The 57,671-nt window shown below is 54.2% G+C and carries 51 protein-coding genes (1 of these 51 running past the window's edge); 29 read left to right on the plus strand and 22 right to left on the minus strand.

Annotated features, from left to right (window positions below):
- Positions 1-476 precede the first annotated feature (476 nt).
- Entirely contained in the window at positions 477-1,073 is a 597-nt protein-coding gene (locus CZ787_RS07605; protein ID WP_176372192.1) for a tetratricopeptide repeat protein, read from the plus strand.
- Positions 1,074-1,618: 545 nt separating this feature from the next.
- The gene (locus CZ787_RS07615) at positions 1,619-2,581 is read left to right on the plus strand and encodes a ribonuclease Z (protein WP_087107824.1); all 963 of its coding nucleotides are present in this window, start codon (positions 1,619-1,621) and stop codon (positions 2,579-2,581) included.
- Positions 2,582-2,659: 78 nt separating this feature from the next.
- Here CZ787_RS07615 and CZ787_RS07620 read toward each other — a convergent pair whose 3' ends face one another.
- Together CZ787_RS07620 and CZ787_RS07625 are read right to left on the minus strand one after the other, a co-directional pair.
- On the minus strand, positions 2,660-3,094 hold the full coding sequence (locus CZ787_RS07620; RefSeq protein WP_087107826.1) for a hypothetical protein: 435 nt from the start codon (positions 3,092-3,094) through the stop codon (positions 2,660-2,662).
- Positions 3,095-3,216: 122 nt separating this feature from the next.
- On the minus strand, positions 3,217-3,789 hold the full coding sequence (locus CZ787_RS07625) for a CGNR zinc finger domain-containing protein (RefSeq protein WP_087107828.1): 573 nt from the start codon (positions 3,787-3,789) through the stop codon (positions 3,217-3,219).
- A gap of 91 nt (positions 3,790-3,880) precedes the next feature.
- Here CZ787_RS07625 and CZ787_RS07630 point away from each other — a divergent pair, with 91 nt between their 5' ends.
- Complete coding sequence (locus CZ787_RS07630; protein WP_217883852.1) at positions 3,881-4,819, plus strand: alpha/beta fold hydrolase; 939 nt, start codon at positions 3,881-3,883, stop codon at positions 4,817-4,819.
- Between the two features lie 242 nt (positions 4,820-5,061).
- Here CZ787_RS07630 and CZ787_RS07635 read toward each other — a convergent pair whose 3' ends face one another.
- Genes CZ787_RS07635 through CZ787_RS07650 form a run of 4 tightly spaced genes read right to left on the minus strand, consistent with a single transcriptional unit; the run spans position 5,062 to position 9,525 of the window.
- On the minus strand, positions 5,062-5,922 hold the full coding sequence (locus CZ787_RS07635) for a DUF296 domain-containing protein (protein WP_087107830.1): 861 nt from the start codon (positions 5,920-5,922) through the stop codon (positions 5,062-5,064).
- Entirely contained in the window at positions 5,919-7,520 is a 1,602-nt protein-coding gene (locus CZ787_RS07640; protein WP_087107832.1) for an acyl-CoA synthetase, read from the minus strand. The genes CZ787_RS07635 and CZ787_RS07640 overlap by 4 nt, the downstream gene beginning before the upstream one ends.
- Positions 7,517-8,686: an acetyl-CoA acetyltransferase gene (locus CZ787_RS07645; RefSeq protein WP_087107834.1), complete on the minus strand. Its 1,170-nt coding sequence runs from the start codon at positions 8,684-8,686 to the stop codon at positions 7,517-7,519. The genes CZ787_RS07640 and CZ787_RS07645 overlap by 4 nt, the downstream gene beginning before the upstream one ends.
- On the minus strand, positions 8,686-9,525 hold the full coding sequence (locus tag CZ787_RS07650) for an IclR family transcriptional regulator (protein ID WP_087107836.1): 840 nt from the start codon (positions 9,523-9,525) through the stop codon (positions 8,686-8,688). Before CZ787_RS07650 ends, CZ787_RS07645 begins: the two co-directional genes overlap by 1 nt.
- Positions 9,526-9,701: 176 nt before the next feature.
- On the opposite strand from CZ787_RS07650, the gene CZ787_RS07655 reads away from it, so the two are divergent.
- The 4 genes from CZ787_RS07655 (at position 9,702) to CZ787_RS07670 (ending at position 13,416) form a co-directional block, all read left to right on the plus strand.
- Positions 9,702-10,712 (plus strand): DctP family TRAP transporter solute-binding subunit, encoded by a 1,011-nt coding sequence (locus CZ787_RS07655; RefSeq protein WP_087107838.1) that lies wholly within the window; start codon positions 9,702-9,704, stop codon positions 10,710-10,712.
- Between the two features lie 75 nt (positions 10,713-10,787).
- On the plus strand, positions 10,788-11,279 hold the full coding sequence (locus CZ787_RS07660) for a TRAP transporter small permease (protein ID WP_087107840.1): 492 nt from the start codon (positions 10,788-10,790) through the stop codon (positions 11,277-11,279).
- Entirely contained in the window at positions 11,272-12,621 is a 1,350-nt protein-coding gene (locus CZ787_RS07665) for a TRAP transporter large permease (protein WP_087107842.1), read from the plus strand. The genes CZ787_RS07660 and CZ787_RS07665 overlap by 8 nt, the downstream gene beginning before the upstream one ends.
- A 21-nt stretch (positions 12,622-12,642) precedes the next feature.
- On the plus strand, positions 12,643-13,416 hold the full coding sequence (locus CZ787_RS07670) for an SDR family NAD(P)-dependent oxidoreductase (protein WP_087107844.1): 774 nt from the start codon (positions 12,643-12,645) through the stop codon (positions 13,414-13,416).
- 68 nt (positions 13,417-13,484) lie between these two features.
- On the opposite strand, the gene CZ787_RS07675 is transcribed toward CZ787_RS07670, so the two are convergent.
- A complete protein-coding gene (locus CZ787_RS07675) occupies positions 13,485-14,657 on the minus strand; it encodes a UbiH/UbiF/VisC/COQ6 family ubiquinone biosynthesis hydroxylase (RefSeq protein ID WP_087107846.1) in 1,173 nt (390 codons plus the stop codon).
- A 170-nt stretch (positions 14,658-14,827) separates the two neighbouring features.
- Between CZ787_RS07675 and CZ787_RS07680 the strand changes: the two genes are divergently transcribed.
- Positions 14,828-15,730, plus strand: coding sequence for an NAD-dependent protein deacetylase (locus tag CZ787_RS07680; protein WP_087107848.1), 903 nt, complete (start codon positions 14,828-14,830; stop codon positions 15,728-15,730).
- Here CZ787_RS07680 and CZ787_RS07685 read toward each other — a convergent pair.
- Complete coding sequence (locus CZ787_RS07685) at positions 15,664-16,275, minus strand: DNA-3-methyladenine glycosylase (protein WP_087107850.1); 612 nt, start codon at positions 16,273-16,275, stop codon at positions 15,664-15,666. The genes CZ787_RS07680 and CZ787_RS07685 overlap by 67 nt on opposite strands.
- Positions 16,276-16,345: 70 nt before the next feature.
- Between CZ787_RS07685 and CZ787_RS07690 the strand changes: the two genes are divergently transcribed.
- From CZ787_RS07690 to CZ787_RS07720, 7 genes are all read left to right on the plus strand, one after another.
- A complete protein-coding gene (locus CZ787_RS07690; RefSeq protein ID WP_087107852.1) occupies positions 16,346-17,809 on the plus strand; it encodes a protein adenylyltransferase SelO in 1,464 nt (487 codons plus the stop codon).
- A 53-nt stretch (positions 17,810-17,862) separates the two neighbouring features.
- Positions 17,863-18,909, plus strand: a complete 1,047-nt coding sequence (dinB, locus tag CZ787_RS07695) for a DNA polymerase IV (RefSeq protein WP_087107854.1) — start codon at positions 17,863-17,865, stop codon at positions 18,907-18,909.
- Positions 18,910-19,099: 190 nt separating this feature from the next.
- Positions 19,100-19,927: an alpha/beta fold hydrolase gene (locus CZ787_RS07700; protein ID WP_087107856.1), complete on the plus strand. Its 828-nt coding sequence runs from the start codon at positions 19,100-19,102 to the stop codon at positions 19,925-19,927.
- Between the two features lie 9 nt (positions 19,928-19,936).
- Positions 19,937-20,188: a thiamine-binding protein gene (locus CZ787_RS07705; protein WP_087107858.1), complete on the plus strand. Its 252-nt coding sequence runs from the start codon at positions 19,937-19,939 to the stop codon at positions 20,186-20,188.
- A 136-nt stretch (positions 20,189-20,324) separates the two neighbouring features.
- Entirely contained in the window at positions 20,325-21,344 is a 1,020-nt protein-coding gene (locus tag CZ787_RS07710; RefSeq protein WP_087107860.1) for a TRAP transporter substrate-binding protein, read from the plus strand.
- A complete protein-coding gene (locus tag CZ787_RS07715) occupies positions 21,341-21,853 on the plus strand; it encodes a TRAP transporter small permease (RefSeq protein ID WP_087107862.1) in 513 nt (170 codons plus the stop codon). The genes CZ787_RS07710 and CZ787_RS07715 overlap by 4 nt, the downstream gene beginning before the upstream one ends.
- A 24-nt stretch (positions 21,854-21,877) precedes the next feature.
- Positions 21,878-23,182 (plus strand): TRAP transporter large permease, encoded by a 1,305-nt coding sequence (locus CZ787_RS07720; protein WP_087107864.1) that lies wholly within the window; start codon positions 21,878-21,880, stop codon positions 23,180-23,182.
- Between the two features lie 66 nt (positions 23,183-23,248).
- On the opposite strand, the gene gabT is transcribed toward CZ787_RS07720, so the two are convergent.
- The 4 genes from gabT to csiR form a co-directional block, all read right to left on the minus strand.
- A complete protein-coding gene (gene gabT / locus CZ787_RS07725) occupies positions 23,249-24,523 on the minus strand; it encodes a 4-aminobutyrate--2-oxoglutarate transaminase (protein WP_087107866.1) in 1,275 nt (424 codons plus the stop codon).
- An 81-nt stretch (positions 24,524-24,604) separates the two neighbouring features.
- Positions 24,605-25,819, minus strand: a complete 1,215-nt coding sequence (locus CZ787_RS07730) for a CaiB/BaiF CoA transferase family protein (RefSeq protein WP_087107868.1) — start codon at positions 25,817-25,819, stop codon at positions 24,605-24,607.
- Positions 25,820-25,858: 39 nt separating this feature from the next.
- A complete protein-coding gene (locus tag CZ787_RS07735) occupies positions 25,859-27,037 on the minus strand; it encodes an acyl-CoA dehydrogenase (RefSeq protein ID WP_087107870.1) in 1,179 nt (392 codons plus the stop codon).
- 146 nt (positions 27,038-27,183) lie between these two features.
- Complete coding sequence (csiR, locus tag CZ787_RS07740) at positions 27,184-27,873, minus strand: DNA-binding transcriptional regulator CsiR (RefSeq protein ID WP_087107872.1); 690 nt, start codon at positions 27,871-27,873, stop codon at positions 27,184-27,186.
- A 118-nt stretch (positions 27,874-27,991) separates the two neighbouring features.
- Here csiR and lhgO point away from each other — a divergent pair, with 118 nt between their 5' ends.
- The 4 genes from lhgO (at position 27,992) to CZ787_RS07760 (ending at position 32,886) form a co-directional block, all read left to right on the plus strand.
- The gene (lhgO, locus tag CZ787_RS07745) at positions 27,992-29,188 is read left to right on the plus strand and encodes an L-2-hydroxyglutarate oxidase (RefSeq protein WP_087107873.1); all 1,197 of its coding nucleotides are present in this window, start codon (positions 27,992-27,994) and stop codon (positions 29,186-29,188) included.
- A 120-nt stretch (positions 29,189-29,308) separates the two neighbouring features.
- Positions 29,309-30,268, plus strand: coding sequence for a TAXI family TRAP transporter solute-binding subunit (locus tag CZ787_RS07750; RefSeq protein WP_087107875.1), 960 nt, complete (start codon positions 29,309-29,311; stop codon positions 30,266-30,268).
- Between the two features lie 29 nt (positions 30,269-30,297).
- Positions 30,298-30,795, plus strand: coding sequence for a DUF1850 domain-containing protein (locus CZ787_RS07755; protein WP_087107877.1), 498 nt, complete (start codon positions 30,298-30,300; stop codon positions 30,793-30,795).
- Between the two features lie 81 nt (positions 30,796-30,876).
- Positions 30,877-32,886, plus strand: coding sequence for a TRAP transporter permease (locus CZ787_RS07760; RefSeq protein ID WP_087107879.1), 2,010 nt, complete (start codon positions 30,877-30,879; stop codon positions 32,884-32,886).
- A gap of 104 nt (positions 32,887-32,990) precedes the next feature.
- Here CZ787_RS07760 and CZ787_RS07765 read toward each other — a convergent pair whose 3' ends face one another.
- Positions 32,991-35,516, minus strand: coding sequence for a penicillin-binding protein 1A (locus tag CZ787_RS07765; RefSeq protein WP_087107881.1), 2,526 nt, complete (start codon positions 35,514-35,516; stop codon positions 32,991-32,993).
- A gap of 193 nt (positions 35,517-35,709) precedes the next feature.
- Between CZ787_RS07765 and pilM the strand changes: the two genes are divergently transcribed.
- From pilM to CZ787_RS07810, 9 genes are all read left to right on the plus strand, one after another.
- On the plus strand, positions 35,710-36,771 hold the full coding sequence (gene pilM / locus CZ787_RS07770; RefSeq protein WP_087107883.1) for a type IV pilus assembly protein PilM: 1,062 nt from the start codon (positions 35,710-35,712) through the stop codon (positions 36,769-36,771).
- Positions 36,768-37,340: a PilN domain-containing protein gene (locus CZ787_RS07775; protein ID WP_087107885.1), complete on the plus strand. Its 573-nt coding sequence runs from the start codon at positions 36,768-36,770 to the stop codon at positions 37,338-37,340. Before pilM ends, CZ787_RS07775 begins: the two co-directional genes overlap by 4 nt.
- Positions 37,337-38,059 (plus strand): type 4a pilus biogenesis protein PilO, encoded by a 723-nt coding sequence (locus CZ787_RS07780; protein WP_087107887.1) that lies wholly within the window; start codon positions 37,337-37,339, stop codon positions 38,057-38,059. Before CZ787_RS07775 ends, CZ787_RS07780 begins: the two co-directional genes overlap by 4 nt.
- A complete protein-coding gene (locus CZ787_RS07785) occupies positions 38,056-38,586 on the plus strand; it encodes a pilus assembly protein PilP (protein ID WP_087107889.1) in 531 nt (176 codons plus the stop codon). Before CZ787_RS07780 ends, CZ787_RS07785 begins: the two co-directional genes overlap by 4 nt.
- A gap of 59 nt (positions 38,587-38,645) precedes the next feature.
- A complete protein-coding gene (gene pilQ, locus CZ787_RS07790) occupies positions 38,646-40,685 on the plus strand; it encodes a type IV pilus secretin PilQ (protein ID WP_087108389.1) in 2,040 nt (679 codons plus the stop codon).
- The gene (aroK, locus tag CZ787_RS07795; RefSeq protein ID WP_087107891.1) at positions 40,685-41,251 is read left to right on the plus strand and encodes a shikimate kinase AroK; all 567 of its coding nucleotides are present in this window, start codon (positions 40,685-40,687) and stop codon (positions 41,249-41,251) included. Before pilQ ends, aroK begins: the two co-directional genes overlap by 1 nt.
- Positions 41,248-42,354: a 3-dehydroquinate synthase gene (gene aroB / locus CZ787_RS07800; protein WP_087107893.1), complete on the plus strand. Its 1,107-nt coding sequence runs from the start codon at positions 41,248-41,250 to the stop codon at positions 42,352-42,354. Before aroK ends, aroB begins: the two co-directional genes overlap by 4 nt.
- A gap of 457 nt (positions 42,355-42,811) precedes the next feature.
- Positions 42,812-47,254, plus strand: coding sequence for a glutamate synthase large subunit (gene gltB / locus CZ787_RS07805; protein WP_087107895.1), 4,443 nt, complete (start codon positions 42,812-42,814; stop codon positions 47,252-47,254).
- Between the two features lie 33 nt (positions 47,255-47,287).
- Positions 47,288-48,706 carry an FAD-dependent oxidoreductase gene (locus CZ787_RS07810; protein ID WP_087107897.1) on the plus strand — a complete coding sequence of 473 codons (1,419 nt, stop codon included), beginning with the start codon at positions 47,288-47,290 and terminating at the stop codon, positions 48,704-48,706.
- A 141-nt stretch (positions 48,707-48,847) separates the two neighbouring features.
- Here the strand turns inward: CZ787_RS07810 and CZ787_RS07815 are convergent, their stop codons facing one another.
- Genes CZ787_RS07815 through CZ787_RS07855 form a run of 9 tightly spaced genes read right to left on the minus strand, consistent with a single transcriptional unit; the run spans position 48,848 to position 56,381 of the window.
- A complete protein-coding gene (locus CZ787_RS07815) occupies positions 48,848-49,258 on the minus strand; it encodes a GlcG/HbpS family heme-binding protein (RefSeq protein ID WP_087107899.1) in 411 nt (136 codons plus the stop codon).
- Positions 49,258-50,127, minus strand: coding sequence for an alpha/beta hydrolase (locus CZ787_RS19260; RefSeq protein ID WP_087107901.1), 870 nt, complete (start codon positions 50,125-50,127; stop codon positions 49,258-49,260). The genes CZ787_RS07815 and CZ787_RS19260 overlap by 1 nt, the downstream gene beginning before the upstream one ends.
- Positions 50,118-51,506, minus strand: coding sequence for an FAD-dependent oxidoreductase (locus tag CZ787_RS07825; protein WP_087107903.1), 1,389 nt, complete (start codon positions 51,504-51,506; stop codon positions 50,118-50,120). The genes CZ787_RS19260 and CZ787_RS07825 overlap by 10 nt, the downstream gene beginning before the upstream one ends.
- A gap of 18 nt (positions 51,507-51,524) precedes the next feature.
- On the minus strand, positions 51,525-52,361 hold the full coding sequence (locus CZ787_RS07830; protein WP_087107905.1) for a tryptophan 2,3-dioxygenase: 837 nt from the start codon (positions 52,359-52,361) through the stop codon (positions 51,525-51,527).
- Between the two features lie 12 nt (positions 52,362-52,373).
- Complete coding sequence (locus CZ787_RS07835) at positions 52,374-52,682, minus strand: MoaD/ThiS family protein (protein ID WP_087107907.1); 309 nt, start codon at positions 52,680-52,682, stop codon at positions 52,374-52,376.
- Between the two features lie 16 nt (positions 52,683-52,698).
- The gene (locus CZ787_RS07840) at positions 52,699-53,124 is read right to left on the minus strand and encodes a Mov34/MPN/PAD-1 family protein (RefSeq protein WP_087107909.1); all 426 of its coding nucleotides are present in this window, start codon (positions 53,122-53,124) and stop codon (positions 52,699-52,701) included.
- Between the two features lie 9 nt (positions 53,125-53,133).
- Complete coding sequence (gene moeB / locus CZ787_RS07845) at positions 53,134-54,348, minus strand: molybdopterin-synthase adenylyltransferase MoeB (protein WP_087107911.1); 1,215 nt, start codon at positions 54,346-54,348, stop codon at positions 53,134-53,136.
- Positions 54,349-54,351: 3 nt separating this feature from the next.
- On the minus strand, positions 54,352-55,407 hold the full coding sequence (locus CZ787_RS07850) for an aminotransferase class I/II-fold pyridoxal phosphate-dependent enzyme (RefSeq protein WP_087107913.1): 1,056 nt from the start codon (positions 55,405-55,407) through the stop codon (positions 54,352-54,354).
- A gap of 38 nt (positions 55,408-55,445) precedes the next feature.
- Positions 55,446-56,381 (minus strand): helix-turn-helix transcriptional regulator, encoded by a 936-nt coding sequence (locus CZ787_RS07855; protein ID WP_087107915.1) that lies wholly within the window; start codon positions 56,379-56,381, stop codon positions 55,446-55,448.
- Between the two features lie 343 nt (positions 56,382-56,724).
- Between CZ787_RS07855 and CZ787_RS07860 the strand changes: the two genes are divergently transcribed.
- On the plus strand, positions 56,725-57,671 hold the 5' portion of the coding sequence (locus CZ787_RS07860; protein ID WP_176372193.1) for a CoA transferase. Its footprint extends 799 nt past the window's final position; only the first 947 of its 1,746 coding nucleotides appear in the window; its start codon is at positions 56,725-56,727; the stop codon falls past the right edge of the window.

Below are 57,671 nucleotides of genomic sequence, written 5' to 3' on the forward strand. Positions count from 1 at the left end.
AGTTGACGATAGCCGTATTATCGCTGATGGCAGTGACTTTTTCAGAGCTTCCCTAAAAGACGGGTAACAGGTGCAACAATCACATTGAGTGGAAAGCAGCGTTTGTTTATAGCCGACGGGGCTACCCTGACATCAACGCGGTGAGCCTGAGCAAGCATCTGATAGTGGATAGTTAGCGGTACAGGAGATAGAGCAGGTGATCTTTGAAAAAACGGAAATTAGATGAAGCAGTACGCTGCTCTAACTGTGGTGGCAACACGCAATACATCGTGCCGATCACATTTGGCAATATCGCCCTTATCGCACTCCAGATAATTATATTCGTGATGGGACTTGGCGCTCTCATCTTTTATGTAGCAAACGATATAGCCTCTTTTTTGGGTCTGCTGCTGCTTAGCTCTGTAAGCATTGCAAGGCCTCTTTATAGAACGCGACTGATCTGTAAAGAGTGCGCTGCACCCATTCATGACGCTACCTTGAAGTGGACGCTTGGCTCTGGCCCCTTCAAGCGTATTCCCCGCCTGCGCCGGGTAAACACTGACGTTAAACAGCCTGTTCTCAAAGCATGGCTACCTAACGCTACCTGGAAAAAATTATGTATTTCCTATCATCAGTTTATGGCGGCCAGCTTCGAAGATAATAACGAGGCGAGGTCAGTCCGCCACCTCAAGCAACTGGATGCGCTGGGAGGCGAAAAAGGAGCGCTTGGGCTTGGTTATCGCTACCTCAATGGCAAGGGGGTAAAGGAGGATCATGCCAAGGCTTACCAGTATTTTGAAAAAATCGCAGGTCTAAATGGCAAATGGTGTATAGAGGCGGAGTTTCAACTGGGCTGTATGCACATGCTAGGGCAGTTTGTGCCCGTCCATGACGTCAAGGCCGGTGAGTACTTCGAGAAAGCAGCCCATAAAGGTCATTCGCTTTCCCAATATAACTGGGGACTGGCGCTCATTGATGGCTGGGCTGGCTACGAGGATTATGTGAAAGGCTGTGAGTGGATAGAAAAATCGGCCGCTGCAGGTGTGCCCGAGGCACAGGAGGTACTGGGTCGACTAAATAGATTTAAGTCGTAGGGTGCTAAACGGCAGTACATTATATCTACCAGCGAACGCTTTTTTTCAATTGTTGAGCATCATCGTCAATATTCAAAAAGTACTGTGGGCGCTCAATGGACTGGGGCAAGTGACGCTACAGCCGGGTTTCATGGCGCTTTTTCTACTGCTTATGGCTACAACCTCGCAAAAGGTTGGCTATTCAAAATATAGAAGCAGCCTTGATCCTGTCAGTTGGGGGGGGGGGCTGTTTGGGCGTTTACCGTTTTACGCGCTTCTGGGAGTCACTATTTATCTTGTCGTGTTTCTATATTGCAGGAAGAGAAGGCGGCGGCATGAACAGTTCTGCGTTCAATGCGAGAAGGTTGTTACGCGAAAAGCGGTCGATCAATGCTCCTGTGGTGGCGAAGTGGGATATTTGGCAGATTACAAGTACGTTAAGGAGCAGGAAAGTACCAATTGAAAACCCACAATCATCGTTGTTTTGCTTGCAGAAGAAGCCGATTTCAAGTCATAACGTCTTGTGCAGGCTGTGTTAAGCCGAGCTTCAAATCACTTGGATAATTATGAACCTGCTCTTTCTAGGCACCTCCGCCGGTGTGCCCACCAAAAGCCGAAATGTGACTGGCATTGCTTTGCGCGAGAGCAAGGGCAAAGGCTGGTACCTGATTGATTGTGGAGAGGGCACCCAGCATCAGGTTTTGCGTACGAAGCTGTCGTTTCATTCATTAAACGCCATTTTGATTACCCATGTGCACGGCGACCACTGCTATGGGCTGCCGGGCATACTGGCGAGTGCGGGAATGAACGGCCGAAAAGCGCCGCTTACCATTGTCGCACCCGCAGGCATCAAAGCGTGGTGGGAGGCTACTTGCGAGGCCACGCAGCTAAGCTTGCCCTTCGCGCTGGAGTTTATCTGCTCAGATGACCTGCCGAGCATTGAGTTTGAAAACATGGCGGTTGCCACGTTCAAACTTTCCCATGGGGTGGCATCTTATGCCTATGCGTTGACAGAGAAAAACGTCGATGCTGCCTTGGATATCGAAAAGCTCATCCAGAAGGGGATTCCCAGAGGGCCGTTGTGGGGGCAGTTGAAAAAAGGGTTCGATATTGAGTTCGCGGGTGAGACATTAACAAGCCATGAGTGCTTACTCCTCAAGCATGAGGCCAGGAAAGTGGTCATCGCAGGAGACAATGCCCAGCCTGAGCTGTTGTGGGACGCGTGCGCTGGGGCGCAAGTGCTGGTGCATGAAGCCACGTATACGCAGGAAATGGCCCAGAAGGCGCTTGAAGTAGGGCATAGCTACGCCAGGCTTGTAGCTGATTTTGCCGAAACGGTAGCGCTGCCCAACCTGGTGCTGACGCACTTTAGCCCGCGTTATCAGCTCAACCCCCTGGCATCGCCCTCTATCGAGGATATCCGCAAAGAGGCCCAAAGCGCCTATTCGGGCGCGCTTTACCTGGCGCGAGATTTTCTTGAATTTAGCCTGGATAAGTCGGGCCACTTTTCTGAAGTGGCGAGCGAATAAGTTTTCCCGGTTTTAACGATTCTTGCGAATGGGCGGCTACCCGAAAGCAGGTAGCCGCTTCTTGTGATTGCCGGGAAATCAGTCGCGGCAGTAGCCTTCGCCCGCCTGCACTACCAGGCAGTCTTCCTTCTCCGCTAGCCATTTCAAGCCGGTGGCTTCGCCGTCTCCGGCGCGAAGTCGCTGCTGGCCGTCATCGCGGCTGAAGCTAATGCCGTCGTCTGTAGCTTGCCCTTCGAATGTGCCGTGTTGGTCGGCGTCCAGGCCGTACTGCATTTCAAGCAGATAATGGCCGGGGCCTGCCGTCTCGTCCTGTTGGACTTCAAGGTATAAACCCTCCACCCCCGTCCATCTACCGACCCATTGATCGGTAACCTCGTGAGAGGGCTGGCTTTGCTCGGCTACCGTATCTGAATCGGCGGCACTTGATGCGGCGGTATTGGTGTCTTGATTACACCCGCTGATCAGTATCATGGTGCCTAGGGCTAACGATAGGGCTAACGCTGTTTTCATCATGGCGAGTGTCACCGGCTGTGGAGAAAGTCGAAGGGCAGTCTGAAATCAAAGGGTCTTGATCAAGCGCTTGGCTGGGGGGCTAAGTTGCAGGCCCCCTATAACGAGCTTTACCAGATAATAGACTACCTCGTTTTTTTACGGGCCCGGTGAGCGGCCGCCTTCATTCTGTTTCCGCAAGACGCCATGCTGCACCAGCGGCGCCGGTGAGATTTTGTTTGATCGTGGAACAGTAGAATGCAGTCCGAGGCTTCACACTCTTTAACAAGTTGCACATCTTCCTCAGTCAGCAGCTGGACCAACGCCCACGCGACAGGTTGTAACAGGCTCTCGCTTTCCATGTTGCGCTTATAGGTTTTTTTCTGAAACGCCGCTTCCGCTGGCTGCCATTCAATTTTCTCTATGGGGTAGCCCCGTTCCAGTACGTGATTCACGACTGAGGGATCCGCAGCCCGCCCCTGTTGGGCCGAGATAAGGAGTTCCCGCATGTTGTCGCGCAGCTCCCGAGCAAGTTGGACTAGCCCAAGCGGTGGGCTTTCACGATATTCCGACAACACGCCCGCCTGTTGAAGCCACGCAATGACACTGCTGTTATCAGTCAGACACTCCTGACGCTCATCCCCTACGCCAAACTGAGTGTTGATGAAATCAATGGCGAGATTGCCTGCAATTAACGGAGGAGTAATGTGTGATGGCATATTGAGTAACCTTTAATTTTCTATTTGACAGGTTACTACTGTTTTAACTAACCTTCAAAAAGTATTATTAACGGTTACTAAGGAGTCATCCATGACAACGGAAAACAGGTCAGCCTCGGCTGACATTCAGGCAGCGCTGAGAGCCAATGCTGAGCAGGGCGTTGGCTCGACAACTCGGCAGGTTCATTATCGTTTCGAGAAAGTGGGCGATGTCGATGTCTTCTATCGCGAAGCGGGGGACGCGAGGGCGCCGACGGTACTGCTGCTTCATGGGTTTGCTGCCTCATCGTATATGTGGCGCGATATGATTGAGGCGCTGGCCAATGACTACCACGTCGTAGCGCCTGATTTGCCAGCATTTGGCTTTACTCAAGCACCGCCGCGCGGCCAGTATGAATACACCTTTGCCAACCTGACGAAGACGATTGATCAATTTACTGATCAGTTGAAGCTTGACCGCTACGCCATTGCCGTTCACGACTATGGTGCGCCTGTTAGCTGGCGTTTGGCGGTGGCTAACCCGGCAAAAATCACTGCCATCATTTCGCAAAACGGCAATGCTTATGAGGAGGGGCTGTCAACAGGGTGGGAGCCGATCAAGACGTATTGGGAAAATCCTTCAAAGGCGAACCGTGATGCCCTTGACGATTTTCCAACACCTGCGTCCATCAAATGGCAGTACCTGGAGGGAGTCAGCGATACCAGTGCTGTAGCACCGGACGCCTATACGTTGGAAGGCGCGCAGATCTCTCAACCGGGGATAGCCGATATTCAGCTCGACCTGTTGCTGGACTATGCAACCAACGTTGAGAAGTATCCCGAATTTCAGGCCTATTTTCGTGAGTATCAGCCGCCGCTGCTCGCCGTGTGGGGTAAGCATGATCCGTTCTTTCTTCCGCCGGGGGCTGAAGCCTGGAAGCGGGATATTCCTGAGGCGGATATTCGCTTTTACGACACGGGGCACTTTGCACTGGAAACCCATGGCGATGTCATTATTCCGGTAATCCGTGGGTTTTTGGGGAGCATCTGAAAGTCTGGATAGATGATAAATCCTGACTTGCCCCCGTTCGGTGGCCGTCATAAAAGCCGCCACTTCAGTTTTTCCGCTGGGGTGGATGCAAACATGACTGTCTTGGCTGCCTGCCGCTACCGTATCTTAAACGGGTTCGGCCCATTGGCCTGCTGCATTATCAAGCGTTAGCGGCCATGCACAGCGCAGGCGATGTTTTCAGTAACGCGATAACCCCTTCTACGTTAACCGATAAGAGCGAATTAAAAGCGCAGCAATAGCTCACAGGTAACGCAGATAGCATTTCGCCCAGGGGCAAGCGCTCCTTGATGTTGTTCGCCACCGATACCGACAGAGACTGCTTGAAGTGAGGGTTGCCCATCTTTCAATGTTCCATCGAGTATCAGTATTTCATTCGCGTGGCTTTTAAGCTGGTGGCCGTCTGTAAAACAGGTTTGCACCAGGCTTCCAAGGCCCATGATCTGTGCCGTATCAATCCCGTAACGTTTAGCGGTTGCTGCGATGGCGGCATTGAGGTCTTGATTCGGGCGTAGCGTCAGTAAAAGCGCATTGGGCTTAGCAGCACTGCTGGCACCCTGGTAAGGCGCAAAAAGAGGAAACCGGGTTTCTTCATCAGCCGTGACGGCCAAATAGGCGCCTTCTATCGCGGTACACGACACCTCAATGTCATTGGCTAATATCGACGCGGGCGCTAGCAGATGGCCAACCGCGGTATGCCCATCGCCTCGCTGCCATATCCCGTGGCAATGCAGAAAAGGTTCACCATCACGCAGGCCTACATGAATGCCTGCGGTGTGTATGTTTGCCGGTGGTGATAAACGGTGCGTTTCACTGTACCAGGCGGCATGTTGCCCACTTGGGTCATCGCCCGGGATGACATAGTGAAGCGTTTGCATCGCTGCATTATTGATCGTTAAGTACGCTGACGAGATGGCCTGCTTTTGAAGCGCCTGAACGATGGCGTCATGTAGCGTTTGGCCGCCTTCAAGCGTGAGTGATCGCTCTTGGGTATGGCAGAGCTGCGCCTGGTAGCGCGTTTGTGCAGGCGTGCCTGGGTGCTCGATATAGCCAAGCGTTGACGCATTGCTGGGTGGTGAACTCATGTTGCCTCCTGTAATTCACCACGCTCCGTTAATGTTTCACGAATGAGCTTTTTAGTGATTTTTCCGTAAGCCGTTTTGGGCATTTCTTCCCAGAATACGTAGCTTTTAGGCATCTTGTAGCGAGCAATGCGCTCACCCAGCCATGCATTCAAGGAGGCAGCATCCAGTGGCTGGCCGGGGTAAAGCACGCACACGGCTATGCCGACTTCACCCCAGACAGGGTCAGGTACGCCCAATACGGCTGTTTCGGAAATGGCAGGATGGCTAAGCAGCTTCTCTTCGATTTCGCGAGGATAAATGTTGGAGCCGCCCGATATATACATATCCGAAACGCGCCCGGTCAGGTAAATGAATCCTTCTTCATCCCGATGGCCCAGGTCGCCCGTTAAAAACCAGCCATCTCGAAAGCTCTTTTGATTGGCTTCGGCGTTATTGTAGTAGCCCGCAAAAACAGCCGGCCCGATGACGGCGATTTCTCCCGTTTCACCGGCAGCAACTTCAGCACCGTTGCTATCCTGAATTTGCACCTGCATGCCGGTACGCGAAAAGCCGCAGCTCCCTATTTTCATGTGGTTATCGTCAACGTGGTGAAGTGCGGGGGGCAGCACCGTTATATTGCCGGTCACCTCGCCAAGCCCGAAATACTGAACCAGTACGGACCCTAATGTTTCCAGCGCTTTCACCTGGTCGGACCGGTACATGGGCGCACCAGCGTAGACAACGTAGCGTAAGGAGGAGTGGTCATGCCGCTTTACACTGGAGTGCTCAATGAGCATTTTGACAATAGTGGGCACGGTGAATAGGTTGGTCACTCTCCACTTTTCAACAAGCTGCCAAATCACCTCGGGGTCAAATTTCTCGTCCGCCGGGAGTATGGTTTTAACGCCGTGAGCGACTTGGGCAAGCTGATGAACGCCCGCGCCGTGAGACAAAGGCGCGACGACGATAGACGCGTCAGAGGCGCTGGTTCCTGGCATCAAGTCACATAAATGATTCGTGACAACGAAGGCCATTTGGCCATGGGTCAGTACCGCTGCCTTGGGGCGCCCGGTGGTGCCAGAGGTGAAGAAAAACCACGCAGGGTCATCGCGATTAACCGCGGCGGTTGGCATGTGCTGGCCTGAAAGGCGTTCAACCAGCGTTTCATAATCGACGGCGAAATCACTCTCTCCAATCGAGATCGTTACATCAACAAGAGGGGCGCAAGCGGCGGCGTGACGAGTAAAGCTGGCGCCACAAAGCAGGCCTTTTGCCCCAGAGGATTCAGCCAGGTAAGCCACTTCGTCGGGCGACTGACGATAGTTGGTCGGCACCCATACGGCGCCTATTCTCCAACAGGCAAACATCGCTTCAAACATTTGGTGGCAGTTGGAGGACTGAACCAGTAAGCGGTCACCCTTTTGCAGGCCCATTTCATGGCGGAGCGCGTACGCAAACGCTTGTGAACGCTCCTCCATCTCTTTCCATGTCCAGGTCTTTTCGCCCCACACAAAACCAATCTCATTCGAGAAGCGGCGCGAGCTTTCGGTGAGAAGGTGAGACAGATTCATCACTCGGGTAGAAACAGGCACGAGGCTATTGTGTTCATTCAGGCTCATTTCACACGCTCCAGAATAGACACGTAATTAGTGACCGCCGCGCCGCCCATATTGAAGACGCCAGCCAGGTTTGCATTGGGTATTTGCATTTGTTCCGCCTCACCCATTAACTGCATGGCGGCCATTACATGCATGGAAACCCCGGTAGCGCCGATAGGATGACCTTTGGACTTTAGCCCGCCGGATGGGTTGACGGGCAAGGCGCCATCTTTTTGCGTGATACCTTCCTGGATAACACGATAGCCTTCCCCTTTTTTGGCGAGCCCCATCGCTTCGTATTCAAGCAGCTCGGCGATAGTGAAGCAGTCGTGTGTTTCGACGAGGGATAAATCCATAATGTTGACGTCAGCGCTTGCGAGCGCTTTCTGCCAGGCCATTGATGCCCCACGAAACTCCAATATGTCTCGTCTTGAAAGCGCCATTAAGTCATTGGCTTGCGTTCGTGCCCGAAAGGCAATCGCACGCTTTAATTGAGCGGCCGTTTCGGCATCGGCAATGATCATGGCTGCCGCGCCATCCGAAATGAGCGAGCAGTCTGTACGACGCAAAGGGCCTGCGACCGTCGGGTTGCGCTCAGAAACGGTGGCGCAGAAATCGACGCCGATATCTTTACGCATTTGGGCATAGGGGTTAAACACACCGTTCGCGTGGTTTTTGGCTGCGATCATGGCGAGTTCGTAGGAGCGGTCCCCATAGGTTTGGAAGTAACGGTCAGCAATTTCGCCGAACACCCCCGCAAAGCCCCCCGCAATATGGGCTTCTTCACGGTGATAGCTGGCGCTTAGCAGAATGTTGCCCACTTCAGCGGTAGGCGTCGCTGTCATTTTTTCAGCGCCGATGACCAGGGCGATGCGTCCACGGCCAGACTCTATAAAGTCGAGCGCGCCATGTAGCGCTGCGCTGCCTGTCGCGCAGGCATTTTCGTAACGCGTGGCGGGCGTGTGCGCAAAGCGCTCATCGCCCATCGCCACAAGGGCTGCCTGGAAATCCTGAGCCGAGAAGCCGTTGTTATAGACACCGACAAAAATGCCGTCGATAGCCTCATGATCGACGCCTGCATGAACAAGCGCATCCTGGACCACGCTTTGCAACAGCGCTTGAGTATCGGGTTCGGGCAATTTTCCAAAAGGGGAGTGGGCCCAGCCGACGATCTGTGCTTTTGTCATTATTTGCTCCTGGCGAGGGGAGTGGGAGATGTTTGATGTCTTGTAAATTCAGCGGCTAACAGATGCTCAATCGCTAACGCTTCTTCTTTTAATCTCGGCACAAGCGTTTGGGAACGGCGTGGTTCCTGCATGCGGCTCTCTATCGCTGCCAACGAAAGTGAGCCGGCCAGTACGCCATCAGGCCAACGTAGGGCAATGCCGATTCCCCATGAATCCGCAAACACCAGCCCTGGGTTAACGGCATAGCCCTGCAACCGCGTTTCGTTCACCAGGTTTACCATATGCTCTGGAGCCAGTTGGGGGTACTGCTGTTCAAGGAGCGAGCGTTGTGCATCTAATACGTGGGTAATTTCAGCGTCAGGCAGCGCTGCCAACATGGCGAGTGAGCCTGCGCCTACTCCCAGAGGATGATAGGCGCCTTGCACCAGGGCATGGGTCCGAATGGGATAAACGCCGTCTTCACGATACAGACACAGCGAGAAGTGGCCTCGGCGGATAGAAAGGCAAGCGGCATCTTCCGTTCGCTGCGCTAAACGAGCGACATTGCATGTAGCCAGGCGCGTCAGGTTATGTTGCTCGGAAGCTCTGTGGCCCAGCAAATAGGCTTCTGGGCCTAATTGATAATGATGATTAGCGGGCGATTGCTCTACCATTCCTGCATTAATAAGTGCCAGCAGCAATCGTCTTACCGTGGGCTTGTTTAAACCACTGTGCCTGGTTAAATCGGCCAGTGAGCTGCCTTCGGCTTGTCGAGCAATCAGGCTTAATAACCCCAGTGCACGGTCAACACTTTGTGCACCAGCGGTTGTGCTCTCCGTTATTAAGGCTTTGTGTTCCATATTATGGACCGATTGTTGTTTTAATGGCGCGTGTGTTGAGCTTGTTTTGCTGATACTTTGACTTTCTGGAATGCTTTTGGCAAATTTTTATTGTCGTATATATAACGAATGGTCCATATTGTGGATTATAACAATCAAGTGCGTTAGCACGAATACGCCACGAGGAATAGAACATAATGAAACGCCATGCTTTTTTTAAAACTGTCTGGGCCACCTCTGTTGCAAGCTTGCTTTTTGCCAGTGCGGCATCCGCTGAAACATTAAGGCTTTCTCATAACACCGGTGACACCACTACGTGGCATGAAGCCGCTGAGCTCTTTAACGACTTGTTAAATGAAGCCTCAGGAGGCGAGCTATCTGTTCGTACGTTTCCTAACTCACAGTTAGCGGGTGGCGACCAGATGCGCCAGTTTGAAATGGTGGGTAGGGGCGCTATTGATTTAGTGATGACCTCCGCCATTAATGTCACGCCGTTAATACCTGAAATGGCTGTTTTTTCACTGCCTTATCTCTACGACGGTTATGATCAGGTAGACGCCACCATGAACGGCGAGCCGGTTACGTTGCTTGAAGAGATCATGGATGAAAAGGGCGTTAAGGTGTTGGCCTGGGGTGAAAGCGGTTTTCGTGAACTGACCAATAGTAAACGGCCGATTCGTAGCCCTGACGATATGCGCGGGTTAAATATGCGTGTGGCAGGCCCTATGTATGTTGATGTTATGGATGCATTAGGCGCCAACCCGCAGCAAATGCAGTGGGTCGAGACGATCTCGGCATTGCAGCAAGGCGTTGTTGACGGCCAGGAGAACGGAATTGGTGCCGTTATCATTCCCCAGCGTATTTATGAAGTGCAAGACTATATAACGCTCTGGCACTACTCGTATGACCCTGTCTTTTTAGGCGTTTCCAAGCAGCGTTGGGAAAGCTTCGATGCTGAAACGCAGGAGATGGTTCAGCAAGCGGCTGACCAGGCCATGGCGCATCAGCTCGCCATCACTCGCGAAAATACGGCCAAGGGCGTCGACTTCCTTCGTGAACAAGGCATGGATATTACCGAATTGACCCCGGAAGAGATCGAGGTATTTAGGCAAGCAACGGCACCTGCCTTTGATATCTGGGCTGAAAGAGTCGGTCCTGACATCGTTTCCAGCTTTGTCGAAACGATAGAAAGTTCCAAGCAGCAATAACGAATAGCATTTACTGACAATAACTCTGACTAACCTTAGTCAGAGTTATTGGTGTCAGTATAGGGTCAATGCCTTATGAAATTTATAATTAACGAATTTGAAAAAATAGTATGCACTGGCCTCTTTTTGAGTATGGCGCTACTTGGTTTCGCTAATGTCGTTGTTCGATACGGTACTAACTACTCGCTTGCCGCGACAGAAGAACTTCTTACCAATGGGTTTTTGATATTAACCATTTTTGGCGCGGCGATTGCGGCAAGGCGGGGTGAACACTTGGCGGTAACTGTTCTCTATAACGCCTTGCCAAGGCACGCTAAAACAGTCGTCTTTATGTTGTCTGTGCTGCTGTCTGTAACGTTACTATGCATGTCAGCCTATTTCTCTTGGGAAGTGTTAAGCAATCAGTTTAATAGTGGAACCCGCTCTTACGGACTAGGATTGCCCGCCTGGTACTACCACGTTGCGATACCTTTTGGCTTTATTCTCATTGCTATTCGATTTTTGCAGCGTGCATGGCAAGAAATGAACGGCAACGTGGAACCCACGATCGGAGGCGCAGATGTTTGATATCTTCGGCACGCTTTCGACAGGTTCACAGATGATTACCGTCTTTTTCCTGCTGCTTTTGTTGAGAGTGCCCGTCGCATTCTCACTCGGTCTATCCGCTATTTATGCCATGTGGCACATGGGGTTTGGGTTAGATCTCGCCGGTGATTTGATTGCGACAGGTATTACCAAATTTTCATTATTAGCGATTCCCTTCTTTATTCTTGCCGGAACGTTGATGGGAAGGCTTGGAATCGCTGACCGGATGATCCGTTTTTTCAGAGTACTGGTGGGTGGTCTTCCCGGTGGAATGGGCATCGTCGGTACGGTCGTTTGTTTGTTTTGGGGGGCTGTTAGCGGTTCTGGCCCGGCATCGGTTGCCGCCATTGGGCCCATGATCATAAAAGGCATGGAAGAAGACGGCTACCGCAAGGCCTATGCTGCAGGTTTGGTGTGTACGGGCGCGGCCTTGTCGATCGTTATCCCGCCTTCTATCGGGTTGGTGATTTACGGCGTTATTGCTGAAACCTCAATATCGAAGCTGTTTATGGCTGCCATTTTACCTGGCCTGATGATGGGCGGTTTAATGATAGTGACCCTGCCGTGGGGGCGCGTGAAAAACGCGGGAACTGCGGGATCATCTGGCCTGCCATCTGAACCTTCCGTTATGTCGATGGGCGATAACCCTTACCCGCAACTGGGCTATGCAGGTCGATTATGGGCTTCCTTTAAAGACTCTTTTTGGGGCTTGCTCACGCCGGTCGTTATTTTGGGAGGGATATACGCCGGTGTGTTTACCCCTACGGAAGCCGCATTAGTGGCCACTATCTATGCGTTACTGGTGGGCGCGGTCATCTATAAAACATTAAGCATCAAAAAATTGTATGAAGCCGTTAGTGATGCGGCGGCATCGTCTGCCGTCGTTATGCTGGTGGTTGCTTACGCAAGCCTGTTTGGTTGGGTGGTAACGGTTGATGACCTGGTAGGCACTTACTCTTCCATGCTGTTAGGCATGAGCAACAACGAGTGGGTTGTTTTATTGGTTATCATGCTGATTCTACTGATTATTGGCATGTTTATGGATGCGGTAACGGTAATGTTTATTTCGTTACCGGTGTTTCTTCCTATTGTGCACCAGCTTGGCTGGGACCCTGTCTGGTTTGGTGTTTTGGTGATGATTAACCTCTCCATTGGCCTGATAACACCACCTGTGGGTATTAATCTTTATGTCGCTGCGAATGTGACAGGTCTTTCCATTGAAAAAATAGCGCGAGGCACCTTTATTTGTGTTGGCGCGTGTTTGGTAGGGCTCGCATTAGTGGCTTTCTTCCCGCAGATATCCATGCTTTTGGTCAGTCAATAATAACGAGAGAAGAGGTGCTTGATGGTCACTAAAAAAGTTGCCGTTGTAACCGGTGGTGCGCGGGGAATCGGGCTTGCTGCCGTAGAGATTTTTCTTGCAAAGGGTTATGACGTAGCCGTGGTGGACATGAGCTATACGGTTGCCAACGAATTGGCCGAGACGTACAGCGGCGTGCTGCCAATCGAATGTGATGTTTCTAATCCTGATGACGTTATCGCCATGGCTGCGGTCATCGAGCGCCAATATGGTCGTGTCGATGCGCTCGTCAATAACGCAGGAATAGCCGCTCTTCATCCGATAGAGGAGACTGGCTTTGATAGTTGGAAAAAAATCATGTCGGTGAACCTGGACGGCACCTTTCTTGTCACGCAGGCCCTTACGCCGCTGATGAAAAAGGTATCCGGAGCGATTGTTAACGTAGCTTCTATCGCGGGTTTGCGCGCCAGTACGTTAAGAACGGCTTATGGTACGTCCAAGGCGGCGGTTATTCATTTAACCAAGCAGCAGGCAATGGAGTTGGGCGAGCACGGTATAAGAGCCAACTGTGTAGCGCCTGGGCCCGTAGAGACGGAGCTATTGGCAAAACTGGTGGAAGCCGCGCCGGAAATGAAAGCAAGCTACCTTGAGACCATTCCTCTTAACCGGTTTGGCCAGGAGAAAGAAATAGCCGAGGTGATTGCCTTTTTATGCTCCCCTGAGGGCGGGTATGTCACGGGGCAGACAATTGCGGTTGACGGTGGTTTTCAGTCAGCGGGAGTGGGGCTCACCGCCTTACGAAGTGCTAATAACCCGTAAGTAGCTGGCGCAAGCTCCAGTCTTGGCAGCATGCGCCACTGCGTTTACCGACCGGTTATGAAATAAATCTATCCCTTCTTAAACGGATTCAACCCATTGGCCTGTTGCATCATCATGCGCTTGGCGAGTGGGAAGCGTTCGGCCAAATGCAGGCTTAGATCACCCAGCTGGCGCAGTGGTTTGGCGCCGGTGAACAAGTGGTGGAAGCTGTCGGTCGCGGCGATCATGGCCTGATTTGCCACGCGGCGCTGGCACTCGAAACGGTGCAGGTTAATGTGGTCGCCCGGGTCGCGGCCTTTAATAACCATCTCGGCCAATGTATCGGCATCGTGCAGGCCAATATTTAACCCTTGGCCTGCCAGCGGGTGAACCACATGGGCAGCATCGCCAATTAACGCTAAGCGCTTGCCTATATAGCGGCGGGCGTGCTGGCGTTTAATCGGGAAGCTGGCGCGGGCGACAATGCGGGTCAGTTTGCCCAGCCGTTTGGGGTACGCGTTTTCAATCGCCGCTTTAAGCGCGTCGTCATCCAGCGCTTCGCGGGCTTTGGTCGTCTCATCATGGTCGTACCACACTAACGATGCCCGATGGCCGGGTAGCGGCAGCATGGCGATGGGTCCGGTCGGCGTAAAGTATTGCCAGCTAACATCCTGCTGAGGAAGCGCTGTTTCCACGTTCACAATCAGCGCCCGCTGATGGTAGTTATGGCTAGTGACCTCAATGCCTGCCAACTGGCGTAGCGTTGAACGCGCACCGTCGGCACCGACCATCAGACGCGCGCTCAGCATCTTGCCGTTATCCAGCTCGACCACCCGCTTGTCGCCAGCAATCAGCGTATTGATAGGCGCGCAGTGGGTATAACAGGTAACGCTGGGCAGCTCTTTAAGGCGCTGCCAAAGGGCGTACTGAAGCGTTCGGTTTTCAATAAACAGGCCAAAATCGTCCATGCCGCTATCACTGGCAGAGAACACGCTATGCCCAGTGCCGTCCAGGTTGGAGACATCGATGTGGCGGAAGGGGCAGCAGCGTTCCTGGGGCAGGTCTGTACCACTGAGCTTAACAAACGCCAGCGAGCGGGCGTTTAACGATGAAATACGCAGGTCATAATCGCCGCTCATGGGGGTAGGCGTGGCACCTCGCTCGATCAGTCCGATAGCGTAGCCCGCGTTACCCAACCGGGCCGCCAGCGCGGCTCCCACCATACCGCCGCCAACAATAATAATATCGTGATCGCTCTGCATGAGGCGCTCCTTCAATGCATGGTCAGGCATCGCTGCTCAGTACGCTGAGACTAAGTACGTTAAGACCAGGTACGCTGAGACCAGGTACGTTGCATGTGCCCATAATGTCCTACAGTATCGTCGAGATAGGGGAAACTTGCCTAGGGCATCAATTGACGCAGGCCGTGGAAATGGAAAAAAGTGTGGCCCAAGCGGGGTTTGAACTTGCTCGCTTTATCGAGCAGCACCCCAGGTTGTGGGTAATTACCGGCGCAGGTGTGAGTACCGATAGCGGTATTCCCGACTACCGCGACGCTAACGGGCAGTGGAAGCGGCCACCTCCTGTTCAGCACGGCGACTTTATGGCATCGCTCAGCGTGCGTCAGCGCTATTGGGCGCGTGCGCTGGTCGGATTTAAAGCACTCCGCGAAGCCCAAATAAGTGGTGCTCACCAGGCGTTGGCAGCGCTGGAGGCGATGGGGTTTGTAGAGCTTTTGGTAACGCAGAATGTTGACCGCCTTCATCAGCGGGCAGGTTCAAAGCGTGTCATCGACCTGCACGGCCGGGCGGATCTGGTGAAGTGCATGACTTGCCATTACCAGATGATGCGCCACGCCATGCATAGCGAAATGGCGCGCATGAACCCTGCCTTTGCGGTACTTAATGCCACGCACGCGCCGGATGGCGACGCTGACCTGGAAACCGATTTCAGTACGTTTCGCGTGCTTGATTGCCCGCGTTGCGGCGGTATTTTAAAGCCGGACGTGGTTTATTATGGCGACGTGGTGCCTGCAGAGCGTCGCCAAGCGGCGCAGGCAGGCTTGAACAAGGCGGATGCGGTGCTGGCCGTAGGCACGTCGTTAATGGTGTTTTCGGGCTACCGCTTCTGTCGTGATGCTCATGCCATGGGCTTGCCCATTGCCTCGCTGTCGCTGGGTGTTACCCGGGCAGATACGCTACTCAGCCATCAATGGCGCGCCCCATTAACGCCGGTATTAACCCATGCCGTTAAGCGGTTGACGCTGGGTCAGCGCGCTTTGGATACCCACGGGTTGCCTTCCAGCCAAAACCGCCAGGGCGCATCACGGTCATGAGGCTCGGCGTAGTCGATGCCGACACGCGGGCCGCTGGCAATGGGCGTCGAGTGGCTGCCTGCACATACCCACAACTGCTCAGCGTGCGTCATATCGTGGCCGTAAAGCGCTTTATCCACGCCAAGTGCCCGGGTGAGTTTGCCGGGCCCGTTACATAATTGCCTGCCCGGTATACTGCGCCGCTCGCGCATGGCCTGTTCGTTAAGCACGGGTTCAACAGCGCGGATCAGCACTGCACAAGGCGACCCTTCAGGTTCGGTGACGATATTAAGCAGCCAGTGCATGCCATACACCAGGTACACGTAGGCGTGACCGGGCTGGCCGAACATCGCCGCCGTGCGAGGCGTTAATCCACGGTGGGCATGGCAGGCTGAGTCGTGGGCGCCGCAATAAGCTTCTGTTTCAACAATACGCGCCGCCATCTGAACGCCGTCTATGGCACGCACTAACCAGCAACCTAACAGGTCGTTGGCGACGGCGACGGTATCGCGTTGATAGAAGTCGCGTGACACCGGAGGCAAAGGTAGCCCGTGAAGAGATGACATTATCTCACCGCCTGCTTGAGTGAACTGCTAGGGTATTAGGAGATAACGCCCAATGATAGAGGAGGTGACTATGCTGACGTTCGAGCATTTTTACAAAACACTGCCTGAGCCGCTGTGGATAGCGTGCCAGCCCACGCCGGTAAAAGCGCCCAGCTTAATTGCCTTTAATCACACCCTTGCCCAAACCCTTGGGGCGAGTGAGGTGCCTGATAATGCCACGCTGGCGCAGTGGTTTAGCGGCAATACGCTGCCCCCAGGCGCAGACCCTATTGCGCTTGGCTATGCGGGCCACCAGTTTGGTAATTTTGTCCCCCAGCTTGGTGATGGCCGGGCGCTTTTGCTGGGCGAAGTGGTAGACGAGCAGGGCCAGCGGCGGGATATACAGCTGAAGGGCAGCGGGCGAACTCCTTTTTCACGCGGCGGCGATGGCCGCTCGCCCCTCGGGCCTGTACTGCGTGAGTACCTGGTCAGTGAATTTATGTCGGCGATTGGCGTACCCACCACGCGGGCGTTGGCCGCGGTAGCCAGCGGAGAGGTGGTTAGACGCCAGCTGCCTGAGCCGGGGGCTGTTTTTACCCGGGTGGCTCGCAGCCACGTGCGCGTTGGCACCTTTCAGTTTGCTTCGGTGCTGCGTAATGAACAGACCCTAAAAGCCCTGGCGGATTACGCGATTGAGCGGCACTACCCAAACGCGGCCCAGGCCGATGATCCTTACCTGGCGCTGCTGGAGGCGGTTGTTGCCCGCCAGGCCGCGCTGGTGGCGCACTGGATGAGCGTAGGCTTTATCCACGGTGTGATGAATACCGACAACACCAGCATCACCGGGGAGACCATTGATTACGGCCCCTGTGCCTTTATGGAGCAGTTTGATCCGCAAAAGGTGTTTAGCTCTATTGACGAGGCCGGCCGCTACGCCTTTGGAAACCAGCCCGCGATTGCCCAATGGAACCTGGCCCGCCTGGCAGAAACGTTACTGCCGCTAATGCAGGCGCAGGGCGATGAAGCGGTGGAGCAGGCAACACAGGCCATTCATCGTTTTACCGATATACATGCCGATGAGCAGCGCAAGCGTCAGGCGGATAAGCTAGGGCTTTCGTCTGATAGCGAGCAAGTCAATACGCTGATGGCGTCGCTTGAAATCCAGATGGCCCAAGGCAAGATGGATATGACGGCAACCTTTGACGCGTTGACCCAGTACGCCGCCTCACCGGGTGCCCAAACCCATGATGCCGTGCTTGCGTTAACCACTCAGCCTGACGCATTGGGTGCGTGGACAGAAGCCTGGCAGGCCGAGTGTGTTGCCCATCAGGATGCAGCGCGTTGGAAGGCGATGCGGCACGCCAATCCAGTCGTTATTCCGCGTAATCACCGCGTTCAGGAAGTGATTAATGCCGCTTACGAGGGCGACTACGCACCTTTTCATACCTTGCTTGCAGCGGTGACCAAGCCCTTCGAAGACTCACCGGAAGCGCGCCGCTTGGCCGTTCCTGCCACCAGCAGCGAACAAGTACTGAGAACATTCTGCGGAACCTGAATGGGAAAAACCTGTGATAAACTGTGTTTTTTTACAGGTGAGAAGGGTGGCCAGTGCGCAAAATTATTCACTGCGACTGTGACTGCTTTTACGCGGCGGTAGAAATGCGTGACAACCCGGCGCTCAAGGATATTCCCATTGCCATCGGGGGGAGCGTCGAGCAGCGCGGGGTGGTCGCAACCTGCAATTATCCCGCCCGCGAATACGGCATTCATTCTGCCATGCCGATGGCTCAGGCACTGAAACGCTGCCCACATTTAACGCTTATCCGTGGCGATATGGCCAAGTACAAGGAAGTGGCGCGCCAGGTCTTTGCGATTTATCGCGAGGTGACCGATTTAATCGAACCGCTGTCGTTGGACGAAGCATTTCTGGATGTCTCCGAGGTGATGCTGCACCAGGGCAGTGCCACGCGCATGGCGCAGGCGATCCGTGAGCGGGTGCGGCGGGAAGTAGGTATCACCGTGTCGGCGGGAGTGGCACCCAACAAATTCCTCGCCAAAATTGCCAGCGACTGGAACAAGCCGGACGGCCTGTGTGTGATTACACCTGATGAAGTGGAGCGCTTTGTGCAGGCGCTGCCGGTGAAAAAGATTCATGGGGTGGGCCCACGCACCGCTGAAAAGATGGCGCGGCTGGATATCCATACCTGCGCTGACCTGCGCATTCGCCCACTTACTGAGCTGGTGGAACATTTTGGCCGCTTTGGTAAACGCCTGCACGAGCTAAGCCTCGGCCATGACGAGCGACCGGTTAAAACCCATCGTGAGCGTAAATCGGTAAGTACCGAGCAGACCTATGCCAAGGACCTGCCCACGCTTGCGGAGTGCCGCCAACAACTCCCTATTCTGTTAGAGGATTTAGAGCGCCGCTATGCCCGCCTGGACCCACCGCCTGGCGTAAGAGGGTTAATGGTCAAGGTGAAGTTTAACGATTTTACCCAAACAACGGTGGAACATGCCGACCCCGCGCCCAACCTTGAACAGTTCGAAACGCTGTTGAACGTCGGTTGGGCACGCGGCGAGCGCCCGGTGCGCCTGCTGGGGGTGGGGTATCGCTTGGCAGAAGCCGCCCCGGCCGAGCAGCTCTCTCTTTTTTAGAAATCAGCGTCCACACATATTTTGTTAGCCTGTTAAACCTTATGTCGATTGACGCTCTTGAGTCCGCACGTTAAAACGGTTGTATGAAAACGATCATATGAAAACGAGTGTATGAAAGCGATTGTATGAAAACGGTATTGCCACGTGTACTGGCGACCATAACGGCGGCGTTAAAGGCTCAAGAGTTTTTATGACAACAACCTCCGCACGGCCTCATCTGATGTTTGCCCATGCCAATGGGTTTCCTGGGCTGAGCTATAAAAGCCTGCTCGAACCCTTGGCTGATACCTTTGAGATCCACCCCGTAGATCGGCTAGGGCATCATCCGGACTACCCAGTGAACCACAATTGGGCCAACCTGGTGGATGAGCTATTAAGCTATCTGCCGGATACCCAAGCGCCCCTGCTAGGCGTGGGGCATTCGCTGGGCGGCACCCTGATGGCCATGGCGGCCGACAAGCAGCCCGAGCGTTTTTGCGGGGTGATCCTGCTCGACCCGCCGTTGATGTTGGGAGCTGACGCCTGGGCCATGAAGGTGGCCAAGCGTTTTGGCTTTATGGATCGCATTACCCCGGCAGGTAAGACCCAAGGACGGCGCAGCGTGTGGCCAAGCCGCGAGGTGATGGCTAAATCCTTAAGCCAGCGCGGCCTCTTTAGCCGCTTTACCCCGGCAGCGCTTAACGACTACATTGAAGCAGGTACCCGGCTTTTAGAGGATGGCAGCGCAGAATTGACGTTTGATCCGCGTGTCGAGGTGGAGATTTTTCGCCACTTGCCGGACCACCTTTCGCGCTTGCCGAGTCGGGTAGGCGTGCCGCTGGCGATTATTGCCGGTCAGGATTCAGATTTGCTTACCGCAGCGCGTATCAAGCGTTTGAAGCGGAAAGGCTTAACCGTGAGCGACACTCCAGGAACCCATATGTTTCCGATGGAGCACCCCGACGAAACACGGTTAGCCATTCTGGCCGCTTGGCAACGCTTTTCGAGCGCAACTGGTAGGCCATCACACACAGCGTAAGGAGGCGTTATGTATCTTTCTGTGCAGCTTAGTTACTACCCGCTGGGCAATGATGTTAAACCGCTGGTAAAAGACGTGGTCAAGCGCCTTGAGGCGACGGGGCTAGAGGTGTATCCCAACCGCATGAGCACTCAGATATTTGGTGAGTTCGATGCGGTTATGGAGGCCTTGAGCGAGGTGATGAAGTGGTCGTTTGAGACATACGGCAAAGCGGTATTTACGGCCAATTTTCTCGAGGGAGATCGACGACCCCGTGATTGAGTTACGGCCTATCTTCTTAGATCTGTTATCACGCAGTGTCGCTATCTGACGCTTTTATGTCGCTATAGGAAACAGTTGGCTGGCCAATGAATGTAGTTTAAGAAATACCTTCAATAATAAATAGTAGGATCATTGAATGATTTCTAAAGCTGCTGCGAAAAAAAATGGGCTTAAGCCGGTAATAAACACATCTCTTCTATTAGGTTCGTTACTGGTGAGCGGCTACGCTTTTGCTCAGTCAGCTAATATGGACTTTTCCAATGAATATAATGCGAACTCCATACACGCCCAAGGCGATGCCTATTTTATTGATAAAGTAGGAGAGCTTACGGATGGCGATATCAATATTACGCTACATACGGGTGGTGCTTTAGGCTTTAATTCAGGTGACCACTTTTATGCCGTTGCCGATGGCGCCGTTGATATAGCCGATACGCTTTCGGGCACCATGAGCGGAATTGACTCTATCTTCCTGCTCTCTTCCTTGCCCTTTATTGTTGAAAACGTCGCAGATGCGCGACGTTTATATGAAATAGCGAAGCCTCATTACGAAGAAGTATTTGAAGATAATGACCAGATACTGCTTTATGCATCGCCTTGGCCGCCGAGCGGCGTCTGGTCCAAGACGGCAATAGAGAGTCCGGATGACCTGGAAAACTTAAAAATCCGTACCTTTGATCGCAGTGGAACGGAAACTTTCCGAAATGTAGGCGCTTCACCCGTCAGCCTATCCTGGGGAGATGTGGTGCCTCAGCTGGCTACCGGTGGAATCAGTGCTGTATTAACCTCGGCAGAGGCGGGCGCGAATGGCAGTTTCTGGGAGCATCAGAACCATTTTGCGGGAGTTCAATATGCTATCCCGCTCAATATGGTGCATATGAATAAAGGTGTATTTGAGTCATTGAGCGCTGAACAGCAAGATACACTTCTTGAAGCCGCCAACCTCACTGATCAGCACAATTGGGCGGCTGTTGAGACCCGTACCGAAGAAAACTATCAAACGCTTGGTGAGCATGATGTAGCCATCAATGATCCGGTATCAGCTGAGTTGCTTAGCGCGCTTTCGGATGCATCAGACAGCGTTATTGAGAATTGGCTACAAAACACTGGTGATGTGGGGCAATCAATCCTGATTGAGTTTAGAGGCGAGCAATGATGTTTCTAAAGAGCATGGAGCGAATCTCCATGCTGCTTAATAGAATCGGCGCTGTGATTGCCATCGTACTGATTATTTATATGCTGGCCCATATTCTTCTGGAGATAGCGCTGAGGTTTTTTGGCCAATCCACCTATATCCTGGATGAGTATATTGGCTATGCCGTTGCCACTATGTCGTTTCTAGGCCTTCCTTACGTACTTGAGAAAGGTGGGCTGATCAGAGTCTCCCTTCTGCTTGAACGTATCCCTGTGAATAAGCGATGGCCGCTTGAATTCTTCAGTAGCCTGGTAACCGCTGGCTGCTTTCTATGGATATCTACGTTCTGGCTGCAAAACGTTCAGCGGAGTTTTAGCCGAGGGGTAGTCAGTGAAACACTCGCTGAAACGCCTATCTGGATACCTGAGGGCGCCATACTGATTGGTATGTGGCTGATCTCTTTTTCGCTTCTTGTCAGAGCCCTGAAAATACTGATGTTGCGCTCTCAGTACTTGCCTGTAGCTGAATAAGATTTAACTGATGGGAAGTCATGCATGGATATTTTTTGGACAGCTATAGGCGTTGCGGTTCTACTGCTTTTCTTTCTGACCATGGGCATGTGGATTTTTGCTGCCATGATGGCAGTGTCTATCGGCTCTCTTTGGCTGTTTGGAGATTTTAGTGCAGATCGCATTGGCCTGATTTTTTCTCGGATTTTATATCGGGCTAGCAACAGCTGGGAATTATCTGCCATTCCGCTGTTTATCCTGATGGGAGAGTTGATATTTCGCTCGAATATCTCGGAGCGTTTGTTCAAGGGACTTGTACCGATTACCAGCCATTTGCCCGGCGGAATACTCCATACCAACGTTTTGGGCTGCACATTATTTGCAGCCGTGAGTGGCTCCAGCGCGGCTACAACGGCCACCATTGGTAAAATTACTACTCAGGAGCTGAAAGAGAGAGGCTATGACAGAAATCTTTCGATTGGCTCTCTGGCAGGCGCCGGTAGTCTCGGCCTGTTGATTCCTCCATCAATCGTGATGATTGTCTATGGAGTGCAAGCGGAGGTGTCGATCAGTCAGCTGTTTATGGCAGGCGTGGTGCCCGGGCTTTTGATCGCTTTTCTCTACAGCTGCTACATCTGCTTCAGGTCTTGGATGTCGCCATCCTTAACGCCTAAAGCCGTGGTGTCTGAACAGACTATCTGGCAATCTTTTGTGTTGCTGTTGCCCATATTATTGCTGATCTCCATTGTGATTGGATCAATCTATAGCGGCATTGCAACACCATCAGAAGCAGCAGCAGTGGGCGTGGCTGCTACTCTGATGCTATTGGGATTTGAAAGACAGCTAAACCTAAGGCTATTTATTGAAGCATTTCGCGGGACGTTAATCACCACCATCATGGTGTGTAGCCTGCTAATCACAGCAACGCTTCTATCCACGGCGATGGGATATCTACATCTACCGCGCGAGTTGGCAGGTTGGATTGCTGAGCAGAACTTCAGTCCCATGGTGTTGCTGTTTGCGCTAGCCATTTTCTATATCGTGCTGGGGCTCTTCCTGGACGGTATTTCGATTACCGTAATGAGTTTGCCGATTACGCTCCCCATCGTTTTGCTGGCAGGGTTTGATCCAATCTGGTTTGGTATTTTTCTGATTATCATGATTGAACTTGGTCAGATTACCCCGCCTGTTGGCTTTAATCTCTTTGTACTGCAAAGCCTGACAGGTGAAAGCATCAGCCGTGTTGCATGGGCATCACTGCCGTTTTTCCTGCTCATGTGTATTGCTGCCATGCTGGTGAGCATCTGGCCGCAAATTGCCCTTTGGTTGCCAAGATTTATGGCAGGGTGACGGCAGATAAACATCCAACGCGCCGCTCGATTTGAGCGGCGCGTTTGTTTTCCACACGTGGTCGTTCTAAACCAGCGATTCCAGGCATGACTCGATAATATCCAGCCCTTCGTTTAACACGTCGTCTTCGATGGTAATGGGCATTAAAAAGCGGATGGTATTGCCGTACATCCCACAGGAAAGCAGAATCAAACCCTCTTCGCGGGCTTTTTTGCATAATGCGCTGGCAAGCTCTGCATTGGGTGCTCGGGTAGTTTTATCAGCGACGAGTTCAAAGGCGGCCATAGCGCCCATGTGGCGAACATTAGCGACGCTTTCGTAACGTGCCTGCCACTGATTAAAATGCTTGGCCAGCTTATCGCCGAGGGCTTGGCTTTTCTCCAGGACGTTCTCTTTCTCAAACACTTCCATAACGGCAAGTGCAGCAGCGCAGGCGGTTGGGCTGCCTGTGTAGGTGCCACCCAATGAGTTGGGGCCTGAGGCGTCCATTATTGTATCGGTGCCTACCACGGCTGAAATCGGCATGCCGTCGGCCATGCTTTTGGCCATGGTCATGATGTCGGGCTCAACACCGCTGTGCTCAATGGCGAACATCTTGCCTGTGCGCCCGAAGCCAGACTGTACCTCGTCAATAATCATCAGAATGCCGTGCTCATCACAGATGTCGCGAATTTTTTTAAGAAACGAGGCAGGCGCCGGGTAAAAGCCGCCTTCGCCAAGCACGGGTTCCAGGATGATGGCGGCGGTATTGGACGGGCCTGCGTCGGTTTTAAGCGCCATCATCAGGCCGCGAAGGGCTTCATCTTCACTGACACCGTGATAATCGACCGGGTAGGGCGCCCGAAATACGGTGCCTGGCATGGGGCCAAAGTCGGTTTGGTAGGGCGCTACTTTGCCGTTCATCGCCATGGTGAAGAAGGTACGGCCGTGGTAGCCGCCATCAAAGCAGATGACGTTAGCGCGTCCGGTCGCTGCGCGGGCAATCTTGACGGCGTTTTCCAGCGCTTCGGCGCCGGAGTTGGCCAGCATTACTTTGGCGTGGCCACGAACCGGTACCAGGTGGCTAAGTTTTTCGGCTACACGAACGTAGCCTTCATAGGGCATGACCGTTTGGCAGGTATGCATTACCTTGTCGAGCTGTGCCTTCACCGCGGCAACCACTTTAGGATGGCGGTGGCCGATGTTCAGGACGCCTATTCCGCCAGCAAAATCGATAAATCGGTTGCCATCAGCATCCCACACTTCGGCGTTTTCGGCATGGTCGGCAAACGCTGTGGCAGGGCTCGCTGCGCCGTTGGCAACGTATTTCCGCTTTAGTTCGTTTAGCTCAGCATTGCTCATGGCTCAACTCCTATCTAATAAGGGATAGGCTTTCAGCATAGTGCGTAATTAATAGGCGTAAACACCGTATACGCCGAGCAATCAAATAATACCTGCCTCACGCAGTGCCTGCTGTTGGGCCGGGCTAATGCCGATGTCGTCTAACACATGTTCAGTATGCTCACCCAAGCCTGGCGGTGCTGTGCTGGCGCTCATGGAGTGCCCATTAACGCGAATAGGGTTAGCCACCAGGTCCACCTGGCCCGACTGTGTGTGGGGCAGGGTCTGTTTTAAGCCGCGCGCTTTTACATGCGGGTCATCAAATACGCGGTCAAGCGTATTGATGGGGCCGCTGGGCACGCCTGCTGCTTCAAAGGCGGTCAGCCATGTATCCATGGTTCGATGAGCAAGGGCCGCTTCGAGTAGGGGCACGAGTGTTTCACGGTGGTTAACACGGGCACCGTTGGTGGCGAAACGCTCATCAAGCGGCAGGTCGCTTAGCGAGAGCACCTCACAAAAGCGCGTAAACTGTGCGTCATTGCCTACGGCCACAATGATGTGTCCATCCGCGGTCGCAAACGCTTGATAGGGCACGATGTTAGGGTGTGCATTGCCCAAGCGTTGAGGCACGTTGCCGGAGGTTAAGTAGTTAAGCGCTTGATTGGCCAGCACGCCGACCTGGACATCCATCAGCGCCATATCAATATGGCAGCCAACGCCGCTGTCGCGGCGTTGATAAAGCGCTGCCAGCACAGCGTTGGCGGCATACAGGCCAGTAAAAATATCGGTAAACGCCACGCCGCTTTTCACCGGGCCGCCGCCGGGTTCACTGTCGGGTTTGCCGGTTAAACTCATGATGCCGCCCATGGCTTGAATCATGAAGTCGTAGCCTGCGCGGTGGGCGTAGGGACTTTCCTGGCCAAAACCGGTAATGGAGCAGTAGATCAGTGCCGGGTTAAGCGCTTGCAGGCTGGCGTAATCCAGGCCGTATTTTTTAAGGCCGCCGACTTTAAAGTTCTCAAGCAGCACATCTGACTGGGCGACGAGCTGCTTAATCAGCGTTTGGCCTTCTGGCCTGGCCATATCGATAGTTACCGAGCGTTTGCCCCGGTTGGCGCACAGGTAATAGGCTGATTCTGCGGTGTTTTCAAGCCAAGGAGGCCCCCAGTGGCGCGTGTCGTCACCGCTGCCTGGACGCTCGACCTTCACTACATCGGCCCCCATGTCCGCGAGCATTTGGCCACACCAGGGCCCGGCCAGTACGCGAGAAATATCGAGTACCTTAATGCCCGCCAGCGGTTTGGTTACGTTGCTCATGATGATTCCTGTGGCCTGTTGTGGTTTGTGCGCGGCAGCTTAGAAAAATGCCTGAATGCCGGTTTGAGAGCGGCCAAGAATCAACGCGTGAACATCGTGGGTACCTTCGTAGGTATTCACTGATTCCAGGTTCACCATATGGCGAATGACCCCATACTCGTCGGAAACGCCGTTACCGCCGTGCATATCTCGCGACATGCGCGCAATATCCAGCGCCTTGCCGCAGTTGTTGCGTTTGATCAGCGAAATCATTTCCGGCGCCCAGTTGCCGCTATCCATCAAACGGCCCACCTGAAGCGCGGCCTGAAGGCCCAAGGTGATTTCCGTTTGCATATCGGCCAGCTTTTTCTGGATCAACTGGTTAGCCGCTAGTGGGCGGTTAAACTGCTTGCGGTCCAGGGTGTACTGGCGGGCGGCATGCCAGCAGAATTCAGCGGTGCCCATTACGCCCCATGCAATGCCATAACGCGCTTTGTTCAAGCAGCCAAAAGGCCCTTTAAGGCCGCTGACGTTAGGCAGCAGGTTCTCTTCAGGGACAAAGGCGCCATCCAGTACGATTTCACCGGTAATCGAGGCGCGAAGCGACACCTTGCCTTCAATTTTTGGGGTGGAGAAACCTTCCGTGCCGCGCTCAACGATAAAGCCTTTGATCTGGTTGTCGTGGGCTGCCGACTTGGCCCATACCACGGCGATATCGGCAATGGGGCTGTTGGTAATCCACATTTTGGCGCCGGTTAACCGGTAGCCGCCGTCGACTTTTTCAGCACGCGTAATCATTGAGCCCGGGTCAGAGCCATGGTCGGGTTCGGTAAGGCCAAAACAGCCGACCATTTCACCGCTGGCAAGCCTGGGCAGGTACTTTTGTTTTTGCTCTTTTGAGCCATACGCTTCAATGGGATACATCACCAGCGACGACTGTACGCTCATGGCTGAGCGGTAGCCGGAATCGACACGCTCCACTTCTCGGGCTATCAAGCCGTACGCGACGTGGTTAACGCCTGCGCCGCCGTACTCCGGGGAAACGGTCGCGCCCAGCAGGCCCAGTTCTCCCATCTCCGTCATGATCTCGCGGTCAAAACGCTCTTCACGAAATGCACTTAATACACGGGGCTGCAGGTTGTTTTGGCAGTAGTCATGGGCGGCATCGCGAATCTGGCGCTCTTCCTCTGTGAGCTGGTGCTCCAGCAATAGCGGGTCGTCCCAATTGAAATGTGTCATTACGTAGTCTCCTGAGAATTCTTGAGGGGAAACAGGTTCGCGTCGACACATCCTAGCGCCCACGCCGATCCAGCGATCTACTTTGAAAGCCATTCCAATTTATCGCCGTTATTTAAAAATATCTACATTTTTTTGAAATGAAGAATTTATTGGATGCCGCGAGCCTTAAGCACTTGCGTAATGATGGGGACTGGGGTCATCAAGTGGTCGCGCATTAACGTGTCAGCCTGCTCGGCATTGCGGGCCAAAATAACCTCAACAAGGGCGGCGTGCTCTTGGCGCTTTTGCGCTAGTGCGGTGGGCGACATAACGGTTTCCTGTAGCCACAAGTGGCGGTAACGTTCCACCTGATCAAACAGAGTGTGGCGCATTTGCAGCAGGTGAGGGGAGTTGCAGCCGCTGGCAATCGCGGTATGGAACGCCTTGTGACGTGTATCCCAGCCATCAAGTAGTTCATCGGGCGAGCTGATATCGGTTACCCTGGAAAGCCGGTGTGCCGTGGCTACCACCGAGGCTTCCCACTCATCGTCGCCCCGCTCGATGGCTAGGCGCAAAATAAGCCCTTCCAACTGGGCACGTGCGTCGTAAATATCATTAAGCTCAGCAAGTGACATGGGCGCTACGCGGTATCCCCGCTGGCTAATAGCCACGACCAAGCGGTCGGCTACCAGTTGCGAAAGCGCCTCCCGTAGCGGCCCGGTGCTAACGCCGTAATGCTCCTTTAAGCGGCTCATAAGGAGCTTCTCTTCAGGCGCATAGCGGCCTCGGATAATGTCGTGCTTGAGTGTGCGGTAAGCGTTAATCGCTAAATTTTGACGCGGCGCATCTGGCTCCATGGCAATCTCCATTGCTATAACGTCGGCTCGCTGGTGAAAGGGTGGCAAACCGGCGAAGATATAAGAATAGCGGCTATTATTACTAAAAATTAACACTTTGGCATAAGAGGCGTGATTGATGTGGGATTTCATCATTATTGGCGGCGGAATCCTTGGGATGTCTACCGCAATGCAGCTGCAGCAGACCTACCCTGATAAGCGTCTGCTGGTGCTTGAAAAAGAGCACGGCCCCGCTCAGCACCAATCCGGCCATAACAGCGGTGTTATTCATGCCGGGGTGTACTACACGCCAGGCAGTTTGAAGGCGCGGTTTTGTCTTGAGGGCAACCGAGCAACGCGGGCGTTTTGTGATCAGCATGGGGTCGATTACGCCATTTGCGGCAAGCTGCTGGTAGCCACCGATGCCCTTGAAATCCAGCGCATGCAAGCGCTCTGGGAGCGTACTGCGGCCAATGGCCTGGAGCGTGAGTGGCTTAGCGCGGAGGCGCTTAAAGAGCGTGAGCCGAATATCCGTGGCGAGGCCGCTATTTACGTCCCTTCAAGCGGCATCGTCGACTATGCCCAGGTAACTCGCGCCATGGCCGCTGAATTTGAGCGTCTTGGCGGGAAAATTCGCTATGGCGTTGAGGTGAAAGGGTTGGAAGAGCGCCGTGCCGAGGTGGTGGTCACCACTTCCAGCGATACGTTGAGCAGCCGCTACCTGGTGACCTGTGCCGGGTTAATGGCTGACCGGGTGATCCGCATGCTGGGTCAGAAGCCAGGCTTTACCATCTGCCCGTTCCGGGGGGAGTACTATTTACTGCCCGAGCAGCATAATCATATCGTTAACCACTTGATTTACCCTATTCCGGACCCGGGCATGCCGTTTTTGGGCGTGCATTTAACCCGAATGATCGATGGTCGCGTAACGGTCGGCCCCAACGCGGTATTAGCGTTAAAGCGAGAAGGCTATCGAAAACAGGATATGTCGCTACGCGATGTAGCTCAGATGTTGTCCCATCCCGGTATTTTAAAGGTATTGGGCAAGCACCTTAAGCCAGGAATCGGGGAGATGAAAAACTCGTTCTATAAGCGTGGCTACCTGGAACTGGTCCGCAAATATTGCCCTGATATCACTATTGGTGATCTTCAACCTTACCCCGCAGGCGTTCGCGCCCAGGCTGTATCCCGGGACGGTAAGTTGGTCGATGACTTCTTATTCGTAAATACACGGCGGACGGTGAACGTGGGCAACGCCCCTTCGCCAGCGGCAACGTCGGCGCTTCCTATTGGTGCGCATATTACTCAGCAGGTCGTGGCACTATTGTCCCATTAACATCAACGCAACAGCCGTGCTAACGTCACGTGGCCGCCGCTGCGAATGCAGCGGCAAGCGCAACAAATATTCTGATCGTCACGCATACTTATAAGTCCAAGCCGGACGGAGGCAACTCGCATGCAAACACTAAAATATGCAGCCGCAGCATCCCTGCTCGCCATAGCACTGCCCGCCAGCGCCCAACAGCTCTCTATCGCCACTGGCGGTACTGGGGGCGTTTACTACCCTATTGGCGGCGGCCTGGCTGAAATGATCAATAACCATATTGAAGGTGCTCAAGCGACGGCGGAAGTGACCGGCGCCTCGGTTGAAAATATGGGACTCATCATGCGCGGCGATGCCGATCTTGCCACCGCACTTGCCGACACGGTGTACCAAGCCTATACCGGCACCGACGATTTTGAAGGGCGTCAGGTGGAAAACACCCGGGCGCTGGCATCCCTCTACCCCAATGCGGTGCAGTTGGTGACGCTTGCCGAATCCGATATTCAAAGCATCAATGACTTGGCGGGCAAGCGCGTTTCTGTTGGCGCACCGGGTAGCGGTACCGAGCTTAACGCCCGCGCCGTACTGGAATCCAACGGTATTAGCTACGAAGACTTTACTCCTCAGCGGCTCAATTTTAACGAAACGGCCGATGCCATCCGTGATGGCGATATTGATGCCGGTTTCTGGAGCGTAGGCCCGCCAACCAGCTCAATTCTTAACCTAGCAGCCACGCGTGACATTCGCTTGATCAGCCTGTCCGATGAAGAAATTGCCAACGCGCAGGAAGAGGAAGCGGTGTTTGCTCCCTACGAGCTTGCCGCTGGCATGTACGACGGGATGGACGAAGCCGTTCAGACCATCGGCATCCCCAATGTTCTGGTGGTTAACGCCGATATGGATGAAGAGCTTGCCTACCAGCTGACCCAGCTGCTGTTTGAGCACACCGATGAGCTGATTGCCGTCCACCCCGCAGCCAACGACACCACGATTGAGTTCACCATGAACTCAACGCCCGTGCCGCTGCACCCGGGCGCAATTCGCTACTTTGAGGAAATGGATGTCGAAATTCCGGATCGTTTGCGTCCGTAACGACGCCTTCATCTAACGGAGCATTCGTCATGCAGTGGCAACAAAAACTGATGGCGCTCCTATTGGTCTGCTTACCGTTCGCCGAGGCTGGGGCTGCCCCCGCCTCGGCATCTGCGTACCTTACGGTGACCACTGAAGATGGCGAAACGCTGTTGGAGGAAGCCGCTCCTGAAGGCGTGCGTTGGTGCATTCAGTGGCAGCATTCGGTTGAACACTTCACAGTACTGGATTGCTATCGCAACGCCGAAGGTGTCATGCAGCTTGAGCGCAGCCATCAGCCCGACTTTGCCGCAGGACTTGGGCACATTGTTGGCCGAGGTGAGCAGGTGTCCGATGGCCAGGGCGGCTATTGGATCAATGCGATTAACGAGCCTGTCACCAATAACCGGTATGTACTTCGAGTAGGCGCTAACGCGGTTAACCATCAAGTGGTATGGCCCGATGGCGAGCACCCTGACATTAGTCTGAGCGAGCAAGCAGCAGGGCAGCGAGTCATCATCCAGCTGGTTGAGCCAGAGCGCTACTGAAAGCAATAAGCGTTTATAAAATCCGATCAGCTCAAACGCTGACTTGGTAAAAACAAGCTAGACAACACTTCCGAGGACTTCATGAACGAATCCACTCCACCGCCGGTATTAATGCCGGGCGGTAATGCGATTCAACCCCGTCTGGTGCTGCGGTGTATCACCATTGTGGCTGTAGGGCTTTCCCTGTTCCAGCTCTACTCAGCCGGCATTCAGCCGTTGGGGCTTTTTTACCAGCGCGGTATCCACTTGGCGCTGATTATGCTGTTAGCATTTTTAATGTTCCCGGTTTTTGGGCCAAACCGTAAACGGGGCATTTTCGGCTGGGGAATTGATCTTGTCTTTTTAGCGGGGGCGCTGATCACCGGCGGCTACCTGGTGCTGTTTTTAGACGAGATTATCAATCGTGCAGGTTTTTGGAGTGAAACCGATATTCTGGTGGCCTGCATTGCAACCGTCACGGTACTGGAAGCCAGCCGCCGGGCTGTAGGCTTCGGGATGACGATTATTGGCGTACTGGCCATCATATACGCCTTTGCCGGGCCACGCGGTGAGCTGCCTTGGTTAGGCGAGTGGATGCCCGGTATTTTAAATCATCGCGGCTATTCTCTGGACCGAGTGGCAGGCCAGCTTTACTTGGGCCAGGAAGGTATCTTTGGTTTGCCGTTAGGGGTTGCCGCGACCTACATCTTTATCTTTGTGCTGTTTGGGGCGTTTTTAGAGAGCACTGGGGCGGGAAAATTCTTTATCGATATGGCTTACGCCGCGACGGGCCGCCAGCGCGGTGGCCCGGCGAAAGCGGCTGTGCTGGCGTCGGCGGGCATGGGGTCTATCTCGGGTAGCGCGATTGCCAACGTGGTAACCACGGGCGCGTTTACTATCCCGCTGATGAAAAAACTGGGCTATCAGCCCAAGCAGGCGGGAGGAATTGAAGCCGCAGCCTCCACCGGTGGGCAAATTATGCCGCCGCTGATGGGCGCAGGTGCCTTTTTGATAGCCGAGTACACCAATACGCCGTACCTGGATATTGTCAAAGTCAGTATTTTACCGGCGATCATGTACTTCGCGACGGTGTATCTGTTTGTACATATTATTGCCCTTAAACAGGGAATGCAGGGCATGCCGAGAAGCGAGCTGCCGAAAATGCGCCAGGTCATGAAGGATGGCTGGCATTTTCTGCTGCCGCTGGCCGTGCTGGTATGGCTTCTGGTAATGAATCTATCGCCCATGCGGGTCGGCTACTACGCGGTGATTACCATGATTGCCGTGGCCGTTTTACGTTACGCGTTATGGTACTTCTTTGTCGCGCCTGGCCAGGGCCAGCCGGTGACTTTGAGGCGGACCCAAGAGGTAGTTTGGATCGGCCTGGTGAAGCTGGTGCAGGGCCTTGAACTGGGCGCACGCAATGCCGTGGCTGTCTCCATGGCGTGTGCGGTGGCGGGCATTATCGTGGGTGTTGTTGGGTTAACCGGCTTGGGGCTTAAGTTCTCCTCCATGATGCTCGCTTTCTCGGGCGGCAATCTGGTGCTCGCCTTGGTCATGGTGTTGTTGGCAAGTCTGATTCTCGGTATGGGCTTGCCGGTCACTGCAAGCTATATCGTGCTCATTGTACTGGTGGGCCCGGCGCTAACGGCGGAGTTTGGCGTTCCGTTGCTGGTGGCTCACCTGGTAGTATTCTGGTACTCCCAGGACTCTAACGTGACGCCGCCCATCGCCTTGGCAGGGTTTGCCGGGGCTGCAATCGCGGGCAGTAAACCGATGGAAACCGGCTTTCAGGCGTGGAAATTTGCCAAGGGGCTTTATCTCATTCCGCTGTTTATGGTGTTCAATCCGGAGATTATTGTCGGCGGCCCGGTGCCGGTGGTGATCTGGAATGCAGTCATTGCGATTTTTGCGCTGTGCGCCTTTGCTGCCGCCCTTGAGGGGTACTTGTTTACCCGTATGGGCTGGTTGCCGCGTCTTGCCATTGGCGCCGCTATTGTGGGGATTTTCTATCCCAGCCTGATCACCGAGATTGCCGGTGTTGTCGTCATGATCGTCGCGATTGGCACAAACTGGCGAGCCAGTAAGCGTGAAGCGCCGAGTGTTGCATAGCGCTTAAAACGATGGCGAAAGCTGGATGTAAAAAAGCCCGGAGACCATTAGGTTTCCGGGCTTTTGCGTTTCTTGAGTTAGCGGTTACATGGCTTCAGGCTTGCTTAGAAGATGGATTCCGCTGTACCTGAGCCTTGTGAACCGCTGGCTTCTTCCAGCTCGCGGCTAATTCCGCGCGGCTGGTAGTCGGGCAAGTGGTCGCGGTGGAAGAACTCGCTGATGCCTCCCGGCTGGTTGTCATGTAAACGTCGGCCTGAGTTAGGGTCTACCCGTGCAGTCACCACCGTGTCAGGACGCTCGGGCACGCCGGAGGGTGTGCCTTCAAGCGCTTTACCCATAAAGGCGTTCCAAATAGGCAGTGCAGCATTGGCGCCATACTCGGCAATGGTTTCGTTGCTGTCTTTGCCCACCCAAACGGTCGTCACCAGGTCGGTGTTAAAGCCTGCAAACCATGCATCACGCTGGCTGTTGGTGGTGCCGGTTTTACCGACGATATCTTCACGGTTAAGACTCAGCGCGCCACGGCCAGTACCCGAGGTAATAACATCACGCAGCATATCGCGCAGAATGTAGGTGGCCGCTGCGTTGGCAACGCGTTTGGCAACCGGGTATTCACGGCCATCAATCTCAACGGTTTCCTGGCCCTCTGCACAGCTGGGGCAAGCCACCTGGGGTGTCGCTTCATCAATGAGCTCGTGATCATCATTGCGGGTTACGCGTTCAATAAACCATGGCGCCACCTGAAATCCGCCATTGGCAATCACGGAGTAGGCGTTGGTCATTTCCATGGGCGTTAGGCTTGCGCTGCCCAAGGCCAAAGAGAGGCCATGAGGCAGGCGGCCTGGCGCGAAGCCAAAACCTTCCAGATAGTTGATCGTATGATCAAGCCCCATTGCCTGTAGAACGCGAATGGTGACCAGGTTGCGCGAACGAGCAAGCGCCGGGCGCAAGCGCATCGGTCCTGCGAAGTCGCGGCTGGAGTTAACAGGGCGCCAGAGTGAGTTACTGCCATCGTCCAGTACAACAGGCGCGTCATTGATCACGGTGGAAGCGTTCATTTCGCCATCTTCAAGTGCCGCAAGGTAAATGAAGGGCTTGAAAATAGAACCCGACTGGCGCTGTGCCTGAACCGCGCGATTAAACTTGCTGGCGTTAAAATCAAACCCGCCCTGCAAGGCGAGAATGGCGCCGGTACGCGGGTCCTGAGCAACGAGCGAACCTTCCGCATCTGGCCGTTGAGAAAGACGTACGGTGCCATCCTGAGTTTCGAGAATGCGAACCAGGTCGCCGCGTACGGCAATCTGGTCGGCAGAGCTTGGCTCAGCACCACGACTGCGCGGGCTGTTATAAGTACGTGCCCAGCTTAAGCCGTCCCAGTTAATGGTTTCCAGCTCGCCACCACGGGTAAGTACCTGCATTTCACGACCACTGCTTTCCACGACGATAGCGGGTTTTAGCAGACCATAGTTGGGGGTGCGTTCAAGCACCTGCAGCCAGTTACTGACATCGCCTTCAACGCCGGCGATCTCCGTTTGGCTGCGCTCGGCAGCCTGGCGTGCGGTCTGACGAATTTCTGGTGACTCGGCAAGCTCTTCTTCCAACCCTTGGGTTGCCGTACGCTCCTGGGCTTCAACGAGACTGGGAGCTATATCGTGCTGTTCAGCGCCCCGCCAGCCATGGCGTAAATCATACTCAAGCAGGCCAGTCGCCAGGGCCTCGCGGGCAAACGGCTGAAGCTCGCTGTCCAGGGTCGTATAAATGCGGTAGCCGCCGGTATAGGCGGTATCGCCAAAGCGCTCAACTGCGTATTGACGTGCCATCTCTGCAACGTAAGAAGCATCTACTTCGGTTTGGGTGAAGTGACGACGTGCAGTGACCGGCTCCTGTACGGCAGCCTGATAAGTCGTGTCATCAATAAAGCCCAGCTCGCGCATACGGAACAATATCCAGTTGCGACGTATCAGTGAGCGCTCGGAGTTGGCCAGCGGGTTAAACGCGGAAGGCGCTTTAGGCAACCCGGCAATCATGGCCGTTTCTGCAAGCGTCAGCTCGGAAAGCGGCTTGTCGTAATAGGTATCGGCAGCGGCTGCAATGCCATACGCTCGATTTCCTAAGAAAATTTTGTTAACGTAAAGTTCGAATATCTCATGTTTGCTGAGCAGTTTTTCCATCTGCAGAGCCAGCAGAATTTCACGCAGTTTACGGGTAAAGGTTTGGTCAAGCGTCAACATGTAGTTACGCGCGACCTGCATGGTGATGGTGGAGCCGCCTGATTGAATGCCACCACTTCGGGCCAGCTCTACCGCAGCACGGGCAAGCCCTCGAGGATCAACCCCCGAGTGCTCAAAGTAATTGGTGTCCTCGGCGGCCACCAGGGCATTAACCATGTCCTGAGGTATTTCGTCGAAATCAATAACTATTCGCCGTTCCTCGCCAAACTCACCAATTAACTTACCGTCATTGGTGAAAATTCGCAGAGGTGAGTGAAGCTCGAAGTCTTGCAACTGACGAACATCAGGTAAGCCAGGCGAAAAATAGATAGCCGCGCCCACCATGGCTAATGCGGCGGCCCCGACTAACGACACGATAAGAAAGAACAGCGACAGAATGAGGGTTCGCAAAAACGTCATGAACAGAGGGCACCCATGAAAAGGAGAATAGGATCGGCATCCAAGCGGCCGTATCGCGCAATTGGCTGCCATTATAGGAAGGCGGGGCAGCGGCCACCAGTGTTGATATGCCGTAAATATAACAGCGCGTTACCTGATTAGCGCGTTATGCCACTACTTCTTAGGCATATCAGATGGCAGGAATAAACCTATAATGCGCCTGTTTAAAGCCAGTAAGGGATTGATCGGCATCGATATTACATCGAGCGCCGTCAAACTGTTGGAGCTTAAAAAGAGTCATGACACCTACCAAGTGGAAAGCCATGCGGTTTGCTCACTTCGTGACGGTGCAGTGGCTGAACGGCGTATTCAGGACATTAATTACGTCGCAGATAGTTTAAAACGTGCCATTGACCACGCCAAGCCCTCTACGCGTAACGCCGTGGTTGCACTTCCTGCCAGCATGGCGATTACCAAAATGCTCACGTTTGCTGCTGAATTGAACGAGCAGGAAATTGAGGAGCGTTTGATGATCGAATCAGACCGTCATCTGCCTTTTCCGTTCAATGAAGTGGCGTTTGATTTTGCATGCCTGGGTCCCGCTCCCTTGGCTGCGCATTTACAACAAGTAATGTTGGTGGCCTGTCGTCAACAGGATGTTTGGCAACTGACGGAACCCTTGGTACGCGCAGGACTGGAACCCGTTGCGGTGGATGTCGAAACCTTTGCGATTGAGCGTGCTTTTATTGCGCTGCACCCTCAACTAGCAGCGGCATACGACCCTGTCGCAAGCGTTGCGTTGGTCGATATCGGGGCGCAGACAAGTACGTTTCGTGTTTTTCATAATGCACGCACCGTTTACGTCCGCGAAAACCTGATGGGCAGCGAACCGTTAACCGCCGCGACTCAAGAGCGATACGTGCTCAGTCGAGAAGATGCCTTATGGGCTCGTCAGCATGGCGGCTTGCCAGATGATTTTCAGGACGTTGTCCTGAAGCCTTTTCTGGATGCATTAGCACAAAGCATTGCGCGAGCCTTGCAGCTTTATATCGCCACCAGCCGCCAATCGCCTGTGGGTCATATCGTGCTAGCCGGTGATATAAATGCGCTGCCGGGGTTAGCGACCTTTATGGCTGATGCTTGTCAGTTGCCGGTGACACTGCTAAATCCGCTGCAGACGATGCCGGTCAACAAGCGCGTGGATAGGCAGGCGCTTACTCTGAATCTTCCCGGCTTGCTGACCGCAAGCGGCCTTGCGATGCGGGCGCCTTTATGAGCATTACGATCAACCTGCTGGCTTGGCGGGAAGAGCGCCGAGAACAGCACACGCGACGCTTTTATGCTGTCATGCTGTTGCTACTGGTCGCCGGTATCGCGTTGGGTAGTGGGATTTCGCATGTCTATCAGCGAACGCTGGGCGCTCAGGAGCAGCGCAATGCGTATATCACAGCTCATATAGAGCGTTATACACATGAAATTAGTGAAGCTGAACGCACTGTTCTGCAGGGAGAGCAGCTGCGCCAGCAGTTAATTCGCTTTCAGCGCCTGCTTCAACAGCGAACACAGACGGCTCAGCTGTTTAACGACCTTGCCGCAAGCCTTGGCGAGGGTGTGGTCTTTCAGCACCTTGAGCAGCGTCATCATCGGCTAAGCGTATCCGCGGTCGCAGAAGATGAGCATCAGATAACCGAGCAGTTACGTCGTCTTGCTGAAATGCCAGGGTTTGATATTCCGGTACGCTCCGAAATGGCCAGTGATCCGCAGGGCAGCGGTAGAACCTTCTATTTTGAAGTAACCCTAACCCAGCCGAGCGTTTCTTTGGCGGATTCTGGAGTATCGCCATGAAATCAGGGGCGCCGCTATACCTGCTGCGATGGGGAAAAGTGTGGCAGCAAGAGTGGCAGCGTTTGCGTGCGCTTGACTGGCAGACGCTTGATTTACGTGATGCTGGCGCATGGCCCTGGTTATTAAAAGTACTTAGCGGCGGGCTGGTGTTTCTAATGGCGTTAGTGGCGACCTGCGCATGGCTGGTGAGTGAGCATCGTGCGTCGCTGGCACAGGCGCAGCAACAAGAGATAAGGCTTTTAAGCGATTACCGCAGCAGTGTTCACGCCGCCGGTTTGCTGAACGGTGCGCGTACCCAGCTGGCTGGCCTGGAGGAGCAAATGACCCGGATGCGTGCCCTGTTAACACCCCAGACGGCGCTTTCATCGTTACGGGATAGCATTAGAGACGCTGCTGATGAGAACCAGCTCACCATCGATGATATTTATCTGCGTCCTGTCGTTAGCCAAGTATCAGAACATCCTATTGATATTCAGGTAGTAGGCGATTATCACCAGTTGGCGCAGTTTATTAATGATATTAGTCAGCTAGAACACCTTGTCACGCAGCATGACATTACGCTTGCGCCGATCGATCAAGCTGCGAACAGATTGTCTCTGTCGTTTGTGGCTAAGGCCTATAGCGACGCTGATGCTGTCAGCCAGGATGAAAGCGAAGAGGCTGAAGGCGAAAAGGGTGGCGGCGAAAATAGCTTAAATCGGCGGGAGGAAGATCAGTGAAGTGGCTTGCCCGCGTGATGAGCTGCCTGGTCAGCGTCGTTTTGCTTTCTGGTTGTTATGGGCCTGAGCTTGATCAACTGGACGACACGCTCTCAAGGATTCGCCAAACCCCAGGCACTCCCTCCGCTTCGCGTATTGAGCCACTGGTTGTATATCCCGTAGAGGCGTACGGCTACTCAGATACGCGTAGTCCTTTCCAGGCAGTGCAATTGCCTTCGCAGGTAGCCGACGTTACCCATGATGATTCGTTATTGCCTGATGTGCAGCGAACACCCGAGCCGCTTGAGCGTTTTGCTATTTCGGAGCTTCGTATGGTGGGTACGCTGGTCATGGGAGGGCGTCATGTTGCGCTGATAGAGACGCCTGATGGGCGTGTGACAAGCGTTCGCGCGGGGGATTATGTAGGCAGCAATGGCGGGCGTATCACGCATATTGAGGCGCACAACGTCCGTATTACCGAGCGCATTACTACTCAGCAGGGGTGGCAAGAGCAGCAGGTTCTCCTTTCGCTGAAGTCGCCGCCATGATCAATCCTGGCGACTCGGTGAGTTTACCGAAAGTCCCTTTTTTCTTATCGGAGCACGCCATGGTCGTGGTTAGTCGAATCATTATGCTTGCGTTGGTGGTGCTGCCTTGGCAGGCAATGGCGTCGGTGTTGACCGCTATTGAGGTACATCCAGTAAGTGCTGGCGCCGTGGATATTGATCTGCACTTCAGCGGTGGCGTCGCCAACGTCCAGGGTTATCGCCTGGAGGCTCCACCACGCCTGGCGCTGGACCTGGCCAATACACAAAATGGCTTGGGTCATCGTCATATTGAGGTAGCGCGTGCGGGTGTAGAGCACATTAAGGTACTGGAAGGCAGTGGCCGTACGCGGTTAGTCATTGGCCTGGCCAACTCGTCGAATTACACCACCCGGGTAATGGGGGATCGGCTACGAATTTCCTTGCGTGAATCCACCGCGCTTGAGCCGCCAGTAGTAGGTTCCCTTGAAACCCTCCAGGGTCCACAGATTAGCGCTATCGACTTTGAGCGTGGGGCTGATCAGGTAGGTCGCTTGCTGGTGACGTTTGACCGTGAGGGCGTCGTCGCAAGTGTTCAGGAAAGCGGCCATTCGGATGTTTCGGGCGGCGAGGTAATTGCCACGTTGCCTAACGTAACGCTGCCTGATGCGCTTAGCCAGATTTATGACGTTACCGATTTTGCGACACCGGTGATGCGGATTACCCCTCACGTTGATGCGCAGGAAACGCGTTTGGCACTTACCATCGACGGCCCCTATGCCATGCTCTCTTCACAACATGGCCGTGTACTGAGTATCGAAGTGCAGCCTGCTGCCCAGCAACGCTTGGCCGATCATGAGCTCCCACAAGATAGTTTTAGTGGTGAGCGGATAAGCCTGAACGTCCAGGATATGGAGGTACGTGCGGTGCTGGTAACGCTGGCTGAATTTACGGGGCTAAACCTGATTGCCAGCGAAAGTGTGACCGGGCGTATCACGCTGAACCTTAATGAGGTGCCCTGGGATCAAGCGCTTGCCTTGATGTTAAAAAGCCAAGGGCTTGCAAGTCGTGAGCATGGCAACGTTATCCTGGTAGCGCCTGCCGCCGAGCTTGCTGAGCTTGAACGCCAGGAAATTGAGGCTCACCGCTATCATGAAGCGCTGTCACCAACCATTGATGAATTTATCGAGGTTAAGTACGCGCGTGCTGAAGATCTTGCCCAGCTACTGCAGGGTGGGGATGGCTTTGGGCTTCTGACCGAGAGAGGGCGGATCAGTGTCGATCCAAGAACCAATGCCTTATTGGTTCAGGACACGGCGGACCAGGTAAGTATTATCAAGCGTATTCTGGAACGCCTGGATGTGCCGGTGCGTCAGGTGCAAATTGAAGCACGCATCGTTATCGCCCGGGACACCGCCTCTCGAGCGCTAGGCGTTAACTGGGGCGCTTCGACGACGCGAGGTTTTCAGGCGTTGGATAACGGCAGTTTTGGCCCGCGCAATATCAATCCGGATGGCTTGAACCGTGCCCGCAGCGGTTTAGCGGTAGACCTGGGCGGGCCTTCAGGGCCAGGTACAGGATTTAGCTTTGGCTACTTGTCCGGAGACATTTTGCTGGACCTGGAGCTTCGTGCGCTGGAAAGTGAAGGCAAAAGCCAAACCATCTCCCAGCCAAGGGTCATCACGGCCAATCAGCGTACGGCAATTATTCGCCAAGGCGAGGAGCGCGCATTTCAGAGTGTCGATGCGCAGGGAAACCCCGATACTGAATTTAAAGAGGCTGAGCTTTCGTTGGAAGTGACACCGCAGATTACGCCGGATAATCGTATTATCATGGACCTGGTGGTGAAAAATGATAGTTTCAGGGAATCGGGGTTTGGCGGAGAACCGCCCATCGATACCAATCAAATTGAAACGCAGGTGCTGGTAGATAATGGTCAAACGGTTGTATTGGGCGGTATTTTGACCACGGAACAATTAAACCAAATGACCAAAACACCGCTTTTAGGTGATATTCCTTTGCTCGGACACCTGTTTCGCTATACCGAAGAGAGCAATGAAAAGGTAGAGTTGTTAGTCTTTATTACTCCACGACTACTTGACGATGGCTTGGCGGTTCGCTGATGCAGGATTTTCCCAACCTTTTTCTGATCGGCCCTATGGGGGCTGGTAAAAGCACAATAGGTCGCTTGTTGGCGGCAGAGCTTTCGCGCACATTTTATGATAGCGACCACGCCATACAGGATCGCTGCGGTGCGGATATCCCGTGGATCTTTGATGTAGAGGGTGAACCCGGTTTTCGCCAGCGTGAGCTTCAGATGATCGATGAGCTGACAAGGCTCTCCTGCGTGGTGATGGCAACAGGCGGCGGCGCCGTGCTGCACCAGGATAACCGCCGAATGCTGCGCGAGCGCGGAACGGTGATCTACCTGATGACCACGGTCGAGCAGCAGCTTAAGCGCACGGCGAAAGACCGTAATCGCCCGCTTCTTCAGTGCGCAAACCGGGAGCAGGTGCTCAACGATATGTTTGCTGCCCGCGACCCGCTTTATCGCGCCACCTCGGATATTTCAGTGCGCACGGATCGGCGTAGCCCGCGCGCCGTAGTCAATGAGATATTGCGTCGGGTGCGGCGTTTGGCCGACCCGCTGGAAAATATCGCCACGCTTAACTCAAAGGTATCCCCATGACACAGCCCGCCAGTGCTCAGCGCACACTTCATGTTGCGTTGGGTGATCGCAGTTATCCGATCCATATTGGCGCCGGCCTGCTGAGCGACCCAGAGGCGATAACGCCCTATCTGGCCGGTAAGCAGGTGATGGTGGTGACGAATGAAACGATCGCGCCACTTTATCTGGAGGCGCTGTGCGCCAATCTTCCTGACGATGTGGAAGTGCGTACCGTCGTTCTGCCTGACGGGGAGCAGTACAAGAGCATTGAGCAGGTTAGCCGCATTTGGGACGCACTGTTGGAAGCAGGATTTAACCGCCGCTGTACGCTGATTGCGTTAGGCGGCGGCGTAATTGGTGACATGGCTGGGTATGCCGCCGCGTCGTACCAGCGCGGCGTGGCCTTCATTCAGGTGCCCACCACGCTGCTTTCCCAAGTGGACTCTTCTGTCGGAGGGAAAACGGGCGTTAATCACCCGCTTGGCAAAAACATGATTGGTGCTTTCTGGCAGCCGAAAGCGGTACTGATTGACATTGCAACGCTTGCGACACTGCCCGAGCGAGAGCTTTCTGCCGGGCTTGCCGAAGTTATCAAGTATGGCTTTATTCGTGATGAGGCGTTTCTTGGCTGGCTTGAGGCCAATATGGCAGAGCTGCGTCATATCAGCCCCGACGCCATTGTCGAAGCCATCGCACGCAGTTGCCAGATTAAAGCCGACATTGTGGCCGATGATGAAACGGAGCAGGGTGTGCGGGCATTGCTCAATCTTGGCCATACCTTTGGCCACGCGATTGAGGCACACCAAGGGTATGGCAACTGGCTGCACGGCGAAGCAGTAGGCGCAGGCATGGCCATGGCGGCTGCCCTTTCTCAGCAGCTGGGGCGTATCAGTAGTGCGGATTTAACGCGTATCCAAGCGGTGATTGAAAGCGCTGGTCTTCCTCTTCATGCCCCAGCGGACATGCTAAGCGACGACTTTTTAACCCGGATGCGTCTGGACAAGAAGAACGTGGATACCAGGCTTCGGCTGGTGCTACTAAACGCTACCGGCGATGCGTGTGTTGATGACACGACGCCAGAGGCGTTAGTGCGTGCGTTGTTGGATAACTACCCACGACTGTAACCCGCTTGTAAACGTATTTTGTGCTCAAGAAGCCCACCTACCAGGTGGGTTTTTTTATGGCCCGATATTACCTGGTGATGCGCCGTCATAGTGTTATTAGCATGCCTTATGCGCTATCGGCATGGATATATTGAGGGTATTTAGACTAAAGTTCAATGCTTATGTGTCTTCGTTGAAATATCGTTATATGGCTTTTTAAGTGTTTGAACTGTATGTGTTTTTTGTTAAAGGGGGAGTTGCAACTATAGGATTTGAAAAGACTTTTCTAGGCAAAGAGGTTGGCGGTGATTGCGCTGGCGGGGAGTGAATCGCTATGCTGAGCGACCATTTTCTTGCAGCAGCGGATCGGGGAAACACCCAGTTATAGGCGGGTAGAGATTTGTGTATAAAAATAAAAAACCGTCTATTGAATCATAACAACGCTGCTAATAAAACACCTTTGACTAGAGGCACGCCCATGAATAAAGGTCTTCACCAGCCCGGCGAGTTTCGCGATAACTGCGGCTTTGGCCTTATTGCCCATATGGAAGGGCAGGCCAGTCACGATTTGCTGAAAACTGCTATCGAATCACTCACCTGTATGACGCACCGGGGCGGGATTGCCGCTGACGGTAAAACCGGTGATGGCTGTGGGTTGCTGCTTAAAATGCCGATCCGTTTTATGCGCGAAGCCGCACAAGACGCGCTGAAGGTTACGTTGGGCGACCAGTTCGCCGTGGGCGTTGTTTTTCTACCCAATGATGATGCCCGTGCCGAGGCTGCGCGCGAGACGTTTGCGCGCGAATTGGGTGCTCGTGGTTTAAGCGTCGTCGGCTGGCGCGTTGTGCCCACTGATTCAAGCGTTTGTGGCCCCATGGCGCTTGACTGCCTGCCGCGTATCGAGCAGGTCTTTATCGAGCCTGGTGAGAGCGAGCAGTTCACTGTTGATCTGTTTATGGCGCGCCGTTATACCGAGCAGGCTTTACGGGCCGATGAAGACTTTTATGTCGCATCGCTCTCCTCTGACGTGGTGTCGTATAAAGGCTTGGTCATGCCGGAAGATCTCCCGGCATTTTATAAAGACCTAAACGACCCGCGTCTTGAAACCGCTATCTGTGTTTTCCATCAGCGTTTTTCAACCAATACGGCGCCGCGCTGGCCGCTGGCACAGCCGTTTCGTCTGCTGGCTCACAACGGTGAAATCAATACGATTGAGGCTAATCGCGGTTGGGCGAACTCACGCAAAGCCAACTTCGTTAACGAGCGCCTGCCCGATATCGCCCAGCTTGATGAAATCGTTAACACCACGGGGTCCGACTCTTCCAGCATGGACAATATGCTGGAAGTGCTGCTGACAGGGGGGATGGAGCTGCACCGTGCGGTGCGCATGATGGTACCGCCTGCCTGGCAGAACGTTGAAACCATGGATGCTGAGCTGCGCGCCTTCTACGAGTACAACTCCATGCACATGGAGCCGTGGGATGGTCCGGCGGGCGTGGTCATGACCGATGGCCGCCAAGCGGTGTGTATGCTGGACCGTAACGGCCTGCGTCCCGCTCGTTGGGTCATCACCAAAAACGGCTATATCACCCTGGCATCTGAGATTGGTACTTACGGTTACAAGCCTGAGGACGTGGTCGCCAAAGGCCGCGTAGGCCCTGGCCAAATGCTGGCAGTCGATACCCAAACCGGCGAAGTGCTGCATACCCGGGATATTGATGACCGTCTGAAGTCTGCCTATCCCTATAAGCGCTGGCTCAAGCAGGAAGCCAACTATCTTGAATCCGCACTCACCGAACTTGCACGCTTCCAGACCATGGATGCTGATGCGCTGAACGTGCACCAGAAGATGTTCCAGGTGACGTTTGAAGAGCGTGACCAAGTGCTGCGCCCGCTGGCCGAAAGCGGCCAGGAAGCCGTAGGTTCCATGGGTGATGACACACCCATGGCGGTGCTTTCTAGCCGTCCGCGCTTGTTAACCGACTTCTTCCGCCAGAAGTTTGCTCAGGTAACCAACCCGCCGATTGATCCGCTGCGTGAAGCCATCGTGATGTCGCTGGAAACCTGCTGTGGCGCGGAACTTAACGTTTTCAAGGCAACGCCTGCGCACGCGCATCGGTTAATCCTGACTACACCGGTACTTTCACCACGTAAATTTACCGCGCTGGTTAGCCAGGACGACCCAGCCTTTGCAAGCCACGCGTTGTCAATGGGCTACGATCCTGAACAGCAGAGCTTAAAGCAGGCGCTTAATGCGCTCTGTCAGAAAGCCGAAGCCCAGGTAAAAGCGGGCAAGGTGATCCTGGTACTTACCGATGCGGAGCTGCCCAAGGACATTATTCCTATTCAGGCGCCGCTCGCCGTTGGCGCGGTGCATACGCACCTGGGCCGCCTGGCATTGCGTCCCAACGCCAATATTATCGTTGAGACTGGCTACGCCCGGGATGCCCACCAGATGGCTGTGCTGTTTGGTATCGGTGCGACCGCCGTGTATCCGTGGCTTGCCTATCAGATTATGGCCGATATGCACCGTACGGGTGAGCTTACCGGCAACCCGGCCGACGACCGTGAGAACTATCGCAAAGGCTTGCAAAAAGGCCTGTTCAAGATTCTCTCTAAAATGGGCATCTCAACGCTGGCCTCCTATCGTGGCTCCATGCTGTTTGAAGCCGTAGGCCTTTCTGATGACGTGATGGATACCTGCTTTGCAGGCATGGCATCGCGTATTCAGGGCGCGGGTTTTACCGAGCTGCAAATGCAGCAGGAGCTGTTGGCCAAGGATGCCTGGATTACCCGTAAAGGGATCTCCCAAGGCGGTATGTTCAAGTATGTGCATGGTCATGAGTACCATGCCTATAACCCTGATGTGGTGAAGTCGCTGCAGGCTGCCGTGCAGGAGGGCAGCTACGCCAAGTGGAAGGCGTTTGCTCAGCTGGTTAATGAGCGCCCTGTTGCCACTATTCGTGATTTGCTGACGCTAAAGCCTGCCGCGACGCCGTTGCCGCTTGAAGAGGTCGAGCCGGTTGAAGCGCTGTTGCCGCGCTTTGATAGTGCCGGGATGTCGCTGGGAGCGCTCTCTCCTGAAGCGCACGAGGCGCTGGCCCAGGCAATGAACGAGGCGGGCGGGCGCTCCAACTCGGGTGAGGGCGGCGAAGACCCGGCCCGTTACGGGACGATCCGCAGCTCTAAAATCAAGCAGATCGCCTCGGGGCGCTTTGGAGTAACGCCTGCTTACCTGGTCAATGCAGAAGTGCTGCAGATTAAAGTCGCCCAGGGCGCGAAGCCGGGCGAAGGTGGCCAGCTACCTGGTGGCAAGGTCAACCAACTTATTGCGCGTCTGCGCCACGCGGTGCCTGGCGTCACGCTGATTTCACCGCCGCCGCACCACGATATTTACTCAATTGAAGACCTCGCGCAGCTGATCTTTGATCTTAAACAGATCAATCCGGATGCGCAGGTGTCGGTCAAGCTGGTATCTGAGCCGGGGATTGGCACTATCGCCACCGGCGTTGCCAAGGCTTACGCCGACCTGATCACCGTGTCCGGTTACGATGGTGGCACCGCAGCAAGCCCGCTGACCTCTATCAAGCATGCGGGCTCCCCTTGGGAGCTGGGCCTGCCTGAGGTGCACCAGGCGCTGCGTATCAACGGTCTGCGCGACAAGATTCGCCTGCAAACCGACGGCGGCCTCAAAACCGGATTGGACGTGGTCAAAGCGGCCATTCTGGGGGCGGAAAGCTTTGGTTTTGGTACCGCACCGATGGTGGCGCTGGGCTGTAAGTTCTTGCGCATTTGCCACTTGAACAACTGCGCTACCGGGGTCGCTACTCAGGATGACTTCCTGCGCGGCGAGCATTTCCGCGGCACGGTGGATATGGTCAAAAACTACTTCCGCTTTATCGCTGAAGAAGTGCGTGAGCTGATGGCTATGCTGGGCGTGCGCCAACTGACCGACCTGATTGGGCGTACTGACCTGCTGGAAGTGCTTGAAGGCAACACGGCAAGCCAGCGCAAGCTCGACCTGATGCCGTTATTGGCCAATGACTTTGTACCCGCCGAAGCCCCTCAGTTCTGCACGGTGAGCCGTAACGTGCCGCACGACCCGGGGGCCAAAAACCAGGAAGTGTTGGCGGCGCTGAAAGATGCCATTGAGCATCAAACCGGCGGTGAGTTCAGCTTTACGATCACCAACTGCGACCGCAGCGTTGGCGCACTTACCTCCGGCGCTATCGCCAAGCGTTATGGGGAAGAGGGCCTGGAAAGCGCGCCCGTTACTGCACGCTTTACCGGTGTGGCAGGGCAGAGCTTCGGCGTCTGGAATGCCCGAGGCCTTAACCTGTACCTGGAAGGCGATGCTAACGACTACGTGGGTAAGGGCATGAACGGCGGCAAAATCGTTATCGTGCCACCCAGAGTCAGCCAGTTCGAAAGCTATAAAACCGCGATTATCGGTAACACCTGCCTGTATGGCGCAACCGGCGGCACGTTGATGGCTGCGGGCACCGCTGGCGAGCGGTTCGCGGTGCGTAACTCCGGCGCCACGGCGGTGATTGAGGGCGCAGGCGACCACTGCTGCGAATACATGACCGGCGGCCTGGTATGTGTGCTGGGTGAGACGGGCGTTAACTTTGGCGCAGGCATGACCGGTGGGTTCGCTTATGTGCTGGATGAAGACCGCACCTTCGTGGACAAGTACAACCACGAGCTGGTCGAAATTCATCGCGTCAGTACCGAAGCCATGGAGGCCTACCGCCGCCATCTTCGCGAGCTGATTAGCACCTACGTCGAAGAGACGGGTTCTAGCCGTGGGGCAGCGATTTTAGAAGACTTTAGCGACTACTTGCGTCATTTCTGGCTGGTGAAGCCAAAAGCGGCGAGCCTGGGTAGCCTGCTGGATCAATCTCGGCGTCAGCCGCAATAAACCGCCTGTGTCTACGCTTCGAGGAGAAATATCATGGCTAACCGTTTAAATAACGATTTCCAGTTTGTTGATGTGGGTCGTCAAGACCCACAGAAAAAAGCCGCCCATGCGCGTGCCAAAGAGTTCGCCGAGATTTACGAGCCGTTCAAACCCACTGATGCGGCAAGCCAGGCGCACCGCTGCCTGCACTGCGGCAACCCGTACTGTGAGTGGAAGTGCCCGGTTCACAACTATATTCCCAACTGGCTGCAGTTGGTGGTGGAAGGCAACATCATTGAAGCCGCTGAGCTTTCGCATAAAACCAACTCGTTGCCGGAAGTGTGTGGCCGCGTATGCCCGCAAGATCGGCTGTGTGAAGGCGACTGTACGCTTAACGACGGCTTTGGCGCGGTCACCATTGGCTCGGTTGAGAAGTATATTACCGATACCGCGTTTGCCATGGGCTGGCGCCCGGACATGTCCAAGGTCGTGTGGACAGATAAAAAAGTCGCCATTGTAGGCGCAGGCCCTGCCGGGCTTGGTTGCGCTGATATTCTGGCGCGCAACGGCGTTAAACCCGTGGTGTTTGATAAGTACCCGGAAATCGGTGGCCTGCTAACCTTCGGCATTCCTGAGTTCAAGCTTGAAAAGAACGTCATGGAGCGTCGCCGGGCGGTGTTCGAGGAAATGGGCATTGAATTTCGTCTGAACACTGAAATCGGCACGGATATCGAGTTCGACACGCTGCTTCAGGAGTACGACGCGGTTTTCCTGGGCATGGGAACCTATAAGTACATGGAAGGCGGCTTCCCCGGGGAAGACTTGCCCGGCGTATATAAAGCGCTCGATTTCCTGATCGCTAACGTCAACCGCTGCCTGGGATTCGAAAAAGATCCAAACGATTACATCTCGATGGAAGGCAAGCGCGTCGTTGTTCTCGGCGGTGGCGATACCGCCATGGACTGTAACCGCACCTCGATCCGACAGGGTGCTGCGAGCGTTACCTGTGCTTATCGCCGTGACGAAGAGAACATGCCCGGCTCTCGCCGTGAAGTAACCAACGCGCGCGAAGAGGGCGTTGAGTTCCTGTTCAACCGCCAGCCGGTGGCGGTGGTGGGCGAAGAGAAGGTCGAAGGCGTGAAGGTTGTGCGCACTCGCCTCGGCGAACCTGACGAAAACGGCCGCCGTCGCCCTGAGGTGGTGCCAGGTTCTGAAGAAATTATTGCCGCCGATGCGGTGGTTGTAGCGTTTGGTTTCCAGGCAAGCCCAGCACCCTGGTTTGAAGGCTCACGCATTGATCTGAACGAGCGTGACCTGGTAAAAGCCCCCGAGCACGGCCAGTTTGCCTTTCAGACCAGCAATGAAAAAATCTTTGCCGGCGGCGATATGGTGCGCGGCTCTGACCTGGTGGTCACGGCTATTTATGAAGGCCGCCAGGCGGCAGAAGGTATATTGGACTACCTCGGCGTGTAATTCGGAGCAATGGGGTGCTTGCGGCACCCCTCGCCCTTCCCGAAGATCCTCTACAGTATACATTTATAGTGGCTATGCTTTTCGTGAGGGGTGGGCCGTGATGCTTTGGCGAATTGTAACCTGAATATTTGCTGGTTCATTTCATGCTTGCTCCAGCGCATCAATACCTGACTGGGCTACCTGGGTATCTTGAGCGGAGCTAACCCCTGATACTGCGATGGCACCGATCACATTGTCGCGAACATAGATTGGCAAGCCTCCTTCAAGAAGCCCTGTCATAGGCGTAGCCAGAAATGACAGCCGCCCTTGACCAAGAATTAACTCTTCATAAAACTGCGTTGGACGGCGCGTCAGCGCAGCCGTGCGAGCCTTGGCGGTGGCCATCTCCACTGTCATAGGGGCAGCGTCTTCTAGGCGTTGAAGATTCAATAGGTGACCACCGTCGTCAACGATGGCAATTGCCACTGGCCAGTTATGCTGTTGGGCGAAATGACGAGCGGCATTGGCTATGGATTGAACATCTTTATCAGTGAGGCAATGGCGTACTTTCATCAAAGTTTCTCCGGAGTAAGCAGAGTTTTCAGACACTGATTTAGGGTGGTCTGCGGGATGGCAATATCGAAGACAATGTCAAAGTGGTTACGACCGCTGCAGCTGCGTACTGCTGTAACTGGCATGTAGTGGGTCAGTCGTTCGGCTAATGCTAAACTCTGGTACTTGAAAACAGTAGTTTCCATCTCTCCCCAAGCTATGGCGACAGGTACAGGATTGTGAATCGGTAGGTGTAATGGACTTAGCTGTGCGGATTGATGGGGTGTTAGGTGTAGAGGCTGGTTAATATAGGTGCCGACCAGGGGTTGGAGATCGTAGATGCCGCTAACTAGCAAGGCGCCTTGGAAAGGTGATGAATCTGGCCAGATCCGACACAGCAACATTGCTGCCAAATGTGCGCCAGCGGAGCTGCCAACGAGGATGATTTTTGGCACTTGGCCCCGAGCTGCGTACCAAGTGCGTAGTGTAAGCAAGGCCTGAGCAACTTGGTCGACAATATATTCGAGAGGGACATTCGGCGCTAAACTATAGCCTACTGCAGCGTAGTCTAAGCCATGAGCGTTTAAGCCTGGGGCAGAGAACAGCGAGTCTTTTGCGCTCAGTTCCTGCCAGTAGCCACCGTGAATATATACGATCGTTGCCCCAGGGGATCGAGTGGCCTGGAATAGGAGGATCTTTTCCCTAGCCGCAGGCCCATAGCGTAATACTCGCGGCTGGCCGAGGAGCGCAATGGCTGCTTGGCTATCAGATCTATACTGAGTGAGAGTTTGCTTATAACTAGGTGCCAGTGAGCTCGGTGAATAGGCTCGTTCTCGTCTGTTCAGTGGAAGCTGATGGCCAAGAGGGTCGGAAACCTTCATCACATACATCCGTCCATTCCTCCTAAGGGATATAGCGGCGTTAGGTGCCTATGCAACTGACTTTTCACAGCAGCTAGGTTGATCTCTTCGAAGCTCTTGCAACCTTTGACGGCCAGACGAAGCAATTCTGATTGAATCTCTCCTCGAGCCTGTGCAGTGGCGTAAGGAAGGTTGCTGAAGGTCACCATGGAGTAGCGAGACATAAAGCGTTCTGGGTGCTCAGCTTCCAGCCACTGTGCCAGTTGCCGTTCCAGTTGATAGCCAGCACTACTGACCCGCTCTCGCATTTCAACATAGTTTTCTAGTGCCATAGCCTGGATTGCGCTGGCGTTGGGTTGGCGTTCTTCTTCATAGGCGCTTAGAGCTCTACTCAACTCTGGCTGTGCTGTTAGATACTTTGCCAACGCTGTGGCATCTTCCAGTGCGCAGTTCATACCCTGGCCGTGGAAGGGCACCATTGGGTGTGCAGCATCACCGATCAGTACTGCGCAGCCCTCGACTTGCCATTTGCGCAACCAGAGGGAGCCAAGCTGGCCAGTGGGGTTGTATTCGAAATCTTGTTCTAGGTTGGGTAAATATTCCGATAGATCTGGGTATATCCGCTCGAACCAGCTCCGCGCTACTTTACCCTCCGCAAGGCGCTTGAAACAGGCTTCGTCGGTATTGTCGTGCGGCAGGAAGAGCGTAGCGGTAAAGCTGCCGTCTATGTTCGGTAGGGCGATGCACATGTGTCCGCCACGCGGCCAAATGTGAAGAGCGTCGGCCTCAAGTCGCGGACAGCCATCGGCGCGAGATGGCATATAGAGCTCTTTATAGCCGTGGGGTTGCCACTCTCGGTGTTCTCCCAGCGAGGTAACGAGTGCCATGGCTCGACGCACGGCTGAGTCTGCACCATCAGCACCCACCAGCAGGTCGAAGGAAAGATGTTCACCTCCAGCTAGCGCACATTGTGCCGCCCAGTCAACTTGTTCGAGCGGAGTGTCAAAACGCAGGCGTACGCCGGCAGCTTCAGCGGCAGCAAGCAGTTGTTGATTAAAGCGGCCACGCTGGATAGACCATAGGACGTCTTCAGAACGGGGGCTGTAGGGTTGGTAGCTGGCGGGGTTCCCCAGCGAATGCACGCGCCGACCGCGCATAGCCACTGCTTCTGCTAGCACAGATGCCTCTAGCCCAATTAGCCGCAGAGCCTGTAGGCCACGTTCAGCCAGAGCTAGGTTGATTGATTTACCCGTGTTGGCCAAGCTTTTACGTGGGTCACCGCGTTTTTCCAGAAGAGTCACTTGCCAGCCTTGGCGCTGTAGCAAACAGGCCAGTAGAGGGCCAGCAAGCCCCGCTCCTACGATCAGCGCAGTGCGCTCTTGAGGGAGGTGAGTTGAATGTCGCGCCATCGTGATAGGCTCCTGGGTTCAGAGGTGGGTGCGCAACTGCCAGAGTTCGGGGAATAGAACTGTGTTGAGAGTGGAGCGAAGGTAGCTAACTCCGCTGGTGCCGCCGGTTCCCTGGCGATGGCCGATGATTCGTTCTACCGTGCAGAGGTGGCGAAAGCGCCAGTGCTTAACGCTGTCTTCTAATTCCACTAGTTGCTCGCCTAGGGTGTATAGCTCTCGGTGTTCCTCGGGCTGGCGATACACTTGCAACCAAGCTGCTTCCACTGAAGGAGAGTGACTAGTTGGCTCACTATGCTCAAATTGCAGCCGAGACTGGTCAATATCCATGCCGCGTGCAGCCATTAGGCGCACCACTTCATCATACAGTGATGGCGCCATTAAACGCTTTTGCAGTGCATGCAGGGCCAGTTCGTCCTGAGTGTGGTCTGCTAAGTGTGCTGAGGATTTGTTGCCAAGCAGGAACTCTATCTCACGAAACTGCACGGACTGATGCCCTGAGGCGCTGCCCAGCGACGGGCGCATAGCAAGAAAATCGCTAGGGGTTAGGGTCGCCAGCACGCTCCAGGCGTGATTCAAGTGATCCATGATCCGCTGTACTCGCGCGATGGCCTTCAGCGCGGCGGGTAGGTTATCACTGCCCAAATGCTGAATCGCCTGGGTCAACTCATACAGCATCAACTTCATCCACAGTTCAGCTGTCTGATGCTGGATGATAAACAACAATTCGTCAGGGATCTCGGAGCGTGGAACTTGGCTGTCTAAAATCTGCTTGAGATGTAGATAATCGTCATAGCGCATTTCGTTCGGGGCGGTGGCCGACGTCACACGCTTTCTGCCGGATAATGGGCATGGCATCGTAGTATCTCCTCAGGCCTTTGTCAGTGGTTTGCAGATATAGTTGATCTGACCACCGGCCACGGCAGGGAGAATAATAACCTCATCACCCTCGTTAATTGGTGTCTGTAGGCCGCTGTGAAAGCGCACGTCCTGATCGTTGACGTAAAGGTTTATAAATTTCACCAGAGCATCATCCTTTACCAGTCGTTGCTTCACTCCTGGCCAATCTCGCTCCAGGTCATCAATGACGTCAGCCAAGTTACTACCTTGGGCATCAACAGTGGCAGCTCCATTGGTTAAGGAGCGCATAATAGTGGGTATATGAATAGTGACAGGCATTTAGATTCCTTATTTATCAATAAAATAGTGGGGGTTGCTCGAAAGTCAGCTCTTGTTCCAGTATCCGACCATGCTTGATGTAGTAGCAGCGCATCGCTGGGCAGAAGTGTTTAACGGTGCTAATGATTAAGTGGTAGGCGTCGGGAAAGGCAGCGGCATAATCTACATCTGTGGAACTGGGATAGGGTTTTGAGGCAGTATGGGAGTGATAGATCACCAGTGGAAACTCACTACGTACGTCCATTTCCCGCCACACTAGTAGTTGTTCTCGTGGCTCGAAGATGAAAAAGTCTTTAGATTGAGCGGCATTGTGCATAGGTATCAGTCGGTGAGGTCTGGGCTCTCCTGCCAAGCTGGTGATGATGCCGCAGCATTCAATCGGGTGTTGCTCATGAGCTTGGCGGAAGAGGGCATCACGCATTGAAGTGGATAAATTCAGCATGATCGCACCTTAGTAACTTGCTAGAGTCGGATTGACATCGTGTACCCATGCCAATACGCCACCCTGCAAATTGCGCACGTTACTGAAACCGGCAGTGAGCATCGCCTGGACTACTTCTCTGGAGCGGGTGCCGGCCTTGCAGTACACCACGTAAGGTGCGTCTTTTTCGGCCATGACACCTTGGCCAAGGCTAGTTAGTACGTACGCCTTGGGCAGCAAATGTGCGCCCTCAATATGGACGATGTCCCACTCGTTCTGTTCGCGAACATCCAGCAGTGTCACTGTGGGCTCTTTAACCAGCAGTGTATGCAACTCAGTGGCGCTGATGCTTGGTACTTCGGTCTGTGCATTAGTTGGCTGGCCTATACCGCAGAACTGTGGATAGTCCTGGAGTGAGGTTATAGGTATACGCTGAGGGTCGCGCTGCAACGGCAGATAACGGTGACGCATGCGTAGTGCGTCGTAGACCATCAGTGTGCCAAGCAATGTCTCACCGATACCGGTGATCAGCTTAATGGCTTCTGTGCTCATCGCTGAAGCCACAGCGGCGCAAAGAACGCCGAGCACGCCGCCTTCTGAGCAGGACGGAGCGAATTGTGGCGGGGGTGGCTCAGGATAGAGGTCTCTGTAGTTCAGCCCACCATTCGGAGCATTTTCCCAAAATACGCTGACCTGCCCTTCAAATCGGTAGATTGAGCCCCACACATAAGGTTTATTGGCCATCACGCAAGCGTCGTTAACCAGATAACGAGTGGCGAAGTTATCGGCCCCATCGATGATCAGGTCGTATTGGTCGAACAGTTCAAGGGCATTGCTGTTATCCAAGCGAAGCTCATGCAGTTGCACCTTTACATTGGGGTTTAGTGCCTTGATGGCGAGGCTAGCGCTTTTTGTCTTGGGCTGACCCAAAGTATTCATGTTGTGGATCACTTGACGTTGCAGGTTTGAGGCTTCGACTAGGTCAAAGTCAACGATGCCCAGTGTGCCAATACCTGCTGCGGCTAGGTAGAGCAGAGTAGGAGAACCTAATCCTCCGGCGCCAATCACTAGAACTCGGGCGTTTTTTAGGCGTTGCTGCCCAGTCAAACCTAATTCGGGAATTAAGATGTGACGACTGTAGCGTGATAACTCCTCAGGGATTAGTTTGGCTCCTTGATTACTAACCAGAGGTGCTAGGTCTCGAGGTAATACCGATGCGTCATCATGTTGATTCCTAGTGGTCATAGGTCAGCTCCGTTCGAGGTTCAAAACTTGCGCCAAGGCTTGGCGTAGGATGTGCATTTCGTCGGTGGTACCAAGGGTGATACGTACCCACTTATCAAGTCCCGGCCAACTTCTGCCGACTTTCACACCCAGTTGCGCGAGCTCCTCAATTATCGTGGCGACGGGCCGTTGACAGTCGATCAATAGGCAGTTGCTGTGGGAGTTGCTGTGGCGCAAGCCATAGCCGCCTAGCCAATCTGTGAAAGCTTGGCGTTCCTTCTTAGTGGCATGCTTACGCCGTGTGCATTCGGCTTCGTCAGCTAGACACGCAAGGGCAGCGGCTGCCGCCGGTGCCGGTACGTCATGAGCCGGTTGTGTATGGATGCGATTAAGCAGCTCTGGTTGCGCCACTGCATACCCAATGCGCAGACCTGCCAGTCCGTAGATTTTCGAGAAGGTGCGTGTAACAACCAAGTTTGGATGTTCTCGTAGTGCAGCGATCATCGAGGGCTCGTCACTGAATTCCACATAGGCTTCATCTACTAGCACCACGGCCTGTTGGGTCAGGTTGGCGGCGCCGTGAATCAGTCGAAGGAGCGCATCATGGGGCGTTACGCTGCCGGTGGGGTTGTTGGGGTTGGCCACATAGATCAATCCTCCTGCACCAGCCTCAAGCATCGCTGACACATTATGTTCCCCGTCTGCTAGTAAGGGTATCTGGCACACTGGCCGTTCATGCAGCCGTGCAGCTTGCTCACACACTGGAAAACCAGGCGCCCCTACCACTAGTGGTTTTTGAGCATTTGTGAAGGCCAGTGTCGCGTAGTGCAGAGCACGGTTCGAGCCTGGATAAAGCGATATCCATTCATTGGGAATTTGGTGTCGGTCGGCCAGGTCTTGACGTAGCTGTTCGACCAGTTCGAATTGATAGCGTGAAGATATCCTCACTGCATTCCGTGCAGCCTCTAGTGCTGCTGTTGGCACGCCGTAGGGCGATTCATTCAAGTTGAGGGAAATCGGCGCTTGACTTGCCCGCATGAAGTTTCCGCTTGACTCCTGGCGGCAGTATGGTGACTGCATTATGTTATGTTCCTTTTGTTTAGTTTTAAATCAATTGGTTAAAGTGAGTCGCGCACCGATTTTGGCGTGTAGCCGAAAAATTTTGTGAAGGCGGCACTAAAATTGTTTGGGTGCTGGTAGCCTACTTGGTAGGCCGATTCCGATACTCGGTATCCAGCCGCTAATAGTTCTTGTGCGCGCTGCATGCGCATCTCCAACAAGTGTTGGGCGGGACTGTTGCTGTAGGCCTGACGGAAACATTCCTTGAGTTTGTACTCACTGATGCCCAGCTCCGCGCACAAGCAAGCATTGTTTATAGGCTGGCTCAAGTGGGTGCGCATGAAGGTTTCAACTCTTTCAAGCAAGTCCACATCACGGCCTGTAATTCCTCCTCTCTGTACCTCACCGGGGGCCAGCAGGTTGAGCTGTTCACCGAGCAGGCTTAGAGCATGGATACGCTGGCGCAGCCCGTCTTGCTCTCCTACCCTCGGGTTCTTGAAAAATCTGAGATGTTCACTGGCTCGGCTGTTGACGTGAGAGATTTTGCGAAAGCTTTCGTTATGGCGCAGAGCTTTGCCAAGTAATCGATCACAGCGCTCTGGCCCGATATAACGCGTAAGTGCTGACTCAGAAACCACTAGGCGCAACTGCTGGATGGGTTCGTCGGCGGCGTAGCGCCTTTCACCAATGCCTTCCTGAAATACTGAAACCGTAGTTCGGTTGGCTGAGAAGGGTAAGCTGTTACCTACTCGGTCTAAGAACTCGGATTGTCCTGAAAGACCGAATGTGATCACCAGGGTTCGTTCATTGCCTTCGTGCTGACAAGCTTCGCGTAACTCGCGTCCCGAAGAGATTCGAGAGCGGACAACTGAGAAACCTGCCTCGCAATCCAGTCGCTCAATTAATGTATGGCTTCGAGAAGAATCGCTTTGACGGCATGTCCATTTCTGCAGTTCTTGATCAGTGGCCAATTTCGGTTTTGACAAGCAGTTCACAACACATCACTCCTTATCCATCTTAATCAGCAGGCGTTTCGGCGTGGGCAGCAATGAAACGCCAATAAGCCCCTAGGCGCAGTGTCTGCAATCTGTGGCTGGGGTAATCAGAGCACAGGCGGTACAGGCAAAAAATGGCTTCGCATGAATAGCATACGGAAACCTTCGATTTTCATATGTAATGCGAATGATTAGCATTACCTCAATAAAGTATCATCCCTCATGTCATCTCGACAATTGCCAGCAGGCTGATTACTCGTTGCTCAATATCCGATCCGAGGTAGGGCATATACGGGGGCGCGCATTGATTCTGGTTAAATTTGGCAGAGTAAGGAGGAGGGGGATGATCCCGATTGTTGTGAAACCGCCACTGACGGGGATTACGATATCCTTGACTCCTGCGCCAATAGGGTTGGAAGCGGTTGCAGAGGCTTTTATCCACCGAGCAGAGCTGCTTGGTGCACGAGTAGAGAGGAATCTGCAGTCCACCGCTAACAAGCTGGTAGCACAGTTCGAAGATGGTGGGGGTGCACGAGTGGTTGTGTACTTACGTGGCTGGCCTTGTGGTAATCAGCCAATAAGCGAGGCGCTGGCGCAGGCAGCTTGTGGGCTGAGTGGTTGGCATGCTCGCAATGCAGGTGGTGTATTTGCTCTGGGGCCGGACTATCTATCGGTGCTATCCGCATCACTTATGTGCACTACTGGCGTAGCCGCTCTGATTGGCCAGTACCGTGGTAGTGGTAGCCGTGAAGTAAACCTGAGCCTGGGCGGAGTCGGGTTGTTATCTATGGCTCAGTATTTGGCTATGGATGACGCTGGCCAAGCCTCTCCATCCAAAGCAGGCATAGATTGGTCTTCACCTCCCTTTATCAGTGTCGAAGGGCACCTCTTTGAGCTTGAAGCACTGAGCCCTGAGGCTTGGCTAAGCTTTTGGAGTAGGTTACAGGTTTCGGCAGTTGACATCGCAGCAGCTTGGTCGCCCTTCCTACAGCGCTATACCACCGCCCAAGCGCTGCTGCCGTCCAGCCTATTTGATGCCTGTTCCAGCCGACGATTGGTGGATCTGCAGCGCATGGCTAGAAACAGTGGTGTGGATATATGCCCACTGCGTTCGGGAACTGTGGTGTCTTGGCAGACACATGGCCCTTGGTCTTTCGGAGAGCCACGAGTGGCCGCGTGTAGCTCCACGTTAAACACTGCACCGGAGCGGCCATTGACAGGGTTGCGGGGGATTGAAGCTTGTCGATTGATTCAGGGGCCGCTGGCGGGACACCTGTTGCGCGAACTTGG

Source organism: Halomonas citrativorans, assembly GCF_900163645.1.
Taxonomy (GTDB): domain Bacteria; phylum Pseudomonadota; class Gammaproteobacteria; order Pseudomonadales; family Halomonadaceae; genus Vreelandella; species Vreelandella citrativorans.

Excerpts from the sequence above, each read along its gene's own strand:
- pilM (WP_087107883.1), top strand. The coding sequence starts at position 35,710 with ATGCGCCTGTTTAAAGCCAGTAAGGGATTGATCGGCATCGATATTACA.
- csiR (WP_087107872.1), bottom strand. The coding sequence starts at position 27,873 with ATGGAGCCAGATGCGCCGCGTCAAAATTTAGCGATTAACGCTTACCGC.
- CZ787_RS07765 (WP_087107881.1), bottom strand. The coding sequence starts at position 35,516 with ATGACGTTTTTGCGAACCCTCATTCTGTCGCTGTTCTTTCTTATCGTG.
- CZ787_RS07850 (WP_087107913.1), bottom strand. The coding sequence starts at position 55,407 with ATGCAGTCACCATACTGCCGCCAGGAGTCAAGCGGAAACTTCATGCGG.
- CZ787_RS07690 (WP_087107852.1), top strand. The coding sequence starts at position 16,346 with ATGCTGACGTTCGAGCATTTTTACAAAACACTGCCTGAGCCGCTGTGG.
- moeB (WP_087107911.1), bottom strand. The coding sequence starts at position 54,348 with ATGACCACTAGGAATCAACATGATGACGCATCGGTATTACCTCGAGAC.
- CZ787_RS07780 (WP_087107887.1), top strand. The coding sequence starts at position 37,337 with ATGAAATCAGGGGCGCCGCTATACCTGCTGCGATGGGGAAAAGTGTGG.
- aroB (WP_087107893.1), top strand. The coding sequence starts at position 41,248 with ATGACACAGCCCGCCAGTGCTCAGCGCACACTTCATGTTGCGTTGGGT.
- CZ787_RS07650 (WP_087107836.1), bottom strand. The coding sequence starts at position 9,525 with ATGGAACACAAAGCCTTAATAACGGAGAGCACAACCGCTGGTGCACAA.
- gabT (WP_087107866.1), bottom strand. The coding sequence starts at position 24,523 with ATGAGCAATGCTGAGCTAAACGAACTAAAGCGGAAATACGTTGCCAAC.
- CZ787_RS07660 (WP_087107840.1), top strand. The coding sequence starts at position 10,788 with ATGAAATTTATAATTAACGAATTTGAAAAAATAGTATGCACTGGCCTC.
- CZ787_RS07665 (WP_087107842.1), top strand. The coding sequence starts at position 11,272 with ATGTTTGATATCTTCGGCACGCTTTCGACAGGTTCACAGATGATTACC.
- lhgO (WP_087107873.1), top strand. The coding sequence starts at position 27,992 with ATGTGGGATTTCATCATTATTGGCGGCGGAATCCTTGGGATGTCTACC.
- CZ787_RS07735 (WP_087107870.1), bottom strand. The coding sequence starts at position 27,037 with ATGACACATTTCAATTGGGACGACCCGCTATTGCTGGAGCACCAGCTC.
- CZ787_RS07620 (WP_087107826.1), bottom strand. The coding sequence starts at position 3,094 with ATGATGAAAACAGCGTTAGCCCTATCGTTAGCCCTAGGCACCATGATA.
- CZ787_RS07835 (WP_087107907.1), bottom strand. The coding sequence starts at position 52,682 with ATGCCTGTCACTATTCATATACCCACTATTATGCGCTCCTTAACCAAT.
- aroK (WP_087107891.1), top strand. The coding sequence starts at position 40,685 with ATGCAGGATTTTCCCAACCTTTTTCTGATCGGCCCTATGGGGGCTGGT.
- CZ787_RS07840 (WP_087107909.1), bottom strand. The coding sequence starts at position 53,124 with ATGCTGAATTTATCCACTTCAATGCGTGATGCCCTCTTCCGCCAAGCT.
- CZ787_RS07825 (WP_087107903.1), bottom strand. The coding sequence starts at position 51,506 with ATGGCGCGACATTCAACTCACCTCCCTCAAGAGCGCACTGCGCTGATC.
- CZ787_RS07720 (WP_087107864.1), top strand. The coding sequence starts at position 21,878 with ATGGATATTTTTTGGACAGCTATAGGCGTTGCGGTTCTACTGCTTTTC.
- CZ787_RS07630 (WP_217883852.1), top strand. The coding sequence starts at position 3,881 with ATGACAACGGAAAACAGGTCAGCCTCGGCTGACATTCAGGCAGCGCTG.
- CZ787_RS07830 (WP_087107905.1), bottom strand. The coding sequence starts at position 52,361 with ATGCCATGCCCATTATCCGGCAGAAAGCGTGTGACGTCGGCCACCGCC.
- CZ787_RS07635 (WP_087107830.1), bottom strand. The coding sequence starts at position 5,922 with ATGAGTTCACCACCCAGCAATGCGTCAACGCTTGGCTATATCGAGCAC.
- CZ787_RS07615 (WP_087107824.1), top strand. The coding sequence starts at position 1,619 with ATGAACCTGCTCTTTCTAGGCACCTCCGCCGGTGTGCCCACCAAAAGC.
- CZ787_RS07675 (WP_087107846.1), bottom strand. The coding sequence starts at position 14,657 with ATGCAGAGCGATCACGATATTATTATTGTTGGCGGCGGTATGGTGGGA.
- CZ787_RS07730 (WP_087107868.1), bottom strand. The coding sequence starts at position 25,819 with ATGAGCAACGTAACCAAACCGCTGGCGGGCATTAAGGTACTCGATATT.
- CZ787_RS07755 (WP_087107877.1), top strand. The coding sequence starts at position 30,298 with ATGCAGTGGCAACAAAAACTGATGGCGCTCCTATTGGTCTGCTTACCG.
- CZ787_RS07715 (WP_087107862.1), top strand. The coding sequence starts at position 21,341 with ATGATGTTTCTAAAGAGCATGGAGCGAATCTCCATGCTGCTTAATAGA.
- CZ787_RS07655 (WP_087107838.1), top strand. The coding sequence starts at position 9,702 with ATGAAACGCCATGCTTTTTTTAAAACTGTCTGGGCCACCTCTGTTGCA.
- CZ787_RS07625 (WP_087107828.1), bottom strand. The coding sequence starts at position 3,789 with ATGCCATCACACATTACTCCTCCGTTAATTGCAGGCAATCTCGCCATT.
- CZ787_RS07760 (WP_087107879.1), top strand. The coding sequence starts at position 30,877 with ATGAACGAATCCACTCCACCGCCGGTATTAATGCCGGGCGGTAATGCG.
- CZ787_RS19260 (WP_087107901.1), bottom strand. The coding sequence starts at position 50,127 with ATGTATGTGATGAAGGTTTCCGACCCTCTTGGCCATCAGCTTCCACTG.
- CZ787_RS07775 (WP_087107885.1), top strand. The coding sequence starts at position 36,768 with ATGAGCATTACGATCAACCTGCTGGCTTGGCGGGAAGAGCGCCGAGAA.
- CZ787_RS07750 (WP_087107875.1), top strand. The coding sequence starts at position 29,309 with ATGCAAACACTAAAATATGCAGCCGCAGCATCCCTGCTCGCCATAGCA.
- CZ787_RS07670 (WP_087107844.1), top strand. The coding sequence starts at position 12,643 with ATGGTCACTAAAAAAGTTGCCGTTGTAACCGGTGGTGCGCGGGGAATC.
- CZ787_RS07810 (WP_087107897.1), top strand. The coding sequence starts at position 47,288 with ATGGCTAACCGTTTAAATAACGATTTCCAGTTTGTTGATGTGGGTCGT.
- CZ787_RS07680 (WP_087107848.1), top strand. The coding sequence starts at position 14,828 with ATGGAAAAAAGTGTGGCCCAAGCGGGGTTTGAACTTGCTCGCTTTATC.
- CZ787_RS07705 (WP_087107858.1), top strand. The coding sequence starts at position 19,937 with ATGTATCTTTCTGTGCAGCTTAGTTACTACCCGCTGGGCAATGATGTT.
- CZ787_RS07815 (WP_087107899.1), bottom strand. The coding sequence starts at position 49,258 with ATGAAAGTACGCCATTGCCTCACTGATAAAGATGTTCAATCCATAGCC.
- CZ787_RS07710 (WP_087107860.1), top strand. The coding sequence starts at position 20,325 with ATGATTTCTAAAGCTGCTGCGAAAAAAAATGGGCTTAAGCCGGTAATA.
- pilQ (WP_087108389.1), top strand. The coding sequence starts at position 38,646 with ATGGTCGTGGTTAGTCGAATCATTATGCTTGCGTTGGTGGTGCTGCCT.
- gltB (WP_087107895.1), top strand. The coding sequence starts at position 42,812 with ATGAATAAAGGTCTTCACCAGCCCGGCGAGTTTCGCGATAACTGCGGC.
- CZ787_RS07640 (WP_087107832.1), bottom strand. The coding sequence starts at position 7,520 with ATGAGCCTGAATGAACACAATAGCCTCGTGCCTGTTTCTACCCGAGTG.
- CZ787_RS07645 (WP_087107834.1), bottom strand. The coding sequence starts at position 8,686 with ATGACAAAAGCACAGATCGTCGGCTGGGCCCACTCCCCTTTTGGAAAA.
- CZ787_RS07685 (WP_087107850.1), bottom strand. The coding sequence starts at position 16,275 with ATGTCATCTCTTCACGGGCTACCTTTGCCTCCGGTGTCACGCGACTTC.
- CZ787_RS07700 (WP_087107856.1), top strand. The coding sequence starts at position 19,100 with ATGACAACAACCTCCGCACGGCCTCATCTGATGTTTGCCCATGCCAAT.